Origin of the sequence: Leucobacter chromiiresistens (assembly GCF_001477055.1) — a bacterium.
Taxonomy (GTDB): Bacteria; Actinomycetota; Actinomycetes; order Actinomycetales; family Microbacteriaceae; genus Leucobacter; species Leucobacter chromiiresistens_A.
Genome location: NZ_LDRK01000025.1, coordinates 1 through 48,751, shown reverse-complemented (window position 1 = coordinate 48,751; position 48,751 = coordinate 1). Strand labels below are relative to the sequence as shown.

Annotated in this window: 44 protein-coding genes and 1 tRNA gene; 31 read left to right on the top strand and 14 right to left on the bottom strand. The window is 71.0% G+C overall.

The annotated features are described in order from the left end of the window. Positions 1 to 127: 127 nt before the first annotated feature. From NS354_RS05590 to NS354_RS05580, 3 genes are all read right to left on the bottom strand, one after another. Positions 128 to 1,162 (bottom strand): ABC transporter permease, encoded by a 1,035-nt coding sequence (locus tag NS354_RS05590; RefSeq protein ID WP_058593596.1) that lies wholly within the window; start codon positions 1,160 to 1,162, stop codon positions 128 to 130. A gap of 11 nt (positions 1,163 to 1,173) precedes the next feature. After that, the gene (locus NS354_RS05585; RefSeq protein ID WP_058593595.1) at positions 1,174 to 2,643 is read right to left on the bottom strand and encodes an ATP-binding cassette domain-containing protein; all 1,470 of its coding nucleotides are present in this window, start codon (positions 2,641 to 2,643) and stop codon (positions 1,174 to 1,176) included. Positions 2,644 to 2,713: 70 nt separating this feature from the next. After that, positions 2,714 to 3,700: a sugar ABC transporter substrate-binding protein gene (locus NS354_RS05580; protein WP_058593594.1), complete on the bottom strand. Its 987-nt coding sequence runs from the start codon at positions 3,698 to 3,700 to the stop codon at positions 2,714 to 2,716. Positions 3,701 to 3,949: 249 nt separating this feature from the next. Between NS354_RS05580 and NS354_RS05575 the strand changes: the two genes are divergently transcribed. Continuing rightward, a complete protein-coding gene (locus tag NS354_RS05575) occupies positions 3,950 to 5,083 on the top strand; it encodes a class II histone deacetylase (protein ID WP_058593593.1) in 1,134 nt (377 codons plus the stop codon). Positions 5,084 to 5,132: 49 nt separating this feature from the next. Here the strand turns inward: NS354_RS05575 and NS354_RS05570 are convergent, their stop codons facing one another. Further along, positions 5,133 to 5,654 carry an Lrp/AsnC family transcriptional regulator gene (locus NS354_RS05570; RefSeq protein ID WP_082677918.1) on the bottom strand — a complete coding sequence of 174 codons (522 nt, stop codon included), beginning with the start codon at positions 5,652 to 5,654 and terminating at the stop codon, positions 5,133 to 5,135. Positions 5,655 to 5,703: 49 nt separating this feature from the next. Further along, positions 5,704 to 6,942 (bottom strand): exodeoxyribonuclease VII large subunit, encoded by a 1,239-nt coding sequence (xseA, locus tag NS354_RS05565; protein ID WP_058593592.1) that lies wholly within the window; start codon positions 6,940 to 6,942, stop codon positions 5,704 to 5,706. Between the two features lie 161 nt (positions 6,943 to 7,103). Between xseA and NS354_RS05560 the strand changes: the two genes are divergently transcribed. Then, positions 7,104 to 8,135 carry a 4-hydroxy-3-methylbut-2-enyl diphosphate reductase gene (locus NS354_RS05560; RefSeq protein WP_058593602.1) on the top strand — a complete coding sequence of 344 codons (1,032 nt, stop codon included), beginning with the start codon at positions 7,104 to 7,106 and terminating at the stop codon, positions 8,133 to 8,135. 102 nt (positions 8,136 to 8,237) lie between these two features. Here NS354_RS05560 and NS354_RS05555 read toward each other — a convergent pair whose 3' ends face one another. Together NS354_RS05555 and fbaA are read right to left on the bottom strand one after the other, a co-directional pair. Then, positions 8,238 to 9,032 (bottom strand): DUF6264 family protein, encoded by a 795-nt coding sequence (locus NS354_RS05555; protein ID WP_058593591.1) that lies wholly within the window; start codon positions 9,030 to 9,032, stop codon positions 8,238 to 8,240. After that, positions 9,032 to 10,060, bottom strand: a complete 1,029-nt coding sequence (gene fbaA / locus NS354_RS05550) for a class II fructose-bisphosphate aldolase (RefSeq protein WP_058593590.1) — start codon at positions 10,058 to 10,060, stop codon at positions 9,032 to 9,034. Before fbaA ends, NS354_RS05555 begins: the two co-directional genes overlap by 1 nt. A gap of 64 nt (positions 10,061 to 10,124) precedes the next feature. On the opposite strand from fbaA, the gene glpX reads away from it, so the two are divergent. Then, entirely contained in the window at positions 10,125 to 11,108 is a 984-nt protein-coding gene (gene glpX / locus NS354_RS05545) for a class II fructose-bisphosphatase (RefSeq protein ID WP_010157725.1), read from the top strand. A 434-nt stretch (positions 11,109 to 11,542) separates the two neighbouring features. Here the strand turns inward: glpX and NS354_RS05540 are convergent, their stop codons facing one another. The 4 genes from NS354_RS05540 to NS354_RS05525 form a co-directional block, all read right to left on the bottom strand. Further along, positions 11,543 to 12,424, bottom strand: a complete 882-nt coding sequence (locus tag NS354_RS05540; protein WP_058593589.1) for an HAD hydrolase family protein — start codon at positions 12,422 to 12,424, stop codon at positions 11,543 to 11,545. Between the two features lie 91 nt (positions 12,425 to 12,515). Beyond that, positions 12,516 to 13,937, bottom strand: a complete 1,422-nt coding sequence (gene rmuC, locus NS354_RS05535) for a DNA recombination protein RmuC (RefSeq protein WP_058593588.1) — start codon at positions 13,935 to 13,937, stop codon at positions 12,516 to 12,518. A 63-nt stretch (positions 13,938 to 14,000) separates the two neighbouring features. Next, positions 14,001 to 15,440 (bottom strand): hypothetical protein, encoded by a 1,440-nt coding sequence (locus tag NS354_RS05530; protein WP_058593587.1) that lies wholly within the window; start codon positions 15,438 to 15,440, stop codon positions 14,001 to 14,003. A 157-nt stretch (positions 15,441 to 15,597) separates the two neighbouring features. Continuing rightward, on the bottom strand, positions 15,598 to 16,182 hold the full coding sequence (locus NS354_RS05525; RefSeq protein WP_010157721.1) for an exonuclease domain-containing protein: 585 nt from the start codon (positions 16,180 to 16,182) through the stop codon (positions 15,598 to 15,600). Between the two features lie 139 nt (positions 16,183 to 16,321). Here NS354_RS05525 and NS354_RS05520 point away from each other — a divergent pair, with 139 nt between their 5' ends. The 3 genes from NS354_RS05520 to NS354_RS05510 all read left to right on the top strand — a co-directional run bounded on the left by NS354_RS05520 (position 16,322) and on the right by NS354_RS05510 (position 18,668). Continuing rightward, the gene (locus NS354_RS05520; protein WP_058593586.1) at positions 16,322 to 16,681 is read left to right on the top strand and encodes a DUF2200 domain-containing protein; all 360 of its coding nucleotides are present in this window, start codon (positions 16,322 to 16,324) and stop codon (positions 16,679 to 16,681) included. Between the two features lie 83 nt (positions 16,682 to 16,764). Next, positions 16,765 to 17,838 carry a redox-regulated ATPase YchF gene (gene ychF / locus NS354_RS05515; protein WP_058593585.1) on the top strand — a complete coding sequence of 358 codons (1,074 nt, stop codon included), beginning with the start codon at positions 16,765 to 16,767 and terminating at the stop codon, positions 17,836 to 17,838. A gap of 65 nt (positions 17,839 to 17,903) precedes the next feature. Further along, positions 17,904 to 18,668 (top strand): SDR family NAD(P)-dependent oxidoreductase, encoded by a 765-nt coding sequence (locus NS354_RS05510; RefSeq protein ID WP_058593584.1) that lies wholly within the window; start codon positions 17,904 to 17,906, stop codon positions 18,666 to 18,668. Between the two features lie 131 nt (positions 18,669 to 18,799). On the opposite strand, the gene NS354_RS05505 is transcribed toward NS354_RS05510, so the two are convergent. Then, positions 18,800 to 20,284 (bottom strand): peptide MFS transporter, encoded by a 1,485-nt coding sequence (locus tag NS354_RS05505; RefSeq protein ID WP_058593583.1) that lies wholly within the window; start codon positions 20,282 to 20,284, stop codon positions 18,800 to 18,802. A gap of 170 nt (positions 20,285 to 20,454) precedes the next feature. Here NS354_RS05505 and NS354_RS05500 point away from each other — a divergent pair, with 170 nt between their 5' ends. Together NS354_RS05500 and NS354_RS05495 are read left to right on the top strand one after the other, a co-directional pair. Continuing rightward, entirely contained in the window at positions 20,455 to 20,664 is a 210-nt protein-coding gene (locus NS354_RS05500) for a DUF4287 domain-containing protein (RefSeq protein WP_010157714.1), read from the top strand. A gap of 56 nt (positions 20,665 to 20,720) precedes the next feature. Next, entirely contained in the window at positions 20,721 to 21,473 is a 753-nt protein-coding gene (locus NS354_RS05495) for a GTP pyrophosphokinase (protein ID WP_082677917.1), read from the top strand. A 76-nt stretch (positions 21,474 to 21,549) separates the two neighbouring features. Here NS354_RS05495 and NS354_RS05490 read toward each other — a convergent pair whose 3' ends face one another. Beyond that, positions 21,550 to 22,830 (bottom strand): multidrug effflux MFS transporter, encoded by a 1,281-nt coding sequence (locus NS354_RS05490; protein ID WP_082677916.1) that lies wholly within the window; start codon positions 22,828 to 22,830, stop codon positions 21,550 to 21,552. A gap of 51 nt (positions 22,831 to 22,881) precedes the next feature. On the opposite strand from NS354_RS05490, the gene NS354_RS05485 reads away from it, so the two are divergent. Genes NS354_RS05485 through NS354_RS05470 form a run of 4 tightly spaced genes read left to right on the top strand, consistent with a single transcriptional unit; the run spans position 22,882 to position 25,917 of the window. Beyond that, positions 22,882 to 23,364, top strand: coding sequence for a MarR family transcriptional regulator (locus tag NS354_RS05485; protein WP_058593581.1), 483 nt, complete (start codon positions 22,882 to 22,884; stop codon positions 23,362 to 23,364). Between the two features lie 46 nt (positions 23,365 to 23,410). Beyond that, positions 23,411 to 24,205 carry a phosphotransferase gene (locus tag NS354_RS05480; RefSeq protein WP_058593580.1) on the top strand — a complete coding sequence of 265 codons (795 nt, stop codon included), beginning with the start codon at positions 23,411 to 23,413 and terminating at the stop codon, positions 24,203 to 24,205. Next, positions 24,202 to 25,200 (top strand): homocysteine S-methyltransferase family protein, encoded by a 999-nt coding sequence (locus NS354_RS05475; RefSeq protein ID WP_058593579.1) that lies wholly within the window; start codon positions 24,202 to 24,204, stop codon positions 25,198 to 25,200. The genes NS354_RS05480 and NS354_RS05475 overlap by 4 nt, the downstream gene beginning before the upstream one ends. Before the next feature lie 9 nt (positions 25,201 to 25,209). Beyond that, positions 25,210 to 25,917, top strand: a complete 708-nt coding sequence (locus NS354_RS05470) for a hypothetical protein (RefSeq protein ID WP_241490351.1) — start codon at positions 25,210 to 25,212, stop codon at positions 25,915 to 25,917. A 64-nt stretch (positions 25,918 to 25,981) separates the two neighbouring features. Here the strand turns inward: NS354_RS05470 and NS354_RS05465 are convergent, their stop codons facing one another. Continuing rightward, positions 25,982 to 26,773, bottom strand: a complete 792-nt coding sequence (locus tag NS354_RS05465) for a CPBP family intramembrane glutamic endopeptidase (protein WP_058593578.1) — start codon at positions 26,771 to 26,773, stop codon at positions 25,982 to 25,984. 237 nt (positions 26,774 to 27,010) lie between these two features. Between NS354_RS05465 and NS354_RS05460 the strand changes: the two genes are divergently transcribed. The 19 genes from NS354_RS05460 (at position 27,011) to NS354_RS05375 (ending at position 48,573) form a co-directional block, all read left to right on the top strand. After that, positions 27,011 to 28,639, top strand: coding sequence for a peptide ABC transporter substrate-binding protein (locus NS354_RS05460; RefSeq protein ID WP_058593577.1), 1,629 nt, complete (start codon positions 27,011 to 27,013; stop codon positions 28,637 to 28,639). Positions 28,640 to 28,826: 187 nt separating this feature from the next. After that, complete coding sequence (locus NS354_RS05455) at positions 28,827 to 29,753, top strand: ABC transporter permease (RefSeq protein WP_010157705.1); 927 nt, start codon at positions 28,827 to 28,829, stop codon at positions 29,751 to 29,753. Continuing rightward, complete coding sequence (locus NS354_RS05450; RefSeq protein WP_058593576.1) at positions 29,746 to 30,699, top strand: ABC transporter permease; 954 nt, start codon at positions 29,746 to 29,748, stop codon at positions 30,697 to 30,699. Before NS354_RS05455 ends, NS354_RS05450 begins: the two co-directional genes overlap by 8 nt. 14 nt (positions 30,700 to 30,713) lie before the next feature. After that, entirely contained in the window at positions 30,714 to 32,441 is a 1,728-nt protein-coding gene (locus NS354_RS05445; protein ID WP_082677919.1) for an ABC transporter ATP-binding protein, read from the top strand. 143 nt (positions 32,442 to 32,584) lie between these two features. Continuing rightward, complete coding sequence (hutU, locus tag NS354_RS05440) at positions 32,585 to 34,282, top strand: urocanate hydratase (protein WP_058593574.1); 1,698 nt, start codon at positions 32,585 to 32,587, stop codon at positions 34,280 to 34,282. A 4-nt stretch (positions 34,283 to 34,286) separates the two neighbouring features. Beyond that, positions 34,287 to 35,522, top strand: a complete 1,236-nt coding sequence (hutI, locus tag NS354_RS05435) for an imidazolonepropionase (RefSeq protein WP_058593573.1) — start codon at positions 34,287 to 34,289, stop codon at positions 35,520 to 35,522. A 214-nt stretch (positions 35,523 to 35,736) separates the two neighbouring features. Then, positions 35,737 to 37,338 carry an ABC transporter substrate-binding protein gene (locus tag NS354_RS05430; protein WP_058593599.1) on the top strand — a complete coding sequence of 534 codons (1,602 nt, stop codon included), beginning with the start codon at positions 35,737 to 35,739 and terminating at the stop codon, positions 37,336 to 37,338. Between the two features lie 73 nt (positions 37,339 to 37,411). Continuing rightward, on the top strand, positions 37,412 to 38,479 hold the full coding sequence (locus NS354_RS05425; protein WP_058593572.1) for an ABC transporter permease: 1,068 nt from the start codon (positions 37,412 to 37,414) through the stop codon (positions 38,477 to 38,479). Positions 38,480 to 38,481: 2 nt separating this feature from the next. Beyond that, positions 38,482 to 39,468, top strand: coding sequence for an ABC transporter permease (locus NS354_RS05420; RefSeq protein ID WP_193750710.1), 987 nt, complete (start codon positions 38,482 to 38,484; stop codon positions 39,466 to 39,468). Further along, positions 39,465 to 41,192, top strand: coding sequence for a dipeptide ABC transporter ATP-binding protein (locus NS354_RS05415; RefSeq protein ID WP_058593571.1), 1,728 nt, complete (start codon positions 39,465 to 39,467; stop codon positions 41,190 to 41,192). Before NS354_RS05420 ends, NS354_RS05415 begins: the two co-directional genes overlap by 4 nt. A 196-nt stretch (positions 41,193 to 41,388) precedes the next feature. Beyond that, positions 41,389 to 43,293, top strand: a complete 1,905-nt coding sequence (typA, locus tag NS354_RS05410) for a translational GTPase TypA (protein ID WP_058593570.1) — start codon at positions 41,389 to 41,391, stop codon at positions 43,291 to 43,293. Between the two features lie 55 nt (positions 43,294 to 43,348). Continuing rightward, positions 43,349 to 43,480 carry a hypothetical protein gene (locus tag NS354_RS13875; RefSeq protein ID WP_275934813.1) on the top strand — a complete coding sequence of 44 codons (132 nt, stop codon included), beginning with the start codon at positions 43,349 to 43,351 and terminating at the stop codon, positions 43,478 to 43,480. 9 nt (positions 43,481 to 43,489) lie between these two features. Beyond that, positions 43,490 to 44,125, top strand: coding sequence for a CG0192-related protein (locus NS354_RS05405; protein ID WP_058593569.1), 636 nt, complete (start codon positions 43,490 to 43,492; stop codon positions 44,123 to 44,125). A 191-nt stretch (positions 44,126 to 44,316) separates the two neighbouring features. Next, positions 44,317 to 44,393, top strand: a tRNA-Pro gene (locus NS354_RS05400). Positions 44,394 to 44,654: 261 nt separating this feature from the next. Further along, complete coding sequence (locus NS354_RS05395; RefSeq protein WP_058593568.1) at positions 44,655 to 44,864, top strand: heavy-metal-associated domain-containing protein; 210 nt, start codon at positions 44,655 to 44,657, stop codon at positions 44,862 to 44,864. Next, a complete protein-coding gene (locus tag NS354_RS05390) occupies positions 44,864 to 45,511 on the top strand; it encodes a YdhK family protein (RefSeq protein ID WP_058593567.1) in 648 nt (215 codons plus the stop codon). The genes NS354_RS05395 and NS354_RS05390 overlap by 1 nt, the downstream gene beginning before the upstream one ends. 86 nt (positions 45,512 to 45,597) lie before the next feature. Then, the gene (locus tag NS354_RS05385; RefSeq protein ID WP_345994176.1) at positions 45,598 to 47,856 is read left to right on the top strand and encodes a heavy metal translocating P-type ATPase; all 2,259 of its coding nucleotides are present in this window, start codon (positions 45,598 to 45,600) and stop codon (positions 47,854 to 47,856) included. Further along, complete coding sequence (locus NS354_RS05380) at positions 47,853 to 48,200, top strand: metal-sensitive transcriptional regulator (protein ID WP_058593566.1); 348 nt, start codon at positions 47,853 to 47,855, stop codon at positions 48,198 to 48,200. The genes NS354_RS05385 and NS354_RS05380 overlap by 4 nt, the downstream gene beginning before the upstream one ends. A gap of 28 nt (positions 48,201 to 48,228) precedes the next feature. Then, positions 48,229 to 48,573 (top strand): TraR/DksA family transcriptional regulator, encoded by a 345-nt coding sequence (locus NS354_RS05375; protein WP_058593565.1) that lies wholly within the window; start codon positions 48,229 to 48,231, stop codon positions 48,571 to 48,573. Positions 48,574 to 48,751 lie beyond the last annotated feature (178 nt).

The window sequence follows — 48,751 nt, the reverse complement described above, 5'->3', positions numbered from 1 at the left end:
GTACGAGAGGGAGGCGGGATCCGGAACCACCGTATCTGCCATGCCGACCAGTCTACCCGCCGCCGCCGGCGCGAATGCCGGGGCGGCGGGAGGGTGGGTGGGCGCATGCCGCAGCCCCGATCCCGGGTCAGCCGTTCGGCGCGGTCGTCGCCCGGTCCGGTTCGTCGACCGCCTCCCGCGACGCCGCCCGTTTGCCGAGCTTCGCCCAGGAGGAGCGGATCATGCGCTGGATCGAGCTGTCGAGGGCGACCGCGATGATGAGCGTCGCGCCGACGAGGATGGTCTGGAGGAACGGCGACGCCTGCATGAAGACGAGGCCCGCCCGCAGCACGCGGAAGAAGAGGAGACCGGCGACGACGCCGCTGATGCGGCCGACGCCGCCCTCGAAGGCGACGCCGCCGAGCAGCACCACTGTGAGCACCTCGAGCTCGAGGCCCGACCCGATGTTCGGGTTCGCCGACTGCACCTTCGCCGAGAGGAAGAGCCCGGCGAGGGCCGCGAACGCGCCCGTCGCGACGAAGAGCAGGAAGCGGGAGCGCTGCACGTTGACGCCCATGAGCCGGGCGGCACGCTCGTTGCCGCCGATGGCCTTGACCGACTTGCCGAACGTGGTGTGGTTGAGCACGTACCAGCCGAGGGCGATGACGGCGACGAGCGCGACGATCTGGATCGGCACGGGGCCCACTTTCAGGGTGCCGATGGCGCGGAACGCCTCGGGCAGCTCCGCGCGCGGAATGGTGCGTCCATCGGAGAGCAGCAGGGCGAGGCCGCCCCACACGCTGAGGGCGCCGAGCGTGACGACGAAGGAGTTCAGCCGGAGGTAGGCGACGAGGAACCCGTTCAGGGCTCCGGCGGCGATGCCGGTGCCGATGGCCGCCGCGAAGCCGAGCAGCGTCGATCCGGTCCCGCTCATCGTGAGGCCGCCGGTGATCGCCGCGGCCGATGCGACCGAGCCGACCGAGAGATCGATGGTTCCCGACATGATGAGGAACGCGGCGGGGATCGCGATGAGCCCGAGCTCCGCGGCCTGCAACAGGATGCTCTGCCCGTTCGCGAAGGTGAAGAAGTTGGGCCGGAGGATGGAGAAGACGGCGACGAGCACGATGAGGGCGAGGAAGATGCCGTTCTTCGCGGCGAAGATCTTCAGGCGTTCTGCGTTCATGGGAGTTCCGTTCAGGCGCGGGTCGGCTCGGCGATGGCGAGGAGCGAGGTCAGGAGGTCTTCGTTGAAGGTGCTGGAGCGGGGGACGGGCACGAGGCGATCGCCGAGCACCGTGTAGGCGCGGTCGCACATGCTCGCGATCTCGTCGGACTCGCTCGACGCGACGAGCACGGCGGCGCCGCGGGCCGCCGCGTCGCGCGTCGCCTCGACGATGTCGAGCTTCGCGCCGACGTCGACGCCCTGCGTCGGCTGCGCGAGGATCAGGAGGGCGGGCTGCGCGGGGTAGAGCCACCGGGCGAGCAGGTGCTTCTGCCGGTTGCCGCCCGAGAACTGCGAGACCTCGGCATCGGCGGAGGGGCCGCGGATGTCGAGGGCTGCGCGGGCCCGCTCGTACACGTCGGCCCCCGATCGTGCGGAGACCCACCACCCCCGTGCGCCGCCCGTCGAGTACGAGGGGAGCATGACGTTGTCGCGTGCGGTCTCGGAGGCGATGAGGCCCTCGGTATCGCGATCCGGCGGCACGAAGAAGACGCCGCGGCGGATCGCATGCGCCGGTGAGGGGAACCGCACGGCGGTGCCGCCCAGCGTGTACGGCTGGGCGGCACCCGATGCTCCCGCCAGGCGCGCCGCGATCTCGAACTGCTCGCCGCCGGCCATGCCGAAGAGGCCGACCACTTCGCCGGCCCGGGCGCGCACCGTGCCGCCGGGGACGTCGACGGAGACGACCTCGGGGCCCGGCTCCACGTGCGTGAAGTCGAGCGATCTCAGGTCGGGCACGAGCGCGTCGGCGAGCTTCGCCGGAGTGAAGTCGGTCGCCGGCCCGTCGACGACGACGCGGCCTCCGCGCAGCACCACGATGCGCGAGCACACCTCCATGATGTCGGGGAGGCGGTGCGAGACGTAGACCACCGCGATGCCGCGGGCCGCGAAACCTCGGATGAGCTCGTGCAGGGCGTCGGTCTCGGCTCGGCCGAGGGCGGCCGTCGGCTCGTCGAGCAGCAGCACCTTCATCTCGCCCGAGAGCATGCCGCGGGCGATGTCGACGAGTTGGCGCTCCCCGAGGCCGAGGGCCTCCACGGGGATCTCGAGCGGAAGGTCGGCGCCCACCGCCTCCAGGGCGGCGCGCGCCTGCGCCCGGCGTTCGGCGGCCCGGGGGGCCGGGCGGGCGAGGAAGAGGTTCTCGAGCACCGACATGTTCGGGGCGAGGGCGGGCTCCTGGTGGATGACGGTCACCCCGTGCTGGGCGGCTTCGCGCGGCGTCAGGCGCTTCTCGATGCGCGCGCCGTCGATGCTGAACGCGCCGCTGGTCGCCCCGATGACACCGGTGGTGACGTTGAAGAGCGTGCTCTTGCCCGCCCCGTTGTGGCCGAGCAGGCCGACGATCTCGCCGGGGGCGATGGCGAAGGTGATGTCTTCGAGCGCGCGCGTCGCGCCGAAGTCGACGGTCACTCCGGTGTACTCGAGTCGATGAGGTGCGGCCATGCGGGAATCCTCTCTGCGCCGCGAACGGATGCGTCGGGTCGCCCGGCGGCTGCCGGGCGACCCGGGGGTGCTACTGGTTCGCCAGCAGGAAGTCCTCGGCGTTCTCGCTCGTGACCTCGGTCACCGGAACGGACTGGTCTTCGACGGGCTCGCCCTCGGCGGCGTCGACGAGCATCTGCGCGTTCGCCTCGGCGAGCTGCCGGGCGGGGGCGATGTAGGCGTAGCGCCAGAACGAATCCGGCTGCATGATGACCTCCAGCTCGGCGTCCGTGGCGTCGAGGTTGAGGAGCAGCATGCTGTCATCGGTCGGGGAGACCCCGGAATCGGTAAGCGCCTGGTAGGCGCCGAGTGCGGGATCGTTCGCGATGGCGAGCCAGACCTTCGTATCGGGAGCCGCGTTGAGCTGATTCTGCACGGCCGCGTAGCCGTCGTCGAGGCTCAGCACCTTGTGCTCGGTGATGTCGAGGTTGAGATCCGCCGCTTCGAGCGCGCCGAGCATGCCCTGGCCGCGGAGGCGCCCGAGGTCCGTATCGGGCCAGCCGAGGAAGGCGACCTCGACCTGCTCGTCCCCGTAGGTCTCCGCGATCCACTCGGCGGCCTTCTCGCCCGCCAGCTTGCCGTCCGCCTCGTGGTCGAGCGTGACGGCGGCGGCGACGCCGTCCCAGGTGCTGCCGTAGCCGAGGATCGGGATGCCCGCGTCGGTGGCCTGCTGCGTGACCGCGACCATGGCGTCGGACTGCACGGGGTAGCCCATGATCGCCTTGATGTCGCCCCGCACGAGCCAGGACTCCCAGTCCTGCACCTGCGTCTGCGCGTTCCACTTGGGGTCGTCGGTGACGAACTCGTAGCCGGCGTCGGTCACGATCGTCTCCATGAAGGGGAGCATGTCGTTCCAGATCTGGATGTCGAGGCCGGCGAAGCTCATGGCGACCGCCCCCTTCGACCCCGATTCGGAGGAGGCCTCGCCTCCGGAGCCGTCCGAGGAGCAGCCGGTGAGGGCGAGTGCCGCGGTCGCCGCGAGTGCGATGCCGCCGAACAGTGCGCGGGTGCGATTCATGTGATGACTCCTTCGTCGGGTTGCTCGGGGGCTCCGCTGCCTCCGTGGCCGAGCCGACCCTGGCTCGTAGCGTCACCATAAGACCACGGCTGCGCTCCAAAAGTCAACGTTCCGAATGTTTCATTTATATTTCGACAACTGAGATCGCGATTTGTTTGTGGATCGTGAATTCTCTGGGCTACGGTGGTGCCCACCGGCACGGGCGCCAACGGGCGCGACCGACCGGGACGAGCTGGAAGGACACACGCAATGGAGCGCAGAACCGGATACGTCTGGCACGAACGGTACGCCTGGCACGACACGGGAACGCATGCCGGAATCTACCCATCCGGGGGATTCGTGCAGCCGTACCGCAACTTCGAGAGCCCCGAATCGAAGGCCCGCCTCGCGGGGCTCGTGGAGGTGTCGGGCCTGCTCGACTCGCTCGTGCGCATCCCGGCGCGGGAGGTGACGGCCGAAGACCTGCTGCGCGTCCACACCGCGGAGCACGTCGAGCGGATCCGCGAGCAGTCCGAGCACGCGGGCGGCGACGCGGGCGACGGCTTCTCGCCGTTCGGTCGCGGCGGGTACGACCTCGCGCGGCTCGCCGCCGGCGGCACGCTCGCGGCGGCCGAGGCGGTGCTCGACGGCGTCGTCGACAACGCGTACGCGCTCGTGCGCCCGCCCGGGCACCACGCCGAACCGGATCAGGGGCGCGGTTACTGCCTGTTCGCGAACATCCCCGTCGCGATCGAGGCGCTGCGGGCCGCGGGCCGCGTGCGCCGCGTCGCGATCTTCGACTACGACGTGCACCACGGCAACGGCGCGCAGAAGATCTACTGGGACGACCCCGACGTGCTCACCATCTCCGTGCACCAGGATCGCCTCTTCCCCGTCGACAGCGGCCTCGTCGACGAGCAGGGCGCGGGCGCCGGCGCGGGCACCAACATCAACGTTCCACTCCCGGCGGGCTCGGGCGACGGGGCGTACTGGTCGACCGTCGACGAGGTCGCCCGCCCGGCGATCACTGCGTTCGCGCCCGACCTGATCCTCGTCTCGAGCGGATTCGATCCGTCGGCGCTCGACCCGCTCGGGCGCATGAGCGTCACCTCCGAGGGCTTCCGGGGCATCGCGGAGCGGCTGCTCGACATCGCCGACGAGGCGTGCGCCGGCCGGATCGTCTTCTCGCACGAGGGCGGGTACTCGGCCGTGCACGTGCCGTTCTGCGGCGTCGCAGTGCTCGAGGCGCTGAGCGGCGTGCGCACCGGGGTCGAGGATCCCTTCGCCCTCTCGGTCGGCGATTCCCCCACACGGGAGCTCACCGGCTGGCAGACCGACGTGATCGACCGATCGGCGGAGCTCGCCCGCGCCCTGGGGCTCGTCGCCCGGCGCGCCGACGACTGACCGGCGGGGCGCCGGCGCCTGCCCGCGGAACGGGCGGGCGGGCTCCGCGTCACCGCCCGTTCAGCAGCGGGAAGATCGGCCGGTGCGTGTGCACGGAGTCGTAGAGGAACGTCTCGATGTGGGAGACGCCGCGGATCTCGCGGATCTGCCGGTTGATCAGCGTGAAGAGCTCGGCGGGCGTGGTCGCGTACACCTCGACCAGAATGCTGAACCGTCCCGATCCGAGCACGACGTAGCGCACCCCGTCGACGGCCGCGATGCGATCGGCCACCGCGTCGATGTCGCCCGACACCTCGATCTGCAGGCTCGCGATGCTGGTGAGCCCGACCGCGTTCGGGCTCGTCACCCCGAGTACCCGCACCACGCCGCGCTCCTGCAGACGCATCACCCGCGCACGCGCGCCGCCGGGCGTCAGCCCCACCTCGTTGGCGAGATCGGAGTAGCTCATGCGGCCATCGCGCTCGAGCAGCACGATCAGCTGCTCGTCCAGCTCGTCGAGCACGCCGAAGGGCTCGGGGGCTTCGGGCGTGCGGGATCCGTCATCGGTGCCGGGCTTCCGTGCTTTCGCCATGCCCAGCAGTATGGCACGCGCCGGCGGCCCGCGCCCGCGCGCCGCCGCATCAGCGAGGTTCGGCGGCCACCGCGTCGAGCGACCCGTCGGCGAGCGAGAGCCGGATCGCGGTGCCCGTCGGAGCCTCCGCTGGGTCGCGCAGCACGGCGCCGGCCGCCCCCGAGCCGTCCACGATCTGCGCGATCGCGTACCCGCGCTCCAGGGTGGCGCGCGGCGAGAGCGCGGTCAGCCGGCCCCGCGCCTCCACCAGCGCCCTCCGGCGATCCTCCACGGCGCGGTCGGCGAGCTCGGCCCCGCGGGCGACCCACCGCACGAGCTCCTCCGCCCGCTCGTCGACGAGGCGATCGGGGGCCGCGAGCACGGGGCGGCCGCGCAGCTGCGCGATGCGATCGGTCTCGTGCGCGAGCACCTGGCCGAGCCGGGTCGTCAGGCGGGCGCGCGCCTGATCGAGCCCCGCCAGCTCCTCGCCGACATCGGGCACCACCCGCTTCGCCGCGTCGGTGGGCGTCGAGGCGCGCAGATCGGCGACCTCGTCGAGCAGCGGGCGATCCGCCTCGTGGCCGATCGCGCTCACGATCGGCGTGGCGGCCGCGCTCGCCGCGCGCACCACGCGCTCGTCGCTGAACGGGAGGAGGTTCTGGAAGTCTCCGCCGCCGCGCGCGACGACGATCACGTCGACCTCGGGGTCGCGGTCGAGCGCCTCGATGGCGGCCGTCACCTCGGCGGCGGCGCGATCCCCCTGCACCGCTGCGTAGCGGATCGTGAACTGCACGCCCGGCCACCGCAGCGTCGCATTGCGCACCACATCCTTCTCCGCGTCGGAGTCGCGCCCCGTGACGAGCCCGATGCGGCCCGGCAGGAAGGGCAGCCGCCGCTTGCGATCGGCGTCGAACAGGCCCTCCGCCTGCAGCTGCCGGCGCAGCCGTTCGAGCCGTTCGAGCAGTTCGCCGATGCCGACGTGCGAGATGTCGAGCACCTGCACCGTCAACGATCCGCCCTTCACCCAGAAGTTCGGCTTCACGAGCGCCACCACCCGGTCGCCCTGCGCGAAGTCGCTCGTCAACCGCTGCGCGACCGACCGCCACACCGTGAAACTGATCGTGGCGTCCCGCTGCAGGTCGCGGAGCTTGCCGTAGACGTGACCGCCGCGCACCTGCCACTGCGTGACCTCGCCCTCGATCCACACCTGGCCGAGGCGGTCGATCCATGCGGCGATCTTCTCGCTCATCTCCGCGACCGGCCACGGGGAGTCGCGGGTCGCCGGGCCCGCCGATGCTGCGTCTGCCATGCGTCCAGCCTAGTGAGCGGCCGGTGCGGGCTCCGCCGGCGGGCCGTCGCACCCGGCCGTCACCCCGGATCCCCGCAGGCGGCGGCGGTAGAATCGGCCGCATGAACGACACCCAGGTGCGAGATCAGCGCACGATCGGCGCGCCCGTGGTGACGCTGGCGATGCCCCGGCTGCGCCGCCAGGCGGGGCGTCTGCGCGATCTGCCGGTGGCGGGGGCGAAGAAGGTCATCCTCGCGGCTCCCCGCGGGTACTGCGCCGGCGTGGATCGCGCGGTCGTCGCCGTCGAGAAGGCTCTGGTGCGCTACGGCGCCCCCGTCTACGTGCGCAAGCAGATCGTGCACAACGTGCACGTCGTGCGCACGCTCGAGCGGATGGGCGCGATCTTCGTGGAGGAGGTCGACGAGGTGCCCCCGGGCGCGCACGTCGTCTTCTCGGCGCACGGCGTCTCGCCCGCGGTGGTCGACGAGGCCGCGGCGCGCGGGCTGCACGCGATCGACGCGACCTGCCCGCTCGTCACCAAGGTGCACCGCGAGGCGGTGCGCTTCGCGAAGCAGGATCTCGACATCCTGCTCATCGGTCATACCGGCCACGAAGAGGTCGAGGGAACGGCGGGCGAGGCGCCCGACCGCATCACCATCGTGAACTCTCCCGACGACGTCGACGGGCTCGAGGTGCGCGACCCCGACCGCCTCGTCTGGCTCTCGCAGACCACCCTCTCCGTCGACGAGACCATGGAGACCGTGCGGCGGCTGCGCGAGCGGTTCCCGAACCTCCAGGATCCGCCGAGCGACGACATCTGCTACGCGACGCAGAACCGCCAGGTCGCCGTCAAGCAGATCGCCCCGCAGGCCGACCTCGTGATCGTCGTCGGCTCCGCGAACTCGTCGAACTCGGTGCGTCTGAGAGAGGTCGCGCTCGAGTACGGCGCGCGGGCCGCGCACCGCGTCGACTTCGCGAGCGAAGTGCGTCAGGAGTGGCTCGACGGCGTGCGCACGATCGGCGTGACGAGTGGAGCCTCGGTGCCCGAGGTGCTCGTGCAGGAGCTGCTCGACGATCTCGCCGACGCGGGGTACGGCGACGTCGAGGCCGCCGTCACCGCGGAGGAGGACCTGGTGTTCTCCCTGCCGAAGGAACTGCGTCAGGACGCGGCGGGCAATCGCGACGCCCGTGCGCTGGGCGGTCGCGCGCGCTGAGCCGAGTCTCCGACCCGGCCTCGGCGCCGGCCGCGATGCGGGGTTCCGCGCCGTGCGCGGTGCGGGAGCGCCCGACGTCTCGTCAAGCGCTCCCGCGCATCGTCAGGGCTGGCTCATCTCCGACAGCGAGTCGAGCAGCTTCTGCATCGCCGTCGGATCGGAGGCTGCGCTCATCAGCTCGGGAACGTTGAACAGCACCACGGCGGTCACGATGATCGTGCCGATGACGACGATCGCGCCGGCGGTGAGCGGCACCCAGAACGCGAGCTTGCGCGCGCGCATGCGCTGGATCGAGAAGATCAGATTCACGGCGAACACCGCGAAGATCGCGATCGCCGTCACGGTGCCGACGGCGCCGACCCACGACGGAACCGTGAAGTTCTCGATCTCGAACGCGGATCCCATCAGGGAGAGGCTCGCCGGGAGGCTCATCATCGACCCTGCGAAGTTCAGCGAGCCGAACATGCCCAGCACGAGCAGGATGATCGTGATCACGCGATCCGCCGTGCGCGGCTTCCGCTGCGGCGCGCCGAACCCGCTCTGCGGGCCCGACGGCTCACCCGCCCGAGGCGGCGCCGACTCGCGGGGAGCCTGCGGCGCCTGCGGTGCGGGGGCGCGGTAGGGCTCGGGATCGCGCGATCCCGCCGACGGAGCGGAGGCGGGAGCGGACACGGGCGCCGACGCGGCAGCGGATCCGTCGCCCCGAGCGCCCAGATTGTGCGGCACGCCGTTCACCGGCGTTCCCGAGCCGCCACTCGCGGGCGACGCCTCGTTCGCCCGCCCGCCGTCGTTCGTCTCGGGCGTCCACTCCCAGCCCTCGGGAGCGAGCTCGCCGTACGCCGGGCGGGGGCGATCCGCCGACTGCGCCTGCGCTGCGTCGTCGCTCGGATGCGCCACTACGCGCTCACCGACTTCCCGGCGGAGCCGAGCTGCTCGGCGGCGACCGCGACGCGCGCCGCCATCGCCGACTCCGTGACCTTGCCCCAGGCGCGGGGGTCGTACTGCTTCTTGTTGCCGACCTCGCCGTCGATCTTGAGCACGCCGTCGTAGTTCTTCAGGATGTAGTCGGTGAGCGCGCGCGTGAACGCGTACTGCGTGTCGGTATCGATGTTCATCTTGATGACGCCGTTGCGCACGGCCTCGGCGATCTCCTCGGCGGAGGAGCCCGAGCCGCCGTGGAAGACGAGATCGAGCGGCTTCTCGCCCGTGCCGTACTTCGTCTGCAGACCCTGCTGGATCTCCGCCAGCAGCTCGGGCCGCAGCGACACCCCGCCCGGCTTGTACACGCCGTGCACGTTGCCGAAGGTGAGCGCCGTCAGGTACCGGCCGCGATCGCCGAGGCCGAGCGCCTCGACGGTCGCCACCGCGTCGTCGAGGGTCGTGTACAGCTGATCGTTGATCTCGTGGCTGACGCCGTCCTCCTCGCCGCCGACGACGCCGATCTCGACCTCGAGCACGACGTCCATCGCGGCGAGCCGGGGGAGCAGCTCCTGGGCGATCTCGAGGTTCTCGGGCAGGGGAACGGCCGAGCCGTCCCACATGTGCGACTGGAAGTAGGGGAGGCCGCCCTCGGCCACGCGCGCCTCGCTCGCCGCGACCAGCGGCAGCAGGAAGTCGTCGAGCGCGTTCTTCGGGCAGTGGTCGGTGTGCAGCGCCACCGTCACGTCGTACGCCTTCGCGACCTCCTCGGCGTACTTGGCGAATGCGATCGCCCCGCCCGCGCGGTTCTTGACCGTGTGCCCGGCGAGGTAGTCGGAGCCGCCCGTCGTCACCTGGATGATCCCGTCCGATCCCGACTCCGCGAAGCCCTGCAGGGCGGCGTTCAGGGTCTGCGAGCTCGACACGTTGACCGCGGGGAACGCGAACGCTCCGGTCTTCGCGGCGTCGAGCATGGCGGCGTACTGTTCCGGTGTTGCGACGGGCATGTGCGCTCCTTGACTTCGTTGGGGTCCGCTTCGTCGCACCAGTCTACGCGGTAGGCTTGCAGGCATGACTGAACCGGATTCGCTGGGCGAATGGCAGCCCGATCGCAACCTCGCAATGGAGCTCGTACGCGCTACTGAGGCGGCGGCGATGCGCTCGACACCGTGGATCGGCCGCGGCGACAAGCTCGCAGCGGATGGCGCGGCAGTCGACGCGATGCGGCGCTTCCTCTCGACCGTCAACATGCGCGGCACCGTCGTGATCGGCGAGGGCGAGAAGGACGACGCTCCCTGGCTCTACAACGGCGAGGTGGTCGGCAACGGCGAGGGCGCCGAGTGCGACGTCGCAGTCGACCCGATCGACGGCACCCGGCTCACCGCGGAGGGGCGCCCCGGCGCGCTCTCCGTCATCGCGGTCGCCGACCGCGGCAGCATGTACGACCCGTCGGCCGTCTTCTACATGGACAAGCTCGTGTGCGGCCCGATCGGGGTCGGCGTCGTCGACATCCGCCGTCCCATCGGCGAGAACATCCGCGCGCTGGCCCGTGCGAAGCGCGTCGATGTATCGGACATCCGCGTCGCGGTGCTGGATCGCCCGCGCCACGAGCAGCTGATCTCCGAGATCCGCGCGGCCGGTGCGGGCACGCGGCTGCTCATGGACGGCGACGTGGCGGGCGGCGTGAACGCGGCGCGCTGGGACTCGAACATCGATCTGTGCGTCGGGATCGGCGGCACCCCCGAGGGCATCATCACGGCGTGCGCCGTGAAGGCGCTCGGCGGCGTGATCCAGGGACGGCTCTGGCCGAAGGACGACGAGGAGCGCCAGCGCGCACTCGACGCCGGCCATGATCTCGACCGCGTGCTCGAGGCGAACGATCTCGTGGCGAGCGACAACTGCTACTTCGTCGCCACCGGCATCACCGACGCCGAGTTCGTCGACGGCGTGAAGCGCAACGGGCCGTTCGTGCGCGCGGAGAGCATCGTCATGCGCGCCCACTCGGGCACCATTCGCCACGTCACGAGCGACATGGACCCCAACCGCTGGTCGTAGCCGTCCGCGGGCGCGCTGGTGCGCGCCGTCGTGCGCCCGCGCTCTGAGGTGTGAGTTCGCGCCCTGCGGCGTGCGCTTGAGCGCTGAGGCGTGCGCTCGCGCCCGACGGCGTGCGCTCGAGCGCAAGTGTGCGGTCGCCGCCTGCCGCTCGGCGATCTTTCACCGGTGCACCGCTTTCTCGCCGGTGCACGTGCGACTGCCGTGTGCTTCGGCGAGTTCTAGGTGCAGCGGCGCCGCGCCGTCGGTGCGGCTGACGGCACGCCCTGGTTTCCGGTCGCGCCGCTGCACGCCGACGTACCTCTCCTTCGCCGAGGCACACGTGAATCATCGGTGCCCCGGCTCGGGAGACGTGCACCGGCGAATGGGGTGTGCACCGGCGGACGGGCGGGGAGTGCGCCCGGCGAAGCGGAGCCGGGCGCTGTGCCGGCCCCGCGTCAGATGCGGAACGGCGCGTCGGTCGGGAAGTGCTTGCGGAGGCTGAGCCCCACGCCCTCCTCATCGTTCGACAGGGTGCGCTCGACGTGCGGCGCGACTCGGAGCTCGGGATCGGCGTTGCCCATCAGGACGCCGACACCGGCCGCTTCGAGCATCGGGACGTCGGCCTCGGTGTCGCCGAAGGCGATCACCTCGTGGGGCGCGATGCCGAGATGATCGCTCAGCGCCCGGAGGGCTCCGTGCTTGCGCGACGTCGTGACTTCGAGCACGCGGGCGGAGAGGTGCGCGAACGCGCCCGGCAGCTCGCGGTCGATCGTCTCCTTGATCGGGGCGAGCGTCTCGGGCAGGCCGCGGAACATCAGCTTGAACACCGGATCGGCGGGGGCCCGGAGCGGCGCTCCGTCGCCGACCGAGTCGGGCCAGATGGACGTGTTGCGCGCTTCGCGCAGCCCCCAGAACCCGAGGTCGCTCACGTGCCACTCCGTCGCGGTGTACACGCCGATGTGCACATCGGCGCCGTTCGCGGCGTCGAGCATGAGCGCGACGTCGGAACGCTCGAACGGGTGCTCCTCGAGCACGGTCAGTCCGCTGCCGGTGCGGACGCGCACCGTGCCGCCCCCGAATGCGATGTGGGAGGCGGCGACGCCGAGCTTGCGCTCGATGATCAGCGAAGCGTTGATGGCGCGCGCCGTCACGATCACCGGGTGCACGCCCGTCGCAGCGACTCGGGCGACCTCCTGCTGCGTGAACGGCATGATCTGCTTGGCGCTGTCGATCAGCGTTCCGTCGATGTCGAGGGCCAGGAGCCGCAGCGGCGTCGTCGGGCGAGGGGAGGGAGCCGCACCGTGATGCGCGGCGCGCGAGAGCGCGTCAGAGGCCATGGTCTTACGTTAGCGCACGGCGTTGCGCCCGAGCGGCCGCGCCCGCGCGGCCGCTCGCGCGGCACGGCCGTCCGTCGGCGTCAGCGGGCGCTCACTCGTCGTCCCAGAATGTTTCAGCGCTGCCGTCGCGTTCCGCCCCGGGGAGGAGCTCGTCGATCGCGGTGGCCGCGCCCTGCGGCTCCAGCGTCTCGACCGCACGGAGTCGCTTCTCGACGGCGCGGGTGCGGCGCCCCGCTTCGCTCACCGTGTTCTGCGCGGTCGCGAGCTGCTTGCCGAGCTTCTCCCAGACCTGCCCGTACTTCTGGAACTCGCCCTTGGCCGCGCTGAGCACCTGCCAGACCTCGGAGCTGCGTCGCTCGATGGCCAGCGTGCGGAACCCGAGTTGCAGGCTGTTGAGGAGCGACATCAGCACGGTCGGCCCGGCGACGGTGACGTGGAACTCCGACTGCAGCCGGCTCGTGAGGCCCGGGCGCCGGATGACCTCCGCGAAGAGGCCCTCCGTGGGCAGGTACATGATGCCGAAGTCGGTCGTGTGCGGCGGTTCCAGGTACTTGTCGCGAATCAGCTTCGCCTGCGTGATGATGACGCGCTCCACCACTTTGCTCGCCGCCTCGACCGCGCCGCGGTCGCCGCCCTCCTGCGCCTCGAGAAGACGCTCGTAGTCCTCCTGGGGGAACTTCGAGTCGATCGGCAGCCACACCGTCTCGTGGTCGTCGCCGCGACCGGGCAGCTTCACGGCGAACTCGACCCGCTCCGCGGAGCTCGGCCGCACGGCGACATTCTCCGCGTACTGCTCGGGCGTCAGCATGTCTTCGAGCTGGCGGGCCAGCTGCACCTCGCCCCAGCTGCCGCGATTCTTCACGTTGGTCAGCACGCGCTTCAGGCCGCCCACGTCGGAGGCGAGCGTCTGCATCTCGCCGAGCCCCTTCTGCACCTGTTCGAGCCGATCGCTCACCAGGCGGAACGATTCGCCGAGGCGGCGCTCGAGCGTGCCCTGCAGCTTCTCGTCGACGGTCTCGCGCATCTTCTCGAGCTTCGCCTCGTTGCCGAGTCGCAGCTTCTCGAGCTCCTCCCGCAGCACGGCCTGCAGCTCGGTCTGCTTCGCGACGTGCACCTCGCCGAGCGCCTGCACGCGCCGCGCGTTCTCGTCGAGCGACGCCTTCAGACGCTGCTGCAGCTGCTCGCCGACCGCCACCCGCACCTGTTCGAGCTTCGCGTCGTTCGCGGCTCGAAGATCGTCGAAGCGGGCCTCGACGCTCGCGCGGAGGGCGTTCTGCGATGCGAGGGTCGCCTGCGCGCTCGTGTGCAGGCGATCGGTGATGCCCGAGAGCGACTGCCCGATCTCGGCGCGCTGCGCCGAGAGATCCTGCCGGATCTCGGCCGGGAGGGCGCGCAGATCGCCGGAGGGAGCCGTGGAGTCGGCACGGCGCCCCGTGCGCACCAGCAGCACGATGAGCACGGCGATGAGGAGGAGCAGGTTCGCGCTCAGCAGCGCGATCGTCAGTGTGTTCATGGAGCACCGTGTTTCGGGGGAGGAGTGGGTGTGCAGAGGTACCGTCTCATGTGCCGCCGACATTCAGGGCGCAGGCACGACCTGATCGTCGAAATCGATGCCGTCGGCAGCCAGCCGCACCTCGCCGAACAGGCCGCCCGCCGCGACCTCCGCCAGAGTGCCGCGCGCCGCCGCCACCGACTCGGCGCTCGAATCGCGCAGGTACACCGTCAGCTCCGGCGTTTCGCCGGTGAGCGAGACGATCGCGCGATCGATCGACGGGATGCGCTCGCGCACGCCGAGTCCGGTCCGCGTCGCCGCACCGGCGACGTCGGCGGCGGGCGATCCGGCCCGGACCGCCACCCAGAACAGGCCGTCGCTCTCGGGCGCGTGCACGCGGAACGAGCCGCCGAGTTCGGGGGTCTCCGCGATGATGCGGACCGCCGCCTCGACGCCTTCGGCGTGCTGCGTGCGCACGGAGAGCTCGCCGCCCACGGCGACGTGCTCGACGACCGCGCCGCCCGGCACGTCGGTCAGGCGATCGAGCGCGGCGGCTCGCGCGGACTCGGCATCGGCCTCCGAGCCGCCGGAGCCGTCCGAGCCCCCGGATGCACCGGCAGTGTCGAACGCGACCCGGGTCTCGATGCCGAGCGCCGCTCCCGCCGCGGCGAGCTCGGCGGCCGGGGTCGCCTCCGTCGCCGCGGTCGAGGAGGCGGAGACCGATATCGCAGTATCGGTCAGGGAGATGCTCCGGTGATCGATGCGGGTCGCGAGCGCGAAGAGGGTCATGAGGTCGTCGATGCGCGCACCCGGCGGCAGCTTCGCGTCGACCGAGGTGCCGGCGCCTCCCTCCGCGCCGATGCGCTCCGCGGTGAGCGCGAGGCCGGCGTCTCCCGCGGCCTCGTGCAGCGCGGGCAGGATCGACCCGAGCACCGCCTCGTCGGGCGTGGTGACGCGCACCGTCAACGGTGGAGCGCCTGCGGGCGCGCCCTCGTCGCCATCGGCATCGACGTCGCCACTCGCGCCGCCGTTCCCATCTGCGACCTCAGCACCATCCTCCCCGTCGGGGCCAGCAGTGCTGACGACCGAGAATCGCACCCCCGACGCGTCGGGGAGCCCATTCAGCGCGTCGACGGCGCCGGCGAAGCGTTCGAGGTCGGCGCGCGAGACGCACGACCCCTCCGTGCGGAGCTCGACGGAGCCCTCGGAGGCCGATGCCTCATCCGTGCCTTCGGAGGCCGACGCCTCATCCGTGCGAACGGTGAGGCCGTCGATCCGCGTCTCGGTCGCGCAGCTCGCGTCGGCGATGCGACGCGCCTCGTCGCCGGTGACGCCCCGTTCGACGACGACGGTCGCGTCGTATCGCGGGCTGCTGCTCGGCCAATTGTTCTGGTAGCGCCAGTCGACGGAGGCGACGCCGTCGCCCGCCTCGAGCGTCGCCGCCCACTCGCGCTGCGTGAGGCCCCAGCTCGCGCAACCGCTCAGCAGCAGTGCGGCCGCCGCGAGCGCCCCGACGCCGCGCATCCGGGCCGCGCGATCCCCGCGACTGCGCGCATCCCGAGCGGCGGCGCCCGCGCTCGCGCCACGAGCGCCCGCGCCCCGAGCGGCGGCGCCCCGAGCGCCCGCGCCTCCGCTCACACCTCCGCCCGTCACCCGCATACGACGAGCGTACTCGCGCCCGTTACAGCTTCAGCGGAATCGCCTTCAGCTGCTGGATGCGCACGCCCGTCTGCTTCGCGAGCGCGGGTACGGAGTCGACGCCGTGGCGCACGGCGGCGTCGGAGATGATCGCCGCGCACGCCTCAGCATCGGCCAGCGCGTCGTGGTGCGCGAACTCGCCGTACCCGGCCGCGGCGGCGGAGAGGGGGAGCCGGTGCGACGGGATCGCGTAGGTCTTGCGCGACACCTGCACGCTGCACAGGTACTTCAGGCGCGGCGTCGGCGTCACGGTCTCGGCGCATGCGGCGCGGATGACCCCCATGTCGAAGCTCGCGTTGTGCGCGACGGCGACGTCGCCGCCGATGAACTCCCGCAGCTCGGCCAGCTGCCCGGCCCAGTCGCGCGACTCGGCGACCATCGCCGCCGTGATCCCATGAATCCGGGTGTTGAACGGGAGGAACGCGTCGTGGCCCGCAGGCGGCCGGATCAGCCAGTGGACGCGATCGACGACCGCGCCCGCCCGCACCCGCACCATGCCGACCGAGCATGCGGAGGACGGATGGCTGTTGGCGGTCTCAAAATCGATGGCGGTGAAGTCGACGGGCACGCATCAACTCTGACACACGCCCCTGACACTGACGCGCCCAGGCACTGACACACGCCACTGTCACTGACGCTCGCCCCTGACACTGACGCGCGGTGCGACAATGGAGGCGGCACCGCGCCAGCCGGATCGGAGGCACCGCATGACCGAGCACCGCATCTTCTCGACGAGCTTCGGCAGCGTCTACGTGCACTACGTCGCGAAGGCGGAGCGCAAGGGACGCACCCGGGAGGAGGTCGATCGAGTGATCGGCTGGCTCACCGGGTACGACGCGGAGGCGATCGCGCGCATCGTCGCCGACGAGACCGACTTCCGCACGTTCTTCGCCGAGGCGCCGCGCATGAACCCGCACGCGAACCTGATCACCGGAGTCATCTGCGGGATCCGCGTCGAGGAGATCGAGGATCCGCTCATGCAGCGGATCCGGTACCTGGACAAGCTGGTCGACGAGGTCGCCCGCGGCAAGAAGATGACGTCCATCCTGCGCGGAACCCCGGCCTGACGCCTCGGCGCGCCGATCCTCATCGCCCCGGCGTCGCGGCGCCCGTCGCCCGGGCGCCCCGGAGCCGCGTAGACTCGTCTCCCGTGGCTCTCACTATCGGCATCGTAGGTCTCCCCAACGTCGGCAAGTCGACGCTGTTCAACGCTCTGACGCAGAACGACGCGCTCGCGGCGAACTATCCGTTCGCGACGATCGAACCCAACATCGGCGTGGTCAACCTGCCCGATCACCGGCTCGACGTGCTCGCGGAGATCTTCGGCTCGGAGCGCATCCTTCCGGCCCCCGTCAGCTTCGTCGACATCGCGGGCATCGTGCGCGGCGCGAGCGAGGGCGAGGGGCTCGGCAACCAGTTCCTCGCGAACATCCGCGAGGCCGATGCGATCGCCCAGGTGGTGCGCGGCTTCTCCGATCCCGACGTGATCCACGTCGACGGCGCGGTGAACCCGGCCAGCGACATGGAGACGATCAACACCGAGCTCATCATCGCCGATCTGCAGACGATCGAGAAGGCGCTGGTGCGCTTCGAGAAGGAGCTCAAGAACAAGAAGATCGACGCCTCGGTCGTCGAAACGGCGAAGGCGGCGCAGGCCGCGCTCAACGACGGGAAGGTGCTCTCGCAGTCGGGCATCGACCTCGAGCCGATCCGGGAGCTGGGGCTGCTCACCGCGAAGCCGTTCCTGTACGTGTTCAACGTCGACGAGACGGTGCTGCAGGATCGCGCCAAGCTCGACGAGCTGTCGGCGCTCGTGGCGCCCGCGAAGGCCATCTTCCTCGACGCCAAGATCGAGAGCGAGCTCATCGAGCTCGACGCGGAGGACGCCGCCGAGCTGCTGGCATCGATCGGCCAGGAGGAGAGCGGCCTCGATCAGCTCGCCCGCGTGGGCTTCGAGACGCTGGGGCTGCAGACCTACCTGACGGCCGGCCCGAAGGAGGCGCGCGCCTGGACGATCAAGCGGGGCGCCACGGCGCCGCAGGCGGCGGGCGCGATCCACACCGACTTCGAGAAGGGCTTCATCAAGGGCGAGATCATCTCGTTCGACGACCTCGTCGAGGCGGGCTCGGTCGCGGAGGCGCGCGCGAAGGGCAAGGCCCGCATGGAGGGCAAGGACTACGTGATGCAGGACGGCGACGTCTGCGAGTGGCGGTTCAACGTCTGACGCCGCGGGCGCGGCGAGCGAGGTGCGCCGCGGCCGCGGGCCGCGCGCGTCGCTAGAGTGACCTCATGCATCACGAGGCACTGCGCGACCTGTTCTCGCTCGACGGCCGTCGGGCGCTCGTCACGGGCGGCAGCTCCGGGATCGGCCGCGCCATCGCCGTGGCGCTCGCCGACGCCGGCGCGCACGTCGTCATCGCGGCGCGCACGCGGGCGACGCTCGACGCCGCGGTCGCGGAGATCGTCGGTCGGGGCGGGTCGGCGGAGGGGATCGTGGCGGATCTGGCCGCGCGATCCGGCGCTCATGCGCTCGCCGACCGCGTCGGCGACGTCGATGTGCTCGTGAACTCCGCCGGGATCAACCTGCGACCGCCGCTGCCCGACCTCGATGAGGAGGTGTGGGATGCGACGATGCGCGTGAACCTCGACGCCCCGTTCATCCTGGGCCAGCGCCTCGCCCCCGGTATGGCGGAGCGCGGCTACGGGCGCATCATCCACATCAGCTCGCAGCAGGCGCAGCGCCCGTTCGCGTCGAGCGGCGCCTACGGCGTCTCGAAAGCGGGCATCGAAGCCCTCGCGCGGTCGCAGGCGGAGGCGTGGTCGCCCCGGGGAGTGACCGCGAACGTGCTCGTGCCCGGCTTCGTGCGCACGGCGTTGAACGAGCGGCTCGCGTCGGATCCGACCGCAGTGCGCGCGCTCGAGGCGCGCACGCTCATCGGTCGCAACGGCGTGCCTGAGGATTTCGCCGCCCCCGCCGTGTTCCTCGCGGGGCCGGGGTCTCGGTACGTGACCGGTCAGGCGATCCCGGTCGACGGCGGATTCTCCGTGCACTGAGCCGGCGGCTTCTCCGTGCAGTGAGCCGGCGGCCGCCGTTCGCCGGTCAGTGAGGTGCGCTATTCCGAGCGCGAGTGCACCCTACTGACCGCTCGCGGCTCGCCGCGGGCCGCTCCGCCGCGCAGCGGCCCTCAGCGAACGCCGCGCATGAGCCGCAGGATCGGCGCCCGCACGAACGCGAGCACAATGCCGACCGCGATCGAGATCAGCCCGATCGTGAGGAAGTAGGGCACCTCGTCGTCCGTCGAGTAGAAGCCCGAGAGCGCGCCGGCGGCGGCCGAGCCGAGCGCGATCGAGATGAAGTGGAGCGCCACCATCTGCGAGTGGAAGGCGTGCGGCGAGAGCTTCGTCTCGAGCGACTGGCCCACGGGGGAGATGCAGAGCTCCGCGAACGTGAAGAGCAGCAGGATGACGACGATCGCGATGAACGGGACGGAGCCGTCGGCGCCGCCCGAGAAGGGGATGAAGGCGAGGAATGCGAGCCCCATGATCATCGTGCCGAGGGCGAACTTGATCGGGGTGCTCGGCTGGCGCTCGCCGAGCCGGGTCCACATCGCCGCGAAGACGCCCGCGAAGATGATGATGAACACCGGGTTGATCGACGTGACGACGCTCGGCGCGATCTCGAAGCCGAAGACGTTGCGGTCGAGGCGCTGATCGGCGTAGATCGCGAGCACGGTGAACTGCTGCTGGAACAGCGTCCAGAACACGGCGGACGCGATGAAGAGCGGAATGTACGAGAACACCCGGCTGCGCTCCTCGGCGGTGACCCGCGAGCTCGACGCGATCACCGAGAAGACGGCGACGGCCGAGACGATCGTGAGCGCGACGACGACGACCGAGAGATTCTCGGCGCGCAGCAGCCCGAGCAGCGCGGCGCCCGCGATGACGACGGCGGCGCCCGCGACGATCGCGAGCCACCGCACGCGCTCCGCCCGCGTGAGCGGATTGGTGGGGCGCGAGCTCCCCTCGGTGACGGTGTGCCGACGCAGGAGCAGGTACTGCAGCAGGCCGAGCGCCATGCCGATGGCGGCCAGCCCGAACCCCCAGTGGAAGCCCTGCCAGCCCCAGACGAGGCTCGTGAGGATCGGGCCGATGAACCCGCCGATATTGACGCCCATGTAGTAGATCGAGAAGGCGGCGTCGCGGCGCACGTCGCCCGGCTCGTACAAGTCGCCGAGCACCGTGGACGTGGTGGTCTTCAGCGACCCCGCGCCGAGCGCCACGCAGACGAGGCCGATGCCGAGCCCGACGACGCCGGGGAGCACGGCGAGTGCGATGTGCCCGAGCATGATCACCACCGCGGAGACGAGGAGGGTCCGCTCCGCACCGAGCACGCGGTCGGCCACCCAGCCGCCGAGCACCGATGAGAGGTACACGAGACCGCCGTAGGCGCCGACGATGGAGGTCGCGGCCGCCTCCGACATGCCGAGGCCGCCCTGCGAGAGCGAGTAGTAGATGTAGAAGGCCAGCAGCCCCTGCATGCCGTAGAAGCTGAAGCGCTCCCACATCTCGACGCCCGCGAGGTTCGCGAGGCCCCAGGGGTGGCCGAAGAAGCCGCGGTCCTGCCGCGGCGCCGCCGCCGCGGGTGCCGCCGCGCGCTCGGGCTCGGTCATGGTCCCCCCTTGCTCTGCGGCCGGTGTCTCGCGGCCGCTCTCGTGGAATGCAGGAGCCAGCCTACTGCCGTCCCCCGGCCTGCTCGCATCGAGAGGTCGCCGTGCTACCGTGGCGGTGCGATGGCCCACCCGGTCGGCCGCGCGCGATGGCACTCGAAGAGGAGGCGACCATGACGGAGCAGGTCAGGGGTCCGAAATCGTACTTTCCGTCGATCGAGCAGAAGTACGGGCTCAGCATCGAGGCGTGGATCGAGCGGCTGCGCCCGCTCGCCGGCCGCGCGCACATGGAGCAGGTCGCGTTCCTGAAGGAGCAGGGGATGGGTCACGGGCACGCGAACGCGCTCGTGCACGTCTTCCGCGCGGAGCACGACGGTGCGTGAGCGGATCGTGCTGCGGATCTCAGGTCGCGCCTGCGACCGAGGGGTAGCCTGAAGCCATGAGTACCCCGATGGCCTCCGCGCCGAATCACGACGCGCGCGAAGACCCCGCCGATGATCAGATCACCATCTCGCCGAGCGCGCTGCGCACCCTCGGCGATCAGATGCAGCGGTTCATGCTCGAGTACCGCTTCGCGATGGAGGAGGTGGAGACGAAGCTCGCCATTCTGCGCGAGGAGTTCCTCCACATGCACGAGTACAACCCGATCGAGCACGTCTCGAGCCGGGTGAAATCGGTGGAGAGCCTCGTGGCGAAGCTCGAGCGCCGCGGGATCGGCACCGACTTCGACGTGATCCGCGCGGAGATCTCCGACATCGCGGGCGTGCGGGTCACCTGCGCGTTCATCCGCGACGTGTATCAGCTGTTCGATCTGCTCACGCAGCAGGACGACATCACGGTGCTCGAGGTGGAGGACTACATCGAGACCCCGAAGGCGAACGGCTACAAGAGCCTGCACACGATCATCTCCGTGCCGGTGTACCTCTCCACGGGGCGGGTGGATGTGCCCGTCGAGGTGCAGTTCCGCACGATCGCGATGGACTTCTGGGCGAGCCTCGAGCACAAGATCTACTACAAGTACGAGCGCCAGGTGCCGGAGACCATGATCCGCGAGCTGAAGCACGCGGCGGAGACCGCCGCGGAGCTCGACACCCGCATGGAGCGGCTGCACGTGCAGATGCACGGCGAGCCGCCGCTGCTCACGGCGCCGCTCGACCTCCGCGCGGTGCGCGACCGCATCCACCGCGTCTGACGCGCACCCTGACGCGCGCCCGGGCGCGCGCCCGGGCGGGCGCCCTGATGCGCGCCGGGGCTCCCGCGCGGGCGGCTCAGGCGTTCGTGCTCGCCGCAGCGGCGGGGCGCACGCGCCCGCAGGCGAAGGCGACGAGCGCGATCGCGGATGCGGCGACCATGATGATCGCGAGTGGGAGAGCGGTGCGCTCGCCGCCGATGCTGACGAACGGCGACGCGACTGCGGCGCAGCCGAACTGGAGGGCGCCGAGCAGTGCCGAGGCGGTACCGGCCGCGCCGGGCACGGCCGAGAGCGCGAGCGCGGTCACGTTGCCCATGACGAAGCCGAGCGAGGCCACCACCACGAAGACGGCCGCTGCGAGCACCCACGGCGAGGCGGCGAGGAGCGCCGCGCCGAGCATGACGAGCGATCCGGCCGCGACGCCGCCGAGACCGATGCGCGCGAGGGTGCGGGGGCCGAAGCGGGTGACGAGCCGCGCCGAGACCGCGCTCGTCGCCACGAGCGCGAGGGCGTTCGCCCCGAACAGCAGCCCGTACTGGAGCTCGTTCGCGCCGAGCATCGACTGGTAGAGGAACGGCGATGCCGAGATGTACGCCATCATCACGGTGAACGCCGCGGCGAAGGCGATGGTGTGGCCGAGGTACTGTCGAGAGGCGAGCCGGCGCATGGGGGAGCCCTGAGCGCGCCGGGATGCGGAGAGCTGCGCGCGGCGATCTGCGGGGAGGGTCTCGCGCACGCCCCAGACGACGGCGCCGAGCATCACGAGCGCGATCGCGAACAGCACGGCCAGCACGCCGCGCCAGCCGAGCGGTGCGGCGAGGGCGCCGCCGATCAGGGGAGCGACCACGGGGGCGACGCCGCTGACGATCATCATGAGGCTCATGGCGCGGGCTGCGACCGCGCCGGTCGCGAGGTCCGAGATGATGGCGCGCCCGAGCACCATGCCGGCCGCGCCGGCGAGGCCCTGCAGCACGCGGGCGGCGACGAGCACGCCGAGGTTCGGCGCCAGCACGGCGGCCGCGCTCGCGAGGATGAGCACGACGGATCCGATGAGCAGGGGGAGGCGCCGGCCGATGCGGTCGGAGAGCGGGCCGAAGACGAGCTGCCCGAGCATGATGCCGACGAGGAAGCCGGTGAGGGTGAGCTGCACGCCGGTCGCGCTGGTGTCCAGTTCGCGGGCGATGGCGGGGAACGCGGGGAGGTAAAGGTCGATGCCGAATGGGGCCACGGCCGCCAGCAGGCCGAGCACGACGAGCAGGCCGGGGCCGAGGGCGGCGCCGATCGGTGCGGCGGCGGGATGCGGAGCGGTGGGAATCGGAGCGGTGGGGTGCGGAGCGGATCGGGGGGAAGCAGTCACGGATGATTATCTTACAATAAATGCTCGGGGTCCGTGGCCTACGATGAACCCATGCACGACGCCCCGACCACTCCCGGATCAGCGGCGGGATCGACGACGGACCCCGAGGCGCTGGCGGATCTCGCCGGCGCCGTCGTGGCGCTCGCCCGCGAGATCGAGTTTCGGCACGAGCACGCCGACTACATTCCGCTCACCCAGACCGAGCGCCTGGTGCTCGCGACGCTCGACCGGCGCGGCGAGACCGCTCCCAGCGCGCTCGCCGAGCAGCTCGGCCTCAAGCGCTCGAACGTCAGCATCGCGCTGCGCGGGCTGGAGACGAAGGCCCTCGTCGCGCGCCGCCGATCCAGCCCCGACGGCCGCGGAGTGCTCGTGCGGCCCACGCCCCTCGCCGCGCAGAACCTCGAGCGCCTGCGCGCACGGTGGGCCGAGGTGCTCGCCGCCGTCGCGCCGCCGTCGCTCCACGCCGCCGAGGTCGCAGCCGCGCTGCAGGAGATGACTCGTGCGCTCGTCGAACGGCGGCGGCTGCAGGACTGACTTCGCCTGCGCGCTCCCGCCGCCCCGTTCGGGTACGGTGAGAGGCATGGAGCGGGAGCATCTTCCGGGCGGATCCGGCGGAGTATGGCGGGTGCGGGAGGCGGGCGGCGAGACCCGCGTGCATCGGCCGACGGGGCCTTGGACCCCGGCGGTGCACGCGCTGCTGGCCCATCTCGAGGCGCAGGGCCTCGACGGGGTGCCGCACGTGCACGGCATCGACGCTGACGGCCGGGAGATCCTCGACTATCTCCCCGGCAGCACCCTCGACCCCGAGCTCGACGGCGTGAGCGACGCGGCGCTCGGCTCAGCCGTCTCATGGCTCCGCAGATATCACGACGCGGTGCGGAGCTTCACCCCGGGCGCCCTGGAGTGGCGTCAGGGCGTGCAGGGGCTCGATCCGGGCCAGGTGGTGTGCCACAACGACCCCGGGCTCTACAACTGGGTGATCGTCGACGGCGCATTCGCCGGCATGATCGACTGGGATCGCGCCGGCCCCGGCGATCCGCTCGACGATCTCGCCTTCCTGTGCTGGTCGGGGGTTCCGCTGCTGCGGGAGATCCCCCCGGCCGACGCCGCGCGACGGCTCGCGCTCGCCGCCGAGACCTACGGCGGGGTGACGCCGCGCCAACTGCTCGCGGCCGTCGAGCGGCGCATGGCCCTCATCTCGGAGCGGTGGCGCGCCGGGATCGAGCGCGGCGACCCCGGCACGCTCGCGCTGCGAGACGCGGGCATCATGGAGCGGCATCATCGACGCGTCGCCGAGTTCTCGCGGCGCCGCGGCCAGATCATGGCGGCGCTGCCCTCGGGCGGCACCCACCGGAACGAGCAGGAGGCACCGTGACGTTCATCATGACCGACGGCGGCATCGAGACCGCCCTCACCGACCGGCTCGGCCAGGAGCTGCCGGAGTTCGCGGCGTTCGTGCTGCTCGACACGGCGGAGGGCCGGATCGCGCTGCGCGAGTACTACGCGCCCTTCCTGGCGCTGGCCCGCGAGCAGCGCCTGCCGATCGTGCTCGACACGCCGACCTGGCGGGCGAACCCGGACTGGGGCGAGCGGCTCGGCTACGGCGCCGACGAGCTGGCCCGGGTCAACGCCGATGCCGCGGCGTTCGTGCGCGAGCTCGACGAGCCCGAGCCGGACCGTGCGCCCGTCGCGGGGCCCGAGGTCATCGTGAATGGCTGCGTCGGCCCGCGGGTCGACGACTACGTCGCGGGCGAGCGGATGAGCGCGCACGAGGCGGAGGCGTACCACGCGCCGCAGGTGCGGGCGCTCGCGGAGGCGGGGGTCGATCGCGTGACGTCGGTCACCACCCTCGACGCCGCCGAGGCCATCGGGGTGGTGCGCGCCGCGCTCGCGTCGCGCGTGCCCGTGTTCGTCTCGTTCGCGGTGACCGCGGACGGCCGGCTCGCTGACGGCAGCACGATCGTCGAGGCGATCGCCGCCGTGGATCGCGAGACCGACGCCGCGCCGGAGGGCTACCTGATCAACTGCGCCCATCCGAGCGAGGTCGCCGCAGGGCTCGCCCGCTCGGCCGGCGCGGCGGAGCTCGAGCGCATCGTCGGGTTCCGCCTGAACGCCGCGCCCTCCGACGACGCCGCGCCTTCCGACGACGCCGCGCCCGCACCGGAGCGCCCCGCCGATGATCCGCGCGCGTTCGCCGAGGCGGAGCTCGCCCTGCGCGCGCTCGCTCCGCTCGCCACAGTGTTCGGGGGGTGCTGCGGCACCGACGTGCCCCACATCGCCGCGCTCGCCGAACTGGAGCGACGCAGCGGCGTCGCGGACGGCGCGGACGGCGCGGACGACGCGAACGAGGCTCCCAACAAGCGCGGTTAGGCTGTCGACGTGAGTAAAGACCCATTCGAGGAACTCTTCGGGCCCGAGGACGCCGGCGCGCAGGCCGAACCGCGGCCGGTGCCCGCGCGGGAGCGTCTGTCGTACGAGCAGGCGGAGCGCGTGCGCACGGCCCAGCTGGCGACCGAGCCGAAGCGCACGGGCGCGCGGCGAGCGCCTCAGGCGCTCCCGTGGATCGTGGTCGGCGCGGTCGCCGTCATCGCGATCGTCGTGAGCATCGTGCTCGTGAACCTCGCCCGCGGCGACGCGGGCGCGAATGAGGCGACGACGGGGCGGCCGTCGACCACGGCGCCGAGCGCGACCCCATCGCCGACGCCGTCGAGCGACGCGGAGGAGGACGCCGACGGCGCGGGCGACGCGGAGGATGAGGATCCGAACGAGGTGCCAGCCGTGGAGGTCGGGCCGACGAGCACGCTCGACATCCCCGCGTGGGGTGTGACGTCGCAGCTCAGCCAGAAGTTCGGGATGACGAGCTACGTCATCCCCGACAACGTGAACCTGCAGCTGAGCAGTCCGCTCATCGATTCGCTGCCGGAGGAGTGCGCCGCGATGCGCTCGCAGTGGGGGGTGACGCAGGGCGCCGACGGGTCATACACCGTGCTCAAGCCCGCGGAGCGCTGCGAGGCCGCGCCGGAGCTGTACGACGAGCTCTGGGGCCTGACCGATGCCTTCGCGAAGAGCGTGACGCCGGTCGGCTAGCGACGGATCCGGCCCCGGGCGCTGCGCGCCGGGGACCGCCTCCCGAGCCGGTGCCCGGGCCCGCTCAGGCGGCGGGAGCGGCGAAGAGCGCCGGCCAGAGGGCGAGGGCGAGGGGGTAGCCGGCGAAGCTCACGATGTCGAGCACCCAGTGGGCGACGATCAGGGGAAGCGCGCGACCCCACCGCTGATACGCCCAGCCGAAGACGATTCCCATGATCACGTTGCCGATGAAGCCGCCGAACCCCTGGTAGAGGTGGTAGCTGCCGCGCAGCAGGGCGCTCGAGACGATCGTCGCCCACGTGCCGATGCCCAGCCGTCGGAACCGCTCGCAGAGGTAGGCGACGACGATGAGCTCCTCACTGAGCGCCGCGCGCAGCGCCTGCAGCACGAGCACCGGCACCGTCCACCACGCCGTGTCGAGCGCGGTCGGCACCACCGTCGTGTTGATGCCGATCGCCTTCGCGAACAGGTAGAACGCGATGCCCGGGATGCCGATGGCGGCGGCGAGCAGCAGGCCCCCGCCGATCTCGCGGCCCCACCACGCTCCGACGGCGTGCGGCGGCCGGCCGAGGCCGAGGCGCGCGAGGTGCGGGCGCGCGCCCGACCAGAGCAGGTAGACGACCAGCGCGACCGGCGCGAGCCCGAATGCGAACGCGAGCAGCTGCGACACGAGATCGAACACCGGCCGGTCCGAGAGCGAGCGGTTGATCGTGGCGGTCTGCTGCGACAGCGCCGTGTCGCGGGTGAGCCGCTCGACGATCGAGACGATCGCGTACACCGCCGAGGCGCCGAACGAGAGCGCGAGCACGATGCCGACCTCCCAGCGGAGGCGGGTGCGGAGCGCGGCGGAGGTCATGCCGTCAGCGTATCGCCGGACTCCCAGGAATGTGTCGAGTGCCCACAGCGACCGTCGCACGGGGCTCGGAACTTTCTCGGAGAGCTACAAGCCTCGGTTACGAAGGAGTTACGCCGACGCGAATTGTGCGCATCCGGTCTGACAGGTCTGTAGTCTGGGTGCGTACTATCGAACCTTTCGGGTGCCGCGAACGGACGTTCAATCGGTATGTCGGGGGACATTTCAAGGAGGAAACCAGTGAAGCGACCACGGATCGGATACGCGTTCATCGCGCTGGCCGCCGCAGGCGCGCTCGCGCTGTCGGGCTGCTCGTCGAGCGGCGACGGCGGGAACGGCGAGGGCGGCAACGCCGACAGTGCAGCGATCATCACCACGAACGGCTCGGAGCCGCAGAACCCGTTGATTGCGACGAACACCAACGAGGTCGGCGGCGGCAAGATCCTCGACCTGATCTTCGCCGGGCTCGTGTACTACGACGCCGAGGGTGCGGCGCACAACGATCTCGCCGAGTCCATCGAGAGCGATGACGCGACGAACTACACCATCACGATTCGCGACGATGCGACCTTCACCGACGGCACCCCCGTCAAGGCGGAGAACTTCGTGAAGGCGTGGAACTACGGCGCGAACGCCGACAACGCGCAGCTGAACAGCTACTTCTTCGAGGACATCGAGGGCTTCAGCTACGAGGAGAGCGTGCCCGAGCTCTCGGGCCTCAAGGTCGTCGACGACACCACGTTCACCGTGAAGCTGAACAAGGCGGCGTCCGACTTCCCGCAGCGCCTCGGCTACTCGGCGTTCTACCCGCTGCCCGACGTGGCGTTCGAGGACATGGCGGCGCAGGGCGAGATGCCCGTCGTCAACGGCCCGTACATGCTCGCCGGCGAGGGCGCCTGGCAGCACGACGAGCAGATCGAGCTCGTCGTGAACGAGGACTACAACGGCCCGCGCAAGCCCCAGAACGGCGGCGTGACGATCAAGTTCTACGCCACGCAGGACGCGTCGTACTCCGACCTCCTCGGCGGCAACGTCGACGTGATCGACCAGATCCCCGAGACGCAGCTCGCGAACTTCCAGAGCGACCTCGGCGACCGCGCGGTCAACCAGCCCGCGGCCGTGTTCCAGTCCTTCACCATTCCGGAGAGCCTCGAGCACTTCTCGGGCGAGGAGGGCGAGCTGCGCCGCAAGGCAATCTCGATGTCGATCGAACGCGAGCAGATCACGGACAAGATCTTCGACGGCACGCGCACCCCGGCCAGCGACTTCACCTCGCCGGTGATCGACGGCTGGAGCGACTCGCTCGAGGGCGCAGAGGTGCTCGAGTACAACCCCGAGGAGGCGAAGAAGCTCTGGGCCGAGGCCGATGAGATCGCGCCGTGGTCGGGCGACACCTTCGAGATCGCCTACAACTCGGACGGCGGCCACCAGGCCTGGGTCGACGCGACGTCGAACAGCATCGCGTCGACGCTCGGCATCAAGGCCGCGGGCAAGGCGTACCCGAAGTTCGACGTCCTGCGCGAGGAGATCACGAACCGCACCATCACCACCGCGTTCCGCACGGGGTGGCAGGCGGACTACCCGGGTCTCTACAACTTCCTCGGGCCGTTGTACGCGACCAACGCCTCCTCGAACGACGGCGACTACTCGAACCCCGAGTTCGACAAGCTGCTGCAGGAGGGCGCGGTCGACACCGACCCGGCCTCCGCGAACGAGAAGTTCCAGCAGGCGCAGGAGGTCCTCCTGGAAGACCTCCCCGCGTTCCCGCTCTGGTACGCCAATGTGAACGGCGGCTACGGCGAGAACGTCGACAACGTCGAGTTCGGGTGGAACTCGGTGCCGCTCTACTACGAGATCACCAAGAACTGATCGCCCCTGTCGGAGGCCCCGAGCATCGTGCTCGGGGCCTCCGCGCTGGGCGCGACGCCACCGCGCGCACCCGGCTCCCCGACGCCTGCGGGTCGAGAACACCGTCGTTCCGCCCACCCGCATCGCACCATCACTGCGAGAGAAAACGCGACATGCTTATCAACGACGCTCGGAGGGGATGCCTCGCATGCTGAGATACATCCTCTTCCGACTGCTCCAGGTGATCCCCGTACTCCTGGGCACCACCTTCCTCATCTACTTCATGGTCTTCGCCATGCCGGGCGACCCCATCCTCGCGATGTTCGGCGACAAGACGCCCGACCCCGCGATCATCGAGCGCCTGCGCGAGCAGTACAACCTCGATCAGCCCTTCTTCGTGCAGTACCTGCTGTACCTCAAGGGCGTGCTCGTCGGCGACTTCGGCATGAGCTTCTCGGGGCAGCCGGTCTCGAGCATTCTTGAGCGCACGTTCCCCGTCACCATCAAGCTGGCGGCGATGGCCATCGTGTTCGAGCTGCTGCTCGCCGTCACGATCGGCCTCATCTCGGGTCTGCGCAAGGGCAAGTTCTTCGACAACCTGAACCTGATCATCGGGCTCGTCTTCCTGAGCATCCCGATCTTCGTCATCGCCTTCATCGCGCAGTTCGGCCTCGGCATCAAGCTCGGCTGGTTCCGCACGACGGTCGGCACCGGCGCCCCGCTGCAGGACCTCCTGCTCCCCGCCATCGTGCTCGCCGTGTCGCTGTACCCGACGAGCATGCGCCTCACGCGCGCCTCGGTGATCGACACGCTGAACCAGGACTTCGTGCGCACCGCCTACGCGAAGGGCCTCAGCCGGAGCCGCGTCGTGCCGGTGCACGTGCTGCGCAACTCGCTCATCCCGACGATCACCAACACGGCGACCAACTTCGGCACGCTCATGGTGGGCGCGACGGTCACGGAGGGCATCTTCAACGTGCCCGGCGTCGGCAACGCGCTCTTCAACGCCATCCTGAAGGGCGACAACTCGCTCGTCGTGTCGTTCGTGACCTTCATGGTGCTCATCTACCTCGGCGTGAACCTGCTCGTCGATCTCCTGTACGCCGTACTCGACCCGAGGATCCGCTATGCCTGAGCCGAAGAACCCGATTCCGGAGCACTTCGTCGCCCCGTTCGAGGAGACGCCCGTCGCCGCAGTCGACGCCGTCAAGATCGACGAGAAGAAGTCGAACCTCTGGCTCGACGCGTGGCGCGACATGCGCGGCCGACCCATGTTCTGGATCTCCGCCGCGATCATCCTGGTCGTGCTCGTCGTGTCCCTGTTCCCGCAGCTGTTCACGCAGGTCGACCCGCGCGCCGCCGACCTCGGCATGTCGAAGGAGGGCCCCTCCGAGGGCCACCCGCTCGGCTACACCGCCCAGGGAGAGGACGTGTTCTCCCGCGTGCTCCACGGCACCTCGACCTCGGTGTCCGTCGGCCTGCTCGTGGTGCTCATCACCTTCGTCGTCGGAACGATCGCGGGCTCGCTCGCCGGGTACTTCGGCGGCTGGGTCGACACCGTGATCTCGCGCCTCGGCGACATCTTCTTCTCGATCCCCTACATCCTCGCCGCGGTGATCGTGATGACGGTGTTCCAGGAGTACCGCAATCCGCTCACCATCGCGTTCGCGATCGGCGGCTTCTCGTGGCCGGTCTCCGCGCGCATCCTGCGCTCCGAGATCCTCCGCGTGCGCAACGCCGACTACGTGATGGCCTCCACGGCGCTCGGGCTGTCGAAGTTCAAGACGCTCGTGCGCCACGTGATCCCCAACTCCATGGCCCCCCTGATCGTCGTGACGACGCTCTCGCTCTCCGCCGCGATCGTAGCGGAGGCCGTGCTGTCGTTCCTCGGCGTCGGGCTGCCGCCGGCCGACTACATCAGCTGGGGCAACGACATATCGGCCGCTCAGCGAGACCTGCGCAACGACCCGCAGCTCCTGCTCTGGCCGTCCCTCGCGCTCGCGACCACTGTGCTCGGCTTCGTCATGCTGGGCGAGGTCGTTCGCGACGCGCTCGATCCGAAGGCGAGGGCGCAGCGATGAGCGACCAGCGACAGATGAACCACGGCGGCGCGGAGCGCGCCGGCGACCCGACGCGTCCGATCCTCAGCGTTCGCGACCTGAAGGTCGAGTTCGGCGTGAAGCAGGAGCGGCGCGAGGTGCTGCACGGCGTCGGCTTCGACGTCTACCCCGGCGAGACCGTCGCGATCGTCGGCGAGTCGGGCTCCGGCAAGTCGACCACCATGCACGCGGTGATGAACCTGCTCCCCGGCACCGGCAAGGTGTCGGGCGGATCGATCCTCTGGCAGGGGCGCGAGCTCGTCGGGATCGGCCGGCGCGACATGGAGCACATCCGCGGCCGCGAGATCGGCCTCGTGCCCCAGGACCCGATGTCGAACCTCAACCCGGTGTGGTCGGTCGGCTTCCAGGTCGAGGAGGCGATCCGCTCGAACGGCCTCGCCTCGGGGAAGAAGGCCGTGCGGGCCCGCGCGATCGAGGTGCTCGAGCAGGCCGGCCTGCAGAATGCCGAGCAGCGCATGAAGCAGTTCCCGCACCAGTTCTCGGGCGGCATGAAGCAGCGCGCGCTCATCGGCATCGGGCTCGCCGCGAACCCGCAGCTGCTGATCGCCGACGAGCCGACTTCGGCCCTCGACGTCACCGTGCAGCGCGTCGTGCTCGACCACCTGCAGGGCCTGACCCAGCAGCTCGGCACCGCCGTCGTCTTCATCACGCACGATCTCGGCCTGGCGGCCGAGCGGGCCGAGAAGCTGATCGTGATGTACCAGGGCAACATCGTGGAGTCGGGGCCGAGCCGCGAGATCCTCGAACGACCCCAGCATCCGTACACGAAGCGGCTCGTCTCGGCGGCGCCCAGCCTCGCGTCGCGGCGCATCGGCTCGGATGCCACGGTGCCGACCGCCCCCACGCGCACCTTCGACCTCGCCGCGCTCTCCGACGAGCCGAAGCCGGTCGTGCAGCACGGCGAACCCATGATCGAGGTCTCCGACCTCGGCAAGGTCTACAAGATCCGCAAGGGGAGCTTCGGGTCGGAGGACTTCCACGCGGTCGCGGGGGCGTCGTTCACCGTGAACCGCGGTGAGACGATGGCGCTGGTCGGCGAATCGGGCTCGGGCAAGTCGACGATCGCGAAGATGGTGCTGCAGCTCGAGCCCCCCACCAGCGGCTCGGTGAGGGTCGGCGGCAAGGAGACCCGCAACATGTCGGGCCGCGAACTGTTCGATCTGCGCCGCACGCTGCAGCCGGTGTTCCAGGATCCCTACGGGTCGCTCGATCCGCTCCACAACATCGGCAACACCATCATGGAGCCGCTCAAGATCCATCGGGTCGGCGACGCCGCGAGTCGCAAGGCGCGCGTGTACGAGCTCCTCGATCAGGTGGCGCTGCCGCGCGAGCTCGCGACGCGCTACCCGAACGAGCTCTCGGGCGGCCAGCGGCAGCGCGTGGCCGTGGCGCGCGGGCTCGCGCTCAAGCCCGACATCCTCGTGCTCGACGAGGCCGTGTCGGCGCTCGACGTGCTCGTGCAGGCGCAGATCCTCGATCTGCTCGCCGAGCTGCAGCGCGAGCTGGGCCTCACGTACCTGTTCATCACGCACGACCTCGCGGTCGTGCGGCTCATCGCGGATCGCGTGTGCGTGATGCAGCAGGGCCGCATCGTGGAGCAGGCCACCACCGACGAGGTGTTCGAGAACCCCCGCGAGGAGTACACGAAGAACCTGCTCGCCGCGATTCCCGGCGCGCACATCGAGCTCGGCCAGGCGGGCTGACCGACTCGGACACGACGCCCGCGCCTGTCCGGAACCCCGGACAGGCGCGGGCGTCGGTGCGTTGTCGGAGGGCCGCCGACCGGCTGGGATAGGGGGAGTGGGGCGAGGCCCCGCGATCCGGCACTTCAGCGAAAGGTCCCCCGATGGCACTTCCCGGCGCACGCCCCGTCCGATCCCCCCGCGGCAGCGAACTCACCGCGAAGAGCTGGCAGACGGAGGCCCCGCTGCGCATGCTCATGAACAACCTCGACCCCGAGGTCGCCGAGCGCCCCGACGACCTCGTCGTCTACGGGGGCACCGGCCGAGCCGCCCGCAGCTGGGAGGCGTTCGACGCGATCGTCGACACCCTGCGCGATCTGGAGGAGGACGAGACGCTGCTCGTGCAGTCGGGCAAGCCGGTCGGGGTGTTCCGCACGAACGTGTGGGCGCCGCGCGTGCTCATCGCCAACTCCAACCTCGTGGGCGACTGGGCGAACTGGCCCGAGTTCCGCCGGCTCGAGGCCGAGGGCCTCACCATGTACGGGCAGATGACCGCCGGGTCGTGGATCTACATCGGCACGCAGGGAATTCTGCAGGGCACGTACGAGACCTTCGCGGCGGTCGCCCGCAAGCGCTTCGGCGGCACCCTCGCGGGCACCATCACCCTCACCGGCGGCTGCGGCGGCATGGGTGGCGCGCAGCCGCTCGCGGTCACCCTGAACGAGGGCGCCTGCCTCATCGTCGACGTCGACCGGAGCCGCCTCGAGCGGCGCGTCGGGAAGCGCTACCTCGACGAGGTCGTCACCGACCTCGACGAGGCGCTCGCGAAGGTGCAGCAGGCGAAGGCCGAGCGCCGCGGCTGGTCGGTGGGCCTCGTCGGCAACGCCGCCGAAGTCTTCCCCGAGATCCTGCGTCGGCACCGCGCGGGCGAGATCGTCGTCGACGTCGTCACCGACCAGACGAGCGCGCACGATCCGCTGAGCTACCTGCCGATCGGGTACGACGTGCACGAGCGCCTCGCCCGTGCCGAGGCGGACCCGGAGGGGTTCACGCGCGACGCGCAGGCGGCGATGGCGGCGCACGTGCAGGCGATGGTCGAGTTCCAGGACGCGGGTGCCGAGGTCTTCGACTACGGCAACTCCATCCGCGACGAGGCGCGAGCGGGCGGCTACGACCGGGCCTTCGAGTTCCCGGGCTTCGTGCCCGCGTACATCAGGCCCCTCTTCTGCGAAGGGCTCGGGCCGTTCCGCTGGGCGGCGCTCTCGGGCGATCCCGAAGACATCCGCGTGACCGACGAGGCCATCCTCGAGCTCTTCCCGGAGAACGAGCACCTGCACCGGTGGATCCGTGCGGCGCAGGATCGCGTCGAGTTCGAGGGGCTCCCGGCCCGCATCTGCTGGCTCGGCTACGGCGACCGCGCCCGGGCCGCCGTGCGCTTCAACGAGCTCGTCGCCGAGGGGCGGGTGTCGGCGCCGATCGTGATCGGGCGCGACCACCTCGACTCCGGCTCCGTCGCCTCGCCGTACCGCGAGACCGAGGCGATGGCGGACGGATCGGATGCGATCTCGGACTGGCCCCTGCTCAACGCGCTCACGGCGGCCTCGTCGGGCGCGACCTGGGTGTCGCTGCACCACGGCGGCGGCGTCGGCATCGGGCGTTCGCAGCACTCGGGCCAGGTCTCCGTGGCCGACGGCACGGCGCTCGCGGCCGAGAAGCTGCAGCGGCTGCTGACGAACGACCCCGGCATGGGCGTCATCCGCCACGTCGACGCCGGGTACCAGCGAGCCGTCGACGTCGCCGGTGAGCGCGGCGTGCGCATCCCCGTCGCGCCCGTCATCCGCAACACCGATCAGGCCTGGTGACGCGATGACCCGCCGCGCCGCCAGCCTGCTCATCGACCGCATCGGCGAGCTCACCACGAACGACGACGCCGAGGGCGGGCGTCTGCGCGACGCCGCCGTCGTGATCGAGGAGGATCGCGTGGCGTGGGTCGGGCCAGCGGCCGCCGCGCCGGCCGCGGACGACCGCTTCGACGCGGCGGGCCGCGCAGTGCTGCCGGGCTGGGTGGACGCGCACACGCACCTCGTCTTCGCCGGCGACCGCACCGCGGAGTTCGAGGCGCGCATGGCCGGCGAGGCGTACGCCGCCGGGGGCATCAACGTGACGGTCGAGGCGACCCGCGCGGCCACCGACGCGGCCCTGGAGGTGAACCTCGCGCGACTGGTCGCCGAGGCGCGGCGCGGCGGCACCACCACGATCGAGACGAAGACCGGGTACGGGCTCACCGTCGACGATGAGCGGCGCGCGGCCGTGCTCGCCGGCCGGCACGTCGACGCGGTCACGTTCCTCGGCGCGCACGTCGTGCCGACCGGGGCCGACCCCGACGCGTACCTCGACCTCGTCACCGGGCCCATGCTCGACGCGGTCGCCCCCCACGTGAGCGCGGTCGACGTGTTCTGCGAGGCGGGCGCGTTCGACGAGGCGGCGACCGCGCGGGTGCTCGCCGCCGCCGCCCGCGCCGGGCTCGCGACGCGGGTGCACGGCAACCAGCTCGGGCACGGCCCCGGCGCGCGGCTGGCCGTCGAGGCCGGATCGCTGAGCGTCGATCACCTCGGGTTCCTGAGCGACGACGACGTCTCGGCGCTCGCCGGGTCGTGGAGGGATTGGGACGGGGGAGCGGGGCCGCGCGGAACGGTCGCGACGGTGCTTCCCGCCTGCGACCTCTCGACGCGCGTGCCGCTCGCCCCGGCGCGGCGACTGCTCGACGCCGGTGCGGTGCTCGCCATCGCGTCGAACGCGAACCCGGGCACCTCGTACACGAGCTCGATGGCGTTCTGCGTCGCGACCGCGGTGCTGCAGATGGGGCTCACGGTGCAGGAGGCGGTGCGCGCGGCGACGCTCGGCGGAGCCATCGCGCTGGGCGCGGAGCGAGACGGCTGGCGCGATCCGAGCGGCGCGGCGCAGGGCGCCGTCGGCCGGATCGCGCCCGGCGCCCGCGCCGACCTCCAGCTGCTCGAGGCGCCGTCGGCGACGCACCTCGCGTACCGGCCCGGGATGCCGCTGGTCACGGCGGTGTGGCGCGCAGGGCGACGGGTGGCGTGACCCGGGCGACCCGTGCCGGGCGCGGCCCGCGCGCCGTCGGCTCGAGACACTCTCTGGCGGGGTCCAGAAGGACCTGCCTGACAGATGTTACCGACCAGTATCATTCATGCCGCGATTCTCGCTAGGCTGCGAGTGTGCAACCCCCGGGCGCATCGACACCGTCGTGATGCGCGATCCCGGGAAGTGAGAGGGAAAGAAATTGAAGAAGACGATGATGTCTGCGGCCGCCCTGATGGGCGCCGCACTGCTGTTCACCGGATGCGCCACCAGCAGCACCTCCGGATCGGGCGACGGCGGCGACGGGGGCGGTGACGCGATCATGATCGGCACCACCGACAAGGTCACCTCGCTCGACCCGGCCGGCTCCTACGACAACGGGTCGTTCGCGGTCATGAACCAGGTCTACCCGTTCCTGCTCAACAGCGAGTACGGCACCGCGGAGGTCACGCCCGACATCGCGGAGTCGGCCGAATTCACCTCGCCGACCGAGTACACCGTGAAGCTCAAGAGCGGCCTGAAGTTCGCCAACGGCAACGACCTCACGTCGAGCGACGTGAAGTTCTCCTTCGACCGGCAGGTCGCCATCAACGACCCCAACGGCCCCGCATCGCTGCTCGGCAACCTCGAGAGCGTCGAGACGCCCGACGACACCACCGTGGTGTTCACGCTCAAGAACGGCGACGACCAGGTCTGGCCGCTGATCCTCTCGAGCCCCGCCGCCCCCATCATCGACGAGGACGTGTTCGCGGCCGACGCGCTCACCGCCGACGACGAGATCGTGGCGGGCAAGCCCTTCGCCGGTCAGTACGAGATCACCTCCTACCAGCTCAACGAGCTCATCGCCTACGCTCCCTTCGACGGCTACCAGGGCAACCTCGGGAAGCCGGCGAACAGCGGCGTCAACGTCAAGTACTACGCGGACGCATCGAACCTGAAGCTCGACATCGCGGGCGGCGCGATCGACGTCGCCTTCCGCTCGCTGTCGGCCACCGACAACGACGAGCTCGCGAAGAACGACGACGTGAAGCTCGTCGAGGGGCCGGGCGGCGAGACCCGCTACATCGTGTTCAACTTCAACACGCAGCCCTACGGGGCGACCGCCGACGATGCGGACCCCGCGAAGGCTCAGGCCGTGCGCCAGGCCGCAGCCGACCTGGTGGACCGCGAGGCGATCGCGAAAGAGGTCTACAAGGATACCTACAGCCCGCTCTACTCGTTCGTGCCGGACGGACTGCCGGGCGCGACCGAGCCGCTGAAGGAGATGTACGGCGACGGCGCCGGCGCACCCGACGCGGCGAAGGCGAAGGAGCGGCTCGAAGCCGCCGGCGTCGAGACCCCCGTGCAGCTGAGCCTCCAGTACAACGGAGACCACTACGGCCCCTCCTCGGGCGACGAGTACGCCATGGTGAAGTCCCAGCTGGAGCAGGACGGCCTCTTCGAGGTCGACCTGCAGCAGACGGAGTGGGTGCAGTACTCCAAGGACCGCACCGCCGACGTCTACCCGGCGTACCAGCTCGGCTGGTTCCCCGATTACTCGGACGCCGACAACTACCTGTCGCCGTTCTTCCTCACCGAGAACTTCCTCGGCAACCACTACGACAACCCCGAGGTGAACGACCTCATCGTCGAGCAGCAGACGCAGACCGACGAGGGCGAGCGCATGGACGAGATCGCGAAGATCCAGGAGCTCGTCGCGACCGACCTGTCGACGCTGCCGCTGCTGCAGGGCAAGCAGGTCGCCTACACGGGCACCGACATCGAGGGCACCACCCTCGACGCGTCGTTCAAGTTCCGGTACGCGCCGATCACCCAGTAGCGCACGCCGCGACGGCGGGCCCGGCCCCCGGGCCGGCGCCCGCCGTCGCGGACCGACGCGAACAGGCTCACACATGACTGCTCCCGCACCTGTCGTCGCGGCGCGCCGCGCCCCGACCGGGGGCGGATTCGGACGCTACGTCCTGATCCGGCTCCTGCTCATCATCCCGACCGTGTTCATCCTCGTCACCGTCGTCTTCTTCCTCATGCGCCTCACCGGCGACCCGATCACCGCCGCCCTCGGCGGGCGCCTCCCTCCCGACCAGCTCGCGGAGCGCGTGCACGAGGCCGGCTTCGACCGGCCCCTGATCGTGCAGTACTTCGACTACCTCGGCGGCGTCTTCCGCGGCGACTTCGGCACCTCGATCACCGACAATCGCCCGGTACTCGAGATCCTGTTCCAGTACGGCTCCGCCACCCTCGAACTCGTCTGCTACGCGCTGATCGTCGCGTTCATCATCAGCATTCCGCTCGGCCTCATCGCCGCGTACCGCCGCGACCGCTGGCAGGACGCGGTGCTGCGCATCATGGCGATCCTCGCCTACGCGACTCCGATCTTCTTCGTCGGCCTGCTGCTCAAGCTCGTCTTCTCGGTCTGGCTCGGCTGGCTCCCCGTCGCCGGGCGCGCGGGCACCCGCACCGAGCTCGTGATGGGCGGCGTCGACTCGCCGACCGGCATCTACCTGCTCGATGCGATCCGGCTCGGCGACACCCAACTCGTCGGCGACGTGCTCTGGCACGCCGTGCTCCCGTCGGTCGCCCTCGGCCTGCTCACCGCGGGCGTCTTCCTCCGCCTCATCCGCACCAACGTCATCGGCACCTTCGGGCAGCAGTTCGTCACGAGCGGCCGCTCCCGAGGGGTGAGCGAGTACCGGCTCCTCACGAAGCACGCCTTCCGCCCCGCGCTGATCCCCATCATCACGGTCATGGGCATGCAGGTCGCGCTCCTGCTCGCGGGCGCGGTGCTGACGGAGACGACATTCGAATGGAAGGGACTCGGCTTCATGCTCGCCGAATACCTGAAGGCCCGCGACTTCGTCGCGGTGCAGGGCATCGTCGTGATGATCGCGGTGATCGTCGCCGTCACCAACTTCGTGGTCGACCTCGTCGCGGCCGCCGTCGACCCGAGGGTGAGGTACTGATCGTGACCGTGCCCGATCTCCCCACGCCCTCGACGGCGACCCTCGCCGTCGCCGTGCCCCGCGGGCGACGACTCCGCGACCGCATGCCGGTGCTCCGGCAGCTGCGGCAGAGCGTCGGGCTGCAGCGCGGCATGCTCGTCGCCGGGCTCGCGCTGACCGCCCTGTTCGTGCTGCTCGCCCTGCTCGCGCCGCTGATCGCCCCCTACGGGTGGGCGCAGCAGTCGGTCGACGGCACGGCGTTCGGCACGCAGCAGCCGCCGAACGCGACGAACCTGCTCGGCACCACCGTCTCGGGGTTCGACGTGCTGTCGCGGGTCATCTGGGGCGCCCAGACGGCGCTCTTCGTGATCGCCGCCGCGATCCTCTGCTCGATCTTCCTGGGCATCGCGCTCGGCCTCGTCTCGGGATACTTCGGCGGATGGCTCGACCGCATCCTCGTCGTGCTCTGCGACGCGATCTACGCGTTCCCGTCGCTGCTGCTCGCCATCGTGATGTCCATCGTGATCAGCCGCGGGCAGTCCACGCTCTTCGGCGGCATCCTCGCGACGGCGCTCTCCATCACCGTCGTGTTCGTGCCGCAGTACTTCCGGGTGATCCGCGCCGAAGTCGTGCGCGTGCGCTCCGAGCCGTTCGTCGAGGCCGCCCGCGTGATCGGCGTGCCCACCGGCCGCATCCTCGTGCGCCACGTGCTGCGCAACTCGGTGCGATCGCTGCCGGTGGTCGTCACGCTCAACGCCTCGGAGGCCCTGCTGACGCTCGCGGGTCTCGGCTTCCTCGGCTTCGGCATCGAGGCGACCTCCGCGGCCGAATGGGGCTACGACCTGAACCGCTCCGTCGCCGACGTCACGAGCGGCATCTGGTGGACGAGCGTGTTCCCCGGCGTCGCCATCGTGCTCGTGGTGCTCGGCATCACCCTCGTCGGCGAGAGCCTCAACGATCTGTCGGACCCGCGGCTGCGCCAGCGCCGCCGGGCGAAGGGAACCTCATGAACCGCATCGCGGAAGTCGCCGACCTGCGGGTGCAGTTCGCGACCGACGAAGCCCCCGTCGACGCCGTGAAGGGCATCAGTCTCGCAGCGCACGCGGGCGAGGTGCTGGCGATCGTCGGAGAATCGGGATCGGGCAAGACCGTCACCGCGAACGCCCTGCTCGGCCTGCTGCCCGAGACCGCGACCATGTCGGGCACCGTGATCGTGCGCACGCGGGCCGGAGACGAGACCGACGTGGTGCACGCCTCCCACGCGGAGATGCGGAGCATGCGCGGCAGCGCCGCGGCGATGGTGTTCCAGGAGCCGTCGACGGCGCTGAACCCCGTCTACACCGTCGGCTGGCAGATCGCCGAGGGCCTCCGCGCGCACGGCCGCATCAGCGCGAAGGAGGCGCGAGCTCGGGCCGTCGACATCCTCCGGCGGGTCGGCATCCCCGACCCCGAGCAGCGCGTCGACCAGTACCCGCACCAGTTCTCGGGCGGGCAGAAGCAGCGCATCGTGATCGCGATGGCACTGGTGCTCGACGCCGGCCTCATCGTCGCCGACGAGCCGACCACGGCCCTCGACGTCACCGTGCAGGCCGAGATCCTCGAACTGCTGCGCATCTGCCGCGACGAGTTCGGGGCGACGATCGTGCTCATCACCCACAACATGGGCGTCGTGGCCGACCTCGCCGACCGCGTCATCGTGATGTACCGCGGCGAGATCATCGAGGAGGCCCCCGTCGCCGAGCTCTTCGGCGCCCCGAAGGAGCCGTACACCCGCGATCTGCTCGCCGCGGTGCCGCACGTCGGCCACGGCAAATCGCGGACGCAGGCGCGGGAGGCGGAGGGCGGTTCCGGGGACGTCGAGGGTGCGGCCCGCGACGCCGGCCGAGACACCGGCCGAGACACCGCCGGGCACCTCATCGTCGCCGAGAACGCGCGGATCGGCTACCCCTCCCGGTTCGGTCGCGGCGCCGTCATCGCCGTCGACGGGGTGGACTTCTCCGTCGCACCCGGCGAGGTCGTCGGGCTCGTCGGCGAATCCGGATCGGGCAAGACCACGATCGGGCGCGCCGTCGTCGGCCTGACGAAGGTGGTGGACGGATCGCTCCGCGTGCTCGGCCAGGAGATGCGCGACGTGCGCCAGCGGGCGCTCGCGCCGCTCCGGCCCGACATCGGCTTCGTGTTCCAGGATCCGGCGACGAGCTTCAACCCGCTGCTCTCGATCGCCGAATGCATCGCCGAGCCGCTGATCGTGCACGGTCGCGCAGCCGGCCCCACGGCCGCGCGCGCCCGCGTCGACGAGCTGCTCGACGCCGTGCGCCTGCCCGCCGCGTTCGGCGACCGCTTCCCGCACGAGCTCTCGGGCGGGCAGCGGCAGCGGGCGTCGCTCGCGCGGGCGCTCGCACTCGACCCGAAGCTGCTCATCGCCGATGAGCCGACGAGCGCCCTCGACGTCTCCGTGCAGGCGACCGTGCTCGAACTGTTCGTGCAGCTGCAGGCCGAGCTCGGGTTCGCGTCGCTGTTCATCAGCCACGATCTCGCCGTCATCGACGCCGTCTCCGACCGCATCATCGTGCTGCAGCAGGGGCGCATCATGGAGCAGAGCACGACGGCGCAGGTGCTCGGGAGCCCGAGGGACCGGTACACGCAGCAGCTGCTCGCGGCGATCCCCGTTCCCGACCCCGCCGAGCAGCGCCGCCGCCGAGAGGCCGCGCGGGCGGGCATCGCGGGCGCGTAGCGGCGGGCCGGGCCGGGCGGGGCGTTGTGGGAGACCTCGCCCGGCCCGGCCCTCCGAAGTGTTCGCGGGGCGTTCACGCGGAGACCCGCTAGAATAGTGCGTCGGCGTCTTTCGGCGTCACCGCGGGGCGATCCCGCTCCGTGGCCGGCAACCCGCCGTGCCGACGCTCCCTCGTCTCGTTAGGACTCACCTACTTATGGCTCTCGCCACACGCGAAGACCTCCGCAACGTCGCCATCGTCGCACACGTCGACCACGGCAAGACCACCCTCGTCGACGCCATGCTGCGTCAGACCAACTCCTTCGACGCGCACGCCGAGGTCGACGATCGGGTCATGGACTCGAACGACCTCGAGCGCGAGAAGGGCATCACCATTCTGGCCAAGAACACGGCCATCACGTACGAGGGCGCCCACGCCTCAGGCGGCCCCATCGTCATCAACGTCGTCGATACCCCCGGCCACGCCGACTTCGGCGGCGAGGTGGAGCGCGCGCTCTCGATGGTCGACGGCGTCGTGCTGCTCGTCGACGCCTCCGAGGGCCCGCTGCCGCAGACCCGGTTCGTGCTGCGCAAGGCGCTGGAGTCGAAGCTCCCCGTGATCCTCGCCGTCAACAAGACGGACCGCCCCGATGCGCGCATCGAAGAGGTCGAGGGCGAGGCGCAGGATCTCCTGCTCGGCCTCGCATCCGACCTCTCCGAGGATCACCCCGACATCGACGTCGACGCCGTGCTCGACGTGCCCACGGTGTACCTCTCGGGTCGCGCCGGCGCCGCATCGCACGAGCGCCCCGCCGACGGCGACCTGCCCAACAACCCCGACCTCGAGCCGCTCTTCCAGACCATCCTGGAGCGCGTGCCCGCACCGCAGTTCGACGACACGTTCCCGCTGCAGGCGCACGTCACGAACCTCGACTCGTCGCCGTTCCTCGGCCGCATCGCGCTGCTGCGCGTGCACCACGGCTGGATCAAGAAGGGCGAGACCGTCGCCTGGGTGAAGCACGACGGCTCCGTGCAGAACGTGCGCGTCACCGAGCTCATGCTCACGAAGGCGCTCACCCGGTACCCCGCCGAGAAGGCGGGCCCCGGCGACATCGTCGCGATCGCGGGCATCGAGAACATCACGATCGGCGAGACCATCGCCGACGCGGAGGACGTGCGCCCCCTGCCGACCATCACCGTCGACGAGCCCGCCATCTCGATGACCATCGGCGCCAACACGTCGCCGCTCGTCGGCAAGGTGAAGGGCCACAAGCTGACCGCCCGCATGATCAAGGATCGCCTCGACCGCGAGCTCATCGGCAACGTGTCGCTGCGGGTGCTCGACGTGGGCCGCCCCGACGCCTGGGAGGTGCAGGGCCGCGGCGAGCTGGCGCTCGCGATCCTCGTCGAGAACATGCGCCGCGAGGGCTTCGAGCTCACCGTCGGCAAGCCGCAGGTGGTCACCAAGGAGGTCGACGGCAAGAAGCACGAGCCGTACGAGCACCTCACCATCGATACGCCCGAGGAGCACCTCGGTGCGATCACGCAGCTGCTGGCGGCGCGCAAGGGCCGCATGGAGAACATGGTGAACAACGGCACCGGCTGGGTGCGCATGGAGTTCATCGTGCCCTCGCGCGGCCTCATCGGGTTCCGCTCGGAGTTCATGACCATCACCCGCGGCACCGGCATCGCGAACGCGATCTCGCACGGCTATGACGAATGGGCGGGCCCGATCACGACCCGCAACAACGGCTCGATCGTCTCGGACCGCGCCGGCGTGGTCACGCCGTTCGCCATCATCAACCTGCAGGAGCGCATGAGCTTCTTCGTGCAGCCCACCGAAGAGGTCTACGAGGGCATGGTCATCGGTGAGAACTCGCGCTCCGAGGACATGGACGTGAACATCACCAAGGAGAAGAAGCTCACGAACATGCGCTCGGCCGCGGCCGACAGCTTCGAGTCGATGACCCCGCCCCGCAAGCTCACCCTCGAGGAGTGCCTCGAGTTCGCGCGCGAGGACGAGTGCGTGGAGGTCACGCCCGAGAACGTGCGCATCCGCAAGGTCGAGCTCGCAGCGTCGGCGCGCGCGCGCTCGGCATCGCGCCTGAAGAACCAGAAGTAACGCGGTTCCCGATTCGAGGGCCCCGGCTCGCGCCCCTGCGCGGACCGGGGCCCTCGTGCATCCCGCGCCCGATGGAACCCCCGGATCGATCGACGATCGCGGATCCGTCGACGATCGCGGATCCGTCGACGATCGCGGAGTCGTCGACGATCCCGGCGTCGTCGACGATCCCGGCGTCCGGTCGTAGGATCGGACCATGGCCATCATTCACCGCACCACCCTGAGTCCGTCGAAGTACGAACTGCTCGCCGCGTGGCTGCCGGCGCAGTCGTGGTTCTCGGGCGACCCCGAGCAGCTCGAGCCCATCGGCGCCTACCGCTTCGACGACCCCGAGGGCGAGGTCGGCCTCGAAGGGCACCTGTTCACCGCCGGCGACGCGACGGTCTACCACGTGCCGCTCTCGTACCGCGGCGCCGAGCTCGACGACGCCGACGAGTTCGTCGTCGGCACCATGCAGCACGGCGTGCTCGGCACTCGCTGGGCGTACGACGCGATCGCCGATCCCGTCTACCGCGCCGTGCTCGCGGACGCGATCGTGCACGGCGGGCGCGGCAGCCGCGAGTACACGCAGGACGCGGAGGGACGGACGGCCGAGCGCGAGCCATCCGTGCAGGTGCGCGGGAGCGGATCCGGGGACGGCCCGGTGCCGGAGCTCGCCGCCGTGCATCTGACGTCGGAGGGGGCCGCATCGATCGCGGAGACGGAGTTCGCGCTGCTCGCCGTGCATCGCGTCGTGGCGGTCGAGGCCGGCGACGATCCCGCGGGCACGCTCACGCTGCGGGGGGAGTGGACCGGCGCCGTCGACGCGCTGCTGGCGTCGCTCCGCAGCTGACGCCGTCGCGGCCGGCGCTCGGCGCGGCGTGCGGCCCGGTGCTGCGGGCGAGCGGGGTCACTTCGGATGGGTGTCGCGCCTCCGACACGCACGGAAAACGACCCCGCTCGCCGAGACGCGCGGCGCGGCGCGGCCCGTTTTCGCGTTTCGCCGAGAAACCGCTAGAGTATTCCTTGCGTGAAAAACGCAATCGGGATGTGGCGCAGCTTGGTAGCGCACGTCGTTCGGGACGACGGGGTCGCAGGTTCAAATCCTGTCATCCCGACCAATAAGCCGCGGAAACTGTTACGTTTCCGCGGCTTTTTCGGTCTTCCGGCGCTTGCGTTCCGGGTCCTCGCGGAGTGCGCCGCGGCGCCCGCGCTGAGCACCGCCCTCATGCTCGCCGGCGCCGCGCAGCGCGGTCGCGCTGGGCTGGCGGCCGCAGGTGCGCCGGCCAGCTCCGTTCCGCCATTGCGGAATACCTCTGGGGGGTATACCGTTACCTCCGTAAGCGATACCCCGCAGCGGTATCGAAGCGGAAGGGGAGACGATGGCCGAGAACGAGTACCGAGTGACCGGAATGACCTGCGAGCACTGCGAGATGTCGGTGCGCGAGGAGGTCGGCGAGGTCGCGGGCGTCACGGGCGTGCAGGTGAGCGCGCAGACCGGGCGGCTCGTCGTGTCGGGCGATCGCGAGATCGACGACGCCGCGATCGTCGCGGCGGTCGAGGAAGCCGGATACCGGGCGGCGCGGGTCTGATGCGCGCGCCCGCACGCCTCGCCCTCTCCGCAGCGGGTCTGCTGGTGGCCTTCGGCGGAGCCTACGGGCTGGCCGGCGTCATCGTGCCCGACAGCGCAGTGGAGCCGTGGCGGGCCGAGAGCCGGCACGACGGGCACGAGGACGATGGAACCGAAGGAGATGCCATGAACGGCGACGAACAGAACGCGCACGGTGCGGATGGCGCCGGGGCGCACGACCACCCGGCCGACGGCGGGGCGCCGCCCGAGGGGATCCGGCCCGCAGCCGACCCCCGATACGTCGTGGGCGCCGCGGTGCGCCTGACCGCCGACCACATGCCCGGCATGGACGGCGCCGAGGCCACGGTCTCGGGCGCCTTCGAGACGACGACCTACTCGGTCACGTACCCCCTGACCACGGGAGGCGATCCGGTGATCGACCACCGCTGGGTGGTGCACGAAGAGCTCGACGACCCGGGACCGGCGCCGTTGGCGCCCGGAGCCGAGGCGGTGCTGCTTGCCGAGCACATGCCCGGCATGCGGGGCGCGACCGCGACCGTCGTCAGCGCGACGCGGGAGACCGTGTACACGGTCGACCTCACCACCGATGGGATGACGATGACGAACCACAAATGGGTCGTCGAGAGCGAGATGCGGCCGGCAGGCTGACCCGCGACGCGGAGGACCGCAGGAACGAGCGCAGCCGCGGCACGAGACGGCTGCGGCACGCACGGAGAACGAGAGAGGGGCGGGCAGTGAGCACGCACGCGACACCTGCGCCGGGCACCGGCGTCGAACTGGAGATCGGCGGCATGACCTGCGCGTCGTGCGCGAACCGGATCGAGCGCAAGCTGAACAAGCTCGACGGCGTCACGGCGACGGTGAACTACGCGACCGAGAAGGCACGGGTCACGGTGCCGGAGGGCTACGACCCGGCGCTGCTGATCAGCGAGGTCGAGAAGACGGGATACACCGCCGCCCTGCCGCGGCGGGAGCGCGACGCGGCTGCGGACAACCCGAGCGGCGACGCCGATCCCGAGCTCACGTCGCTGCGCCAGCGACTCGTCGGATCGGTCGTGCTCACGGTTCCCGTGATCGCGATGTCGATGATCCCGGCCCTGCAGTTCCCGTTCTGGCAGTGGGCCTCCCTCGCCCTCGCAGCGCCGGTGATCGTCTGGGCCGCGTGGCCCTTCCACCGCGCCGCATGGACGAACCTCAAGCACGGCACCGCCACCATGGACACGCTCATCTCGATGGGCACGGGCGCCGCGTTCCTGTGGTCGCTCTACGCGCTCTTCCTCGGCACGGCTGGGGAGCCCGGCATGACGCACGCCTTCGAGTTCACCATCGCGCCGTCGGACGGAGCGGCGAACATCTATCTCGAGGTCGGGGCCGGGGTGACGATGTTCATCCTCGCCGGCCGCTACTTCGAGAAGCGCTCCAAGCGGCAGGCGGGAGCCGCCCTGCGCGCGCTGCTCGAGCTCGGCGCGAAGGAGGTCTCCGTGCTGCGCGACGGGCGCGAGGTGCAGATTCCGACGACGGAGCTCGCGGCCGGTGACGAGTTCGTCGTGCGCCCCGGCGAGAAGATCGCGACCGATGGCGTCGTGGTCTCGGGCACGTCGGCGGTGGACGCGTCGATGCTCACCGGAGAATCGGCCCCCGTCGAGGTCGCCGAGGGCGACACGGTGACCGGCGCGACCGTGAACGCCGGCGGGCGGCTCGTCGTGCGGGCCTCCCGCGTCGGCTCCGACACGCAGCTCGCGCAGATGGCGCAGCTCGTCGAGGACGCGCAGTCGGGGAAGGCGGAGGTGCAGCGCCTGGCCGACCGCATCTCGGGCGTCTTCGTGCCCATCGTGATCGGGATCGCCGTCGCCGTGCTCGGCGCGTGGCTGGGCGCCGGGTTCCCGGTCGCCGCCGCCTTCACGGCGGCAGTGGCCGTGCTCGTGATCGCCTGCCCCTGCGCGCTCGGACTCGCCACGCCGACCGCGCTCCTCGTCGGCACCGGTCGGGGCGCGCAGATGGGGGTGCTCATCAAAGGGCCCGAGGTGCTGGAATCGACCCGGACGGTCGACACCGTCGTGCTCGACAAGACCGGCACCGTCACGACCGGCCGGATGACACTGGTCGACGTCGTCGTCGAGCCCGGCGTCGACCGCGCCGAGCTGCTGCGCTTCGCGGGGGCGCTCGAGCACGCCTCCGAGCACCCCATCGCCCGGGCCATCGCGGCGGGCGCGGCGGCGGAGGTGGGGCCGCTGCCCGATCCGGAGCACTTCGAGAACGCTGCGGGCGCGGGCGTGCAGGGCGTCGTGGACGGCACCGCGGTGGTGGTGGGTCGCGAATCCCTCCTCGCCGACTGGTCGCAGCAGCTGTCGCCGGAGGTCGCCGCCGCGAAGGCGCGCGCCGAGGGCGAGGGGAAGACCGTCGTGGCGGTCGGATGGGACGGCCGGGCGCGGGGCGTGCTCGTGGTCGCCGACGCCGTGAAGCCCACCAGCGCGCGCGCCGTCGCCGAGCTGCGGCGCCTCGGCCTGACGCCGGTGCTGCTCACGGGAGACAATGCGGCCGTCGCGCGTCGGATCGGCGCGGAGGTCGGCATCGACGAGGTGATCGCCGAGGTGCTGCCGCAGGAGAAGGTGGCGGTCGTCGCCCGTCTGCAGCGCGCGGGCAGAGTCGTGGCGATGGTCGGCGACGGCGTCAACGACGCCCCGGCGCTCGCGCAGGCCGACCTGGGGCTCGCGATGGGCTCCGGAACCGATGCCGCGATCGAGGCCGCCGACATCACCCTCGTGGGCGGCGACCTGCGTGCGGCGGTGGACGCGATCCGGCTCTCCCGCCGCACCCTCGCGACGATCAAGACGAACCTGTTCTGGGCGTTCGCGTACAACGTCGCCGCGATTCCGATCGCCGCGCTGGGCATGCTCAACCCGATGCTCGCGGGGGCGGCGATGGCGTTCTCATCGGTGTTCGTCGTAGGCAACAGCCTGCGGCTGCGCGGGTTCCGGAGCGTGACCCGATGACCGCGCCGGGAGCGACCGAATCGACGGCCGAACCGATGACCGAACCGGAGACCGCCGAGCACCGGCACGGCTACATCAGCGACAAGACGAAGTACCGCAACCGTCTGCGCCGCCTCGAGGGGCAGGTACGGGGCATCGATCGCATGGTCGAGGACGAGCGGTACTGCATCGACATCCTCACCCAGATCTCCGCGGTCACCAAGGCCCTGGAGCATGTGGCGCTCGGGCTCCTCGACGATCACCTGCGGCACTGCGTGGTCGATGCCGTGCACACCGGCGGTGAGACGGCCGAGCGCAAGTTGGCTGAGGCTTCCGAGGCGATCGCGCGGCTCGTACGCTCGTAGGCGAGGGGCACCGAGGCAGGGAGGGCCGATGGAGCACGAAGACGACCGGCGCGGGCTGCTGCTCGCGGAGCAGGAGCGGATCGCGGCGCGCGTGACGAAGCTGGAGCGCGACATCGCGGCCCTCACGAGCGCGCGCCGCAGCTCGGTGGACGACGACGAGCACGACCCCGACGGGGAGCCGCTCTCGGCGCGGTGGTCGCTGCTCGCCGGGCTGCTGGAGTCGGCGCGCGACGATGCGCGTCAGGCCGCCGAAGCGGTGCGCCGCCTCGACGCGGGCGCCTACGGGGTGTGCGTCGCGTGCGGGCAGCCGATCCCCGCCGGGCAGCTCGACGTGCGGCCCTTCCGGGAGCGCTGCGTGGCCTGCACGCCGTAGCGGCGCGATCGGGCGCCGGGGAGCGCGTTCATGCGATCCCGCTCCCGCCGCTCCCGCCGCTCCCGCCGCTCCCGCGCCGACGCATCGCCGATCGCGGCCACCACCGCGCGCGCCGACGCCGAGCGGGTTCCGCCGACCGCTGCAGCCCCTGTCTCTTATACAAATATCCGACCCCACC

Coding starts and splice junctions, on each gene's coding strand:
- NS354_RS05445 (WP_082677919.1), top strand. CDS start 30,714: ATGAACCACGGCGGCGCGGAGCGCGCCGGCGACCCGACGCGTCCGATC.
- NS354_RS05450 (WP_058593576.1), top strand. CDS start 29,746: ATGCCTGAGCCGAAGAACCCGATTCCGGAGCACTTCGTCGCCCCGTTC.
- NS354_RS05480 (WP_058593580.1), top strand. CDS start 23,411: ATGGAGCGGGAGCATCTTCCGGGCGGATCCGGCGGAGTATGGCGGGTG.
- NS354_RS05375 (WP_058593565.1), top strand. CDS start 48,229: ATGGAGCACGAAGACGACCGGCGCGGGCTGCTGCTCGCGGAGCAGGAG.
- NS354_RS05520 (WP_058593586.1), top strand. CDS start 16,322: ATGACCGAGCACCGCATCTTCTCGACGAGCTTCGGCAGCGTCTACGTG.
- xseA (WP_058593592.1), bottom strand. CDS start 6,942: ATGGCAGACGCAGCATCGGCGGGCCCGGCGACCCGCGACTCCCCGTGG.
- NS354_RS05580 (WP_058593594.1), bottom strand. CDS start 3,700: ATGAATCGCACCCGCGCACTGTTCGGCGGCATCGCACTCGCGGCGACC.
- hutU (WP_058593574.1), top strand. CDS start 32,585: ATGGCACTTCCCGGCGCACGCCCCGTCCGATCCCCCCGCGGCAGCGAA.
- NS354_RS05510 (WP_058593584.1), top strand. CDS start 17,904: ATGCATCACGAGGCACTGCGCGACCTGTTCTCGCTCGACGGCCGTCGG.
- NS354_RS05540 (WP_058593589.1), bottom strand. CDS start 12,424: ATGGCCTCTGACGCGCTCTCGCGCGCCGCGCATCACGGTGCGGCTCCC.
- hutI (WP_058593573.1), top strand. CDS start 34,287: ATGACCCGCCGCGCCGCCAGCCTGCTCATCGACCGCATCGGCGAGCTC.
- NS354_RS05575 (WP_058593593.1), top strand. CDS start 3,950: ATGGAGCGCAGAACCGGATACGTCTGGCACGAACGGTACGCCTGGCAC.
- NS354_RS05585 (WP_058593595.1), bottom strand. CDS start 2,643: ATGGCCGCACCTCATCGACTCGAGTACACCGGAGTGACCGTCGACTTC.
- NS354_RS05570 (WP_082677918.1), bottom strand. CDS start 5,654: ATGGCGAAAGCACGGAAGCCCGGCACCGATGACGGATCCCGCACGCCC.
- typA (WP_058593570.1), top strand. CDS start 41,389: ATGGCTCTCGCCACACGCGAAGACCTCCGCAACGTCGCCATCGTCGCA.
- NS354_RS05505 (WP_058593583.1), bottom strand. CDS start 20,284: ATGACCGAGCCCGAGCGCGCGGCGGCACCCGCGGCGGCGGCGCCGCGG.
- fbaA (WP_058593590.1), bottom strand. CDS start 10,060: ATGCCCGTCGCAACACCGGAACAGTACGCCGCCATGCTCGACGCCGCG.
- NS354_RS05485 (WP_058593581.1), top strand. CDS start 22,882: ATGCACGACGCCCCGACCACTCCCGGATCAGCGGCGGGATCGACGACG.
- NS354_RS05560 (WP_058593602.1), top strand. CDS start 7,104: ATGCCCCGGCTGCGCCGCCAGGCGGGGCGTCTGCGCGATCTGCCGGTG.
- NS354_RS05425 (WP_058593572.1), top strand. CDS start 37,412: ATGACTGCTCCCGCACCTGTCGTCGCGGCGCGCCGCGCCCCGACCGGG.
- NS354_RS05495 (WP_082677917.1), top strand. CDS start 20,721: ATGAGTACCCCGATGGCCTCCGCGCCGAATCACGACGCGCGCGAAGAC.
- NS354_RS05380 (WP_058593566.1), top strand. CDS start 47,853: ATGACCGCGCCGGGAGCGACCGAATCGACGGCCGAACCGATGACCGAA.
- NS354_RS05415 (WP_058593571.1), top strand. CDS start 39,465: ATGAACCGCATCGCGGAAGTCGCCGACCTGCGGGTGCAGTTCGCGACC.
- NS354_RS05455 (WP_010157705.1), top strand. CDS start 28,827: ATGCTGAGATACATCCTCTTCCGACTGCTCCAGGTGATCCCCGTACTC.
- NS354_RS05430 (WP_058593599.1), top strand. CDS start 35,737: ATGTCTGCGGCCGCCCTGATGGGCGCCGCACTGCTGTTCACCGGATGC.
- NS354_RS05465 (WP_058593578.1), bottom strand. CDS start 26,773: ATGACCTCCGCCGCGCTCCGCACCCGCCTCCGCTGGGAGGTCGGCATC.
- NS354_RS05395 (WP_058593568.1), top strand. CDS start 44,655: ATGGCCGAGAACGAGTACCGAGTGACCGGAATGACCTGCGAGCACTGC.
- rmuC (WP_058593588.1), bottom strand. CDS start 13,937: ATGAACACACTGACGATCGCGCTGCTGAGCGCGAACCTGCTCCTCCTC.
- NS354_RS05500 (WP_010157714.1), top strand. CDS start 20,455: ATGACGGAGCAGGTCAGGGGTCCGAAATCGTACTTTCCGTCGATCGAG.
- NS354_RS05590 (WP_058593596.1), bottom strand. CDS start 1,162: ATGAACGCAGAACGCCTGAAGATCTTCGCCGCGAAGAACGGCATCTTC.
- NS354_RS05390 (WP_058593567.1), top strand. CDS start 44,864: ATGCGCGCGCCCGCACGCCTCGCCCTCTCCGCAGCGGGTCTGCTGGTG.
- NS354_RS05530 (WP_058593587.1), bottom strand. CDS start 15,440: ATGCGCGGCGTCGGGGCGCTCGCGGCGGCCGCACTGCTGCTGAGCGGT.
- NS354_RS05405 (WP_058593569.1), top strand. CDS start 43,490: ATGGCCATCATTCACCGCACCACCCTGAGTCCGTCGAAGTACGAACTG.
- glpX (WP_010157725.1), top strand. CDS start 10,125: ATGACTGAACCGGATTCGCTGGGCGAATGGCAGCCCGATCGCAACCTC.